Source organism: Pseudofrankia coriaricola, assembly GCF_001854805.1.
Classification (GTDB): Bacteria; Actinomycetota; Actinomycetes; order Frankiales; family Frankiaceae; genus Pseudofrankia.
Map to the genome: position 1 here is coordinate 1 of NZ_MBLO01000242.1, position 57,671 is coordinate 57,671.

Annotated in this window: 33 protein-coding genes and 1 tRNA gene (1 of these 34 running past the window's edge); 15 read left to right on the forward strand and 19 right to left on the reverse strand. The window is 73.9% G+C overall.

What is annotated here, in order from left to right; genetic code table 11:
- The 4 genes from BCD48_RS33000 to BCD48_RS33015 form a co-directional block, all read right to left on the reverse strand.
- Positions 1-846: Hsp70 family protein (locus BCD48_RS33000; RefSeq protein ID WP_131804145.1), on the reverse strand; the 846-nt coding region annotated here is incomplete at its 3' end.
- Between the two features lie 250 nt (positions 847-1,096).
- On the reverse strand, positions 1,097-3,952 hold the full coding sequence (locus tag BCD48_RS33005) for a WD40 repeat domain-containing serine/threonine protein kinase (protein ID WP_349308065.1): 2,856 nt from the start codon (positions 3,950-3,952) through the stop codon (positions 1,097-1,099).
- 281 nt (positions 3,953-4,233) lie between these two features.
- Entirely contained in the window at positions 4,234-5,316 is a 1,083-nt protein-coding gene (locus BCD48_RS33010; RefSeq protein ID WP_071052311.1) for a hemolysin family protein, read from the reverse strand.
- Positions 5,313-6,956: a CNNM domain-containing protein gene (locus BCD48_RS33015; protein WP_071052312.1), complete on the reverse strand. Its 1,644-nt coding sequence runs from the start codon at positions 6,954-6,956 to the stop codon at positions 5,313-5,315. Before BCD48_RS33015 ends, BCD48_RS33010 begins: the two co-directional genes overlap by 4 nt.
- 568 nt (positions 6,957-7,524) lie before the next feature.
- On the opposite strand from BCD48_RS33015, the gene BCD48_RS33020 reads away from it, so the two are divergent.
- A complete protein-coding gene (locus tag BCD48_RS33020; RefSeq protein WP_071052313.1) occupies positions 7,525-9,852 on the forward strand; it encodes a glycosyltransferase in 2,328 nt (775 codons plus the stop codon).
- Positions 9,853-10,537: 685 nt separating this feature from the next.
- Positions 10,538-12,073, forward strand: coding sequence for an NAD(P)/FAD-dependent oxidoreductase (locus BCD48_RS33030; RefSeq protein ID WP_071052315.1), 1,536 nt, complete (start codon positions 10,538-10,540; stop codon positions 12,071-12,073).
- 120 nt (positions 12,074-12,193) lie between these two features.
- Here the strand turns inward: BCD48_RS33030 and BCD48_RS33035 are convergent, their stop codons facing one another.
- The 3 genes from BCD48_RS33035 to BCD48_RS33045 form a co-directional block, all read right to left on the reverse strand.
- Positions 12,194-13,156 carry an acyl-CoA thioesterase gene (locus tag BCD48_RS33035; protein WP_071052316.1) on the reverse strand — a complete coding sequence of 321 codons (963 nt, stop codon included), beginning with the start codon at positions 13,154-13,156 and terminating at the stop codon, positions 12,194-12,196.
- A gap of 175 nt (positions 13,157-13,331) precedes the next feature.
- On the reverse strand, positions 13,332-14,534 hold the full coding sequence (locus BCD48_RS33040; protein ID WP_071052317.1) for a tetratricopeptide repeat-containing protein: 1,203 nt from the start codon (positions 14,532-14,534) through the stop codon (positions 13,332-13,334).
- Positions 14,531-15,526, reverse strand: a complete 996-nt coding sequence (locus BCD48_RS33045; RefSeq protein WP_071052318.1) for a hypothetical protein — start codon at positions 15,524-15,526, stop codon at positions 14,531-14,533. The genes BCD48_RS33040 and BCD48_RS33045 overlap by 4 nt, the downstream gene beginning before the upstream one ends.
- Positions 15,527-15,869: 343 nt before the next feature.
- Here BCD48_RS33045 and BCD48_RS33050 point away from each other — a divergent pair, with 343 nt between their 5' ends.
- On the forward strand, positions 15,870-16,880 hold the full coding sequence (locus BCD48_RS33050; protein ID WP_071052357.1) for a hypothetical protein: 1,011 nt from the start codon (positions 15,870-15,872) through the stop codon (positions 16,878-16,880).
- Between the two features lie 131 nt (positions 16,881-17,011).
- On the opposite strand, the gene BCD48_RS51660 is transcribed toward BCD48_RS33050, so the two are convergent.
- Positions 17,012-17,185, reverse strand: a complete 174-nt coding sequence (locus BCD48_RS51660) for a hypothetical protein (protein ID WP_157910596.1) — start codon at positions 17,183-17,185, stop codon at positions 17,012-17,014.
- 636 nt (positions 17,186-17,821) lie between these two features.
- Positions 17,822-19,321 (reverse strand): PP2C family protein-serine/threonine phosphatase, encoded by a 1,500-nt coding sequence (locus BCD48_RS33055; protein WP_071052319.1) that lies wholly within the window; start codon positions 19,319-19,321, stop codon positions 17,822-17,824.
- 171 nt (positions 19,322-19,492) lie between these two features.
- Between BCD48_RS33055 and BCD48_RS47630 the strand changes: the two genes are divergently transcribed.
- Positions 19,493-20,383, forward strand: a complete 891-nt coding sequence (locus BCD48_RS47630) for a DsbA family protein (RefSeq protein WP_083419569.1) — start codon at positions 19,493-19,495, stop codon at positions 20,381-20,383.
- 44 nt (positions 20,384-20,427) lie between these two features.
- Here BCD48_RS47630 and nhaA read toward each other — a convergent pair whose 3' ends face one another.
- Positions 20,428-21,819: a Na+/H+ antiporter NhaA gene (gene nhaA / locus BCD48_RS33065; protein WP_071052320.1), complete on the reverse strand. Its 1,392-nt coding sequence runs from the start codon at positions 21,817-21,819 to the stop codon at positions 20,428-20,430.
- A gap of 506 nt (positions 21,820-22,325) precedes the next feature.
- Positions 22,326-22,398 (reverse strand) — tRNA-Leu (locus BCD48_RS33070).
- 427 nt (positions 22,399-22,825) lie between these two features.
- On the opposite strand from BCD48_RS33070, the gene BCD48_RS33075 reads away from it, so the two are divergent.
- The 6 genes from BCD48_RS33075 (at position 22,826) to BCD48_RS33105 (ending at position 30,793) form a co-directional block, all read left to right on the forward strand.
- On the forward strand, positions 22,826-23,428 hold the full coding sequence (locus BCD48_RS33075) for an ANTAR domain-containing response regulator (protein ID WP_071052321.1): 603 nt from the start codon (positions 22,826-22,828) through the stop codon (positions 23,426-23,428).
- A complete protein-coding gene (locus BCD48_RS33080) occupies positions 23,425-25,233 on the forward strand; it encodes a branched-chain amino acid ABC transporter substrate-binding protein (protein ID WP_241842183.1) in 1,809 nt (602 codons plus the stop codon). Before BCD48_RS33075 ends, BCD48_RS33080 begins: the two co-directional genes overlap by 4 nt.
- Before the next feature lie 327 nt (positions 25,234-25,560).
- A complete protein-coding gene (locus BCD48_RS33085) occupies positions 25,561-26,739 on the forward strand; it encodes a branched-chain amino acid ABC transporter substrate-binding protein (protein WP_071052322.1) in 1,179 nt (392 codons plus the stop codon).
- A gap of 243 nt (positions 26,740-26,982) precedes the next feature.
- Complete coding sequence (locus tag BCD48_RS33095; protein WP_071052324.1) at positions 26,983-27,924, forward strand: branched-chain amino acid ABC transporter permease; 942 nt, start codon at positions 26,983-26,985, stop codon at positions 27,922-27,924.
- Positions 27,921-29,714 (forward strand): branched-chain amino acid ABC transporter permease, encoded by a 1,794-nt coding sequence (locus tag BCD48_RS33100; protein WP_241842184.1) that lies wholly within the window; start codon positions 27,921-27,923, stop codon positions 29,712-29,714. The genes BCD48_RS33095 and BCD48_RS33100 overlap by 4 nt, the downstream gene beginning before the upstream one ends.
- Positions 29,711-30,793: an ABC transporter ATP-binding protein gene (locus BCD48_RS33105; protein WP_071052326.1), complete on the forward strand. Its 1,083-nt coding sequence runs from the start codon at positions 29,711-29,713 to the stop codon at positions 30,791-30,793. The genes BCD48_RS33100 and BCD48_RS33105 overlap by 4 nt, the downstream gene beginning before the upstream one ends.
- A 464-nt stretch (positions 30,794-31,257) precedes the next feature.
- Here BCD48_RS33105 and polA read toward each other — a convergent pair whose 3' ends face one another.
- Positions 31,258-33,930 carry a DNA polymerase I gene (gene polA, locus BCD48_RS33110; RefSeq protein ID WP_071052359.1) on the reverse strand — a complete coding sequence of 891 codons (2,673 nt, stop codon included), beginning with the start codon at positions 33,928-33,930 and terminating at the stop codon, positions 31,258-31,260.
- Positions 33,931-34,271: 341 nt separating this feature from the next.
- On the opposite strand from polA, the gene BCD48_RS33115 reads away from it, so the two are divergent.
- Positions 34,272-34,790: a PaaI family thioesterase gene (locus BCD48_RS33115; RefSeq protein ID WP_071052327.1), complete on the forward strand. Its 519-nt coding sequence runs from the start codon at positions 34,272-34,274 to the stop codon at positions 34,788-34,790.
- Here the strand turns inward: BCD48_RS33115 and BCD48_RS47635 are convergent.
- The 6 genes from BCD48_RS47635 to BCD48_RS33145 all read right to left on the reverse strand — a co-directional run bounded on the left by BCD48_RS47635 (position 34,787) and on the right by BCD48_RS33145 (position 50,071).
- Entirely contained in the window at positions 34,787-38,203 is a 3,417-nt protein-coding gene (locus BCD48_RS47635; RefSeq protein WP_083419571.1) for an EAL domain-containing protein, read from the reverse strand. The two genes, BCD48_RS33115 and BCD48_RS47635, sit on opposite strands and share 4 nt — an antisense overlap.
- Positions 38,204-38,643: 440 nt before the next feature.
- Entirely contained in the window at positions 38,644-43,533 is a 4,890-nt protein-coding gene (locus BCD48_RS33125; RefSeq protein ID WP_083419572.1) for an alpha-(1->3)-arabinofuranosyltransferase domain-containing protein, read from the reverse strand.
- Entirely contained in the window at positions 43,530-44,960 is a 1,431-nt protein-coding gene (locus BCD48_RS33130; protein WP_241842185.1) for a glycosyltransferase family 4 protein, read from the reverse strand. Before BCD48_RS33130 ends, BCD48_RS33125 begins: the two co-directional genes overlap by 4 nt.
- The gene (locus tag BCD48_RS33135) at positions 44,957-46,582 is read right to left on the reverse strand and encodes a hypothetical protein (RefSeq protein ID WP_241842186.1); all 1,626 of its coding nucleotides are present in this window, start codon (positions 46,580-46,582) and stop codon (positions 44,957-44,959) included. The genes BCD48_RS33130 and BCD48_RS33135 overlap by 4 nt, the downstream gene beginning before the upstream one ends.
- Positions 46,583-46,728: 146 nt before the next feature.
- Positions 46,729-47,730 carry a GDP-mannose 4,6-dehydratase gene (locus tag BCD48_RS33140; RefSeq protein ID WP_071052361.1) on the reverse strand — a complete coding sequence of 334 codons (1,002 nt, stop codon included), beginning with the start codon at positions 47,728-47,730 and terminating at the stop codon, positions 46,729-46,731.
- Between the two features lie 67 nt (positions 47,731-47,797).
- Positions 47,798-50,071 (reverse strand): DUF459 domain-containing protein, encoded by a 2,274-nt coding sequence (locus BCD48_RS33145; RefSeq protein WP_312622779.1) that lies wholly within the window; start codon positions 50,069-50,071, stop codon positions 47,798-47,800.
- Positions 50,072-50,245: 174 nt separating this feature from the next.
- Between BCD48_RS33145 and BCD48_RS33150 the strand changes: the two genes are divergently transcribed.
- From BCD48_RS33150 to rpsA, 4 genes are all read left to right on the forward strand, one after another.
- On the forward strand, positions 50,246-50,860 hold the full coding sequence (locus BCD48_RS33150; RefSeq protein WP_131804146.1) for a hypothetical protein: 615 nt from the start codon (positions 50,246-50,248) through the stop codon (positions 50,858-50,860).
- Between the two features lie 246 nt (positions 50,861-51,106).
- Positions 51,107-52,561, forward strand: a complete 1,455-nt coding sequence (locus BCD48_RS33155) for a glycosyltransferase family 39 protein (protein ID WP_241842191.1) — start codon at positions 51,107-51,109, stop codon at positions 52,559-52,561.
- 136 nt (positions 52,562-52,697) lie between these two features.
- Entirely contained in the window at positions 52,698-54,305 is a 1,608-nt protein-coding gene (locus BCD48_RS33160; protein WP_071052329.1) for an acyltransferase family protein, read from the forward strand.
- Positions 54,306-54,654: 349 nt separating this feature from the next.
- A complete protein-coding gene (gene rpsA, locus BCD48_RS33165) occupies positions 54,655-56,133 on the forward strand; it encodes a 30S ribosomal protein S1 (RefSeq protein ID WP_071052330.1) in 1,479 nt (492 codons plus the stop codon).
- A 204-nt stretch (positions 56,134-56,337) separates the two neighbouring features.
- Here rpsA and BCD48_RS33170 read toward each other — a convergent pair whose 3' ends face one another.
- A protein-coding gene (locus tag BCD48_RS33170; protein ID WP_071052331.1) for a PucR family transcriptional regulator crosses the window boundary here: on the reverse strand, positions 56,338-57,671 show its 3' portion. It continues 70 nt past the right edge of the window; the window shows 1,334 of its 1,404 coding nt (coding positions 71-1,404); the start codon falls outside the window, past its right edge — the gene reads right to left on this strand; it ends in the stop codon at positions 56,338-56,340.

The window sequence follows — 57,671 nt, forward strand, 5'->3', positions numbered from 1 at the left end:
CTCCACCTCCTCGCGGCGCAGCGTCACCCAGGCGAACACGCCGGGCAGGGTCACCGGGACGGAGGCCTCGTCGTCGGCGGCCAGCGTCTCCTTGGCGGCGACGACCTCGTGGCGCAGCCGGCCGAGAGCGGTGACCGTCGCCGGGTCGGACCGGTCCAGCCCCGCCGCGGCCGGGCCGGCGGCGGACAGCACGTGCTCGAGCAGGAGCGTGTCCAGGTCGACGCCGCCGGTGTGGGCGAGCCCGGTCGGCGAGCCGACGACCTCGGCGCCGTAGTCGGTGACGGACAGCACCGCCGTCTCGCACGTGCCCGCGCCGAAGTCGTAGACGGCGACCAGGTCGGTGGACCGGCCAGGCGTCCTGCTCGCGGCGCGTCGCGCCAGCACGGCGCCGCGAGCCTCCGCCGCCGGCGCCGCGGACACCCGGATGTCGCGCACGTTGAGCCGTTCCAGCGCCTCGCTGAACAACTCCCGGCGCCGCGCGTTCCAGCTCGTCGGAAACGTGACGACAACCTGGTCGGGATCCGACCCGCGTGTCTCCGCCGCCACCGTGATGACCCGTTCCAGGAAACGGGTGACCAGCCCCTCCGGCGCATATGCGCCGCCACCGATCATGATGGGGGAGGAGTCGCCGACGCGGCGCGCGAATCCTTCTGTCGCGCGCGCCGGATCGGTCAGTGCGCGCCGTGAGGCGGCGCGGCCGAACGAGAGCGTTCCGGTCGGCGGGAAATAGAGCACCGTCGGTATGGACGGGCCGCCCGCGACCGTGAGGACCTGTGGCCAGTCTCCGTCCGAAATGGCGACGACGGTGTTGGCTGTGCCGATGTCGATGCCGAGCTGGTAGCCCATGGCTATCCCCTGTGCTTCCTGCCGCCTCACGCCGAGGCCGCGGTCATGGCGGCCCCGGCAGTGTTCCCCGGTTGGCTGTTCTGATGGTGAGTCAACACGATCGAGTGCTTTCGGCGGTGGCCGGCCGTTTCCGACGGCTGGCCGCCGTCTGCTGTCCTGGAGATTTCCCCCTACCGCGTGCCCGCCGCCCTTCGGCGTCAGGCCCGCCGTTCCGCCGTTTCCGCCCTGTCCGTCGTTCAGCCATCAGCCATCAGCCGGTGCAGGGATCCTGGTAGGCCAGGCCCTTGATGAGGCTGGCCCACTCGGTGGCGCTGATCCGGTTCGCCGGGTTTCCGCAGGCGACCGTCACGAGCCGGGCCGGGTCGGTCGAGCCGAGGGTCACCTCGCCGGCCGAGGCGGCCGGCGCGCTGAGCAGCCACTTCCCGCCGCCGTCGGCGGCCACGTCGCGGAGTACCGCATGGCTGTCGAGCGACACGGGTGTCGGGCTGGGCGACCCGGCGCCGAGATCCCAGCCGAGCAACGCGCCACCCGAGTCCGTGCTCGCGACCAGGGTCCTCCCAACCGGTACGACGTCGAGGACGCGGGACTGGTGCCCGCGCCATTCCTGGCCCACAGACTTCGGGTTCGCCAGGTCCGTGATGTCCCACAGCCGTACGGTCGCGTCATCGTTTCCGGTGACCAGGTGCTTGCCATCAGGCAGGAACGCGACCGCGTTGACCTGGCCCGCCACTCCCGACGTCTGGCCACGCTCGGCCGGGTTCTTCGGATCCCTGATGTCCAGGAGGCTGACCGTGCCGCCCGCCCCCGCGATCGCCAGGGTGCGCCCGTCGGGGCTGAGCGCGATGTCGGTCGTCAGCCCGGTGCTTCGCCACGACCGCAGGAAACGCGGGTTGGCCGGGTCGCTGACGTCCCACAGGCCGGTCACCTGGCTCAGGTCTGTCGTCGCGAGTAGCTTGCCGTCGCCCGAGAGCGCCAGCCGCGCCACCTGGCCCACCTCGTCAGGGGGGACCTGGGCGAGAGGCCTGGGCGCGCGCGGGTCGGTCAGCTCCCAGAGGTGGCCGGCCTCGCCACCTGTCACCAGGCCGCCGGCGGGCAGGAATCGCGGGCCGAGGGCGGTCGGCCCGGCGCCGACGCTGGACGTTGTGACGTCGGCGACCTGCGTCGGGCTGCCCGGGTTCGACAGGTCCCACAGCCGCAGGTGACCGGCGTCATCGGTCGCGGCGGCGAGCCTGCCGTCGGCGGAGAGCGTGTCGCCGGTGTAGGCCGCGGCGGATCCCGGCAAGGTGGCCCAGGAGTCCGCGGTGAACGAGGCGACCATCGCCGCCGAGGCGGCCTCGGTCGGCGCGATCCGGTAGGCGGCAAGGCTGAGCCGTTTCGCCCTGGCCGGGTCGCCTGCCCGGGCGGCGGCGGCCTGTTGGGCAAGACTGGTGGAAAGCTCGGCTCGGTTCGCCGCGGAGCCGCCGCCGTTCGCGATCGCCAGCGGGATGGTGACGGCCGCGACCGCTAGTACCGCGAGCCCCGCGATGACAAGAAGCGCCTTGCGCCGGCCCGGACGCCGGCTGGCGTAGTCGTGACCCTCGTCGGGCTGGCCGCCGGCCACTCCCGCGCCACCGGTCAGCGAGGTCGGCGGCGCCTGGCGGCTGACCGTCGGCGCGGGCCCGTCGCCCGAGCCGGGCCGGTCGCCCGAGCCGACTTCCGGGCCCCGGCTGGCGACGGGCGCCGGCGACCGGGGCGTACGCGGCGGGCCACCCGACGTGGGCGCGGCGGGCGGCTGGGATCGCGGAGCACCGGGGCCGCGCGACGGCGGGCTCACCGGACCGCCCGACCGGGCGGCCGGGCCGGCCGCTCCCGGGCGGGCCGCTCCTGGCGGCCCGGGCAGCGGCGAGGCGGGTGTCGCTGTCCGGCCAGGCGTAGCCGTCGGGCCAGGCGTAGCTGTCGGAGCAGGCGCCGACGATGCCCGGGACGTGGTCGCGGGCGGCCTGGACGTCGTCGCCGGCGGCGGAGGGGTGAGCAGGCCGGTCGCGGCGCCGGCCGATCCCGACTGCGGCGTCGCTCCCGGCGTGGCGGTCACGGGCGGCTCCTCGGCTCCCGGCCCCCGGCCCCCGCGGCTGAACAGGTGGCCGCGGCGCCGCCGCGAGCCTTCGCCCGCGTCGCCGCCCGCTTCCCGGCCCGAGGCCGGCGCCCCCGCCTGGCCGGCAGCCGAGGCGGCGGTGCCCGGCACAAGATCGCCGCCGCTCATCAGCGCGGCGCGCAGCGCCTCGGCCGTCGGGCGCCGTTCCGGCTCCTTCTGCAGGGCGGCGTCAACGAGCGGCGCGAGCTCGGCGGGAACACCGTCGATGTTCGCGGGCTCGTAGAGGATCCGGTAGAGCAACGCCTCGATCCGGCCCTCGCCGAACGGCGCCCGGCCGGTCGCGGCGAAGATTGTGATGGCGCCCCAGGCGAAGATGTCCGCCGCGGAGGTCACCGGGGAGTCCAGGATCTGCTCGGGCGCCATGTAGCCAGGAGTGCCGATCGCGTGCCGCGCGGTGCGGCTGAACTCGCCGGACCCCTCGAAGTCACGCGCCAGGCCGAAGTCGATCACCTTTGGCCCGACCGGGGAGAGCAGCACGTTCGCCGGCGTGAGATCGCGGTGCACGATGCCGGCGGCATGGATGGCCGAGAGCGCGGTCGCGACCGACAGCGCCAGCTGTTCCAGGTCGGCCGGGCGCATCGGGCCCCGCCGGGCGACCATCTTCGACAGCGTCGGGCCTTCGACGTACTCCGTCACCAGGTAGGGATTCGGCCCGTCGGGGTCGGCGTCCAGCACGGCGGCGGTGGTGAACCGTCGGACCCGGCGGGCGCTTTCCGCCTCGCGCCGAAACCGGCCGCGGAACTCCGGCGCCTCGGCCAGCTCTGGTTTGATGACCTTGATGGCGACGGGAGTACCCTCGGGGGACCGGCCGAGGAAGACGGTTCCCATGCCTCCCTGGCCCAGGCGGCCGATGATCTCGTACGGGCCCAGTCGCCGAGGGTCGGCGGCGCTTAGAGGGGTTGGGGCGTTCCCGGACACCGGGGGTGGAGTCGATCCCGCCACCGGATTGCCTCCCGCCTGGACGCAGCGTCGCACTAGTCGTGTCGTCGGTGACGACGCCGACGTGCGACGACGCTCCCCCCCCAGCCTGGAAAGGCAGCCCCTGGATTGGGGTGTCCGACCTCGGTGGTTGTGCCGCCGACCTTCCCGGCACTGGTCGACACGCTACGCTGTGTCGAACCTGGCGAGTACCGCGATCGCACTGGGAACCGGCCGGTTGACGGCCATCCGACACCTCCGTGGTGGCGGGTGGGCGGCCCCGCCCGGCCGAGGTGACGCGGCGGTTCTGGTCAGCGGCTACCGGTGGTCGAGGGCCGTCACGCCGTGCGCTGAGACGCCGGCGCCGCCATCGATCGGACCGGCCGTCCGGCGGCCTCGTCGCGGATCTCGCCGACGAGCTCCTCCAGGATGTCCTCCAGCGCGACCAGGCCGAGTGACTCGCCGTGCTCGTCGGTCACCTGGCCCAGGTGCGCGCCCGAGCGCTGCATGGTCGCCAGGGCGTGGCGCAGCGTCGCGTCCGCCGGCACGTGGACGAGCGGGCGCAGCCATTTGGCCGCGACCGGTGAGGCCCGCCGGTCCGGCCTGGTCTCGAGAATGTCCTTCAGATGCAGGTAGCCGATGAGGCGGCCGGTGAAGTCGAGCACCGGGAACCGGGTGTAGCCGGTGCTCGCCGCGAGGTCCTCGATCTCCCGTGGCGTGACGGTCATCGGCACCGTGACCAGGCCCTCCCGGGGGAGCAGCACGTCGCGGGCGGTCCGCTCGTCGAACGCCAGCGCGCCGCTGACCAGGTCGTGCTCGTCCTCCTGGAGCAGCCCCTCCCGGTGCGACTCGTCGACGAGCCCGGCCACCTCGTCGCGGGTGAACACGCTCGCGATCTCGTCCTTCGGCTCGATCCCGGCAAGCCGCAGGCTGGCGTTAGCGACCCAGTTCAGGGCGTAGATCACCGGGCGCAGCAGCCAGACGAAGCCGGCGAGCGGGGGGGTGAGCACGAGCGCCGCCCGGTCCGGCCCGGCGAGCGCGATGTTCTTCGGCACCATCTCGCCGATCACCACGTGCAGGAAGGTGACCAGCGCGAGCGCGAACACGAACGCGACCGGGTGGACGGCCGCGCCTGGGATCCCCACCGCGTCGAACGGGTGCGCGATCAGGTGCGCGATCGTCGGCTCGGCGAGCGCGCCGAGGCCGAGGGTGCAGACCGTGACACCGAGCTGGGAGCCGGCGAGCATGATCGAGACACGCTCCATCGCCCGCAGCGTGATCCTGGCGGACCACGACCCGGCGGCCGCGCGCGGCTCGATCGTGGTCCGCCGCGCCGAGATGAGGGCGAACTCCGACCCGACGAACAGCGCGTTGCCGAGCAGGAGAAGCACGGTCAGCGCCAGCTTGAGCAGGTCGTTCATCGACGCCCCTCCGCCGTCGCGGTGTGGCCGCGCCGGCTGTGGGCGCGCGGCGGGTGCGTGGGTGGCAGCGCCCGGCGCGGGTCCACCACCGTGTCACCCTCGGTGAGGCCGTCGCCGTCGCCGTCACCCGGCCTGGCCTGTTCCCTGGAGCCGGCCTGGCCCGCCGGATCGGCGGGATCGACAGGATCGGCGGAACCGGGACGGCCGTCGTCGCCGTCGTCCGGGCGCGGCTCGCCGGCCGGACGGGCGCCGCCTCGCCTGCGTTCCGCGCGGCCCGGGTCGGCCGTCTCGCCCTCGCGGTCCGCGCGGAAAGCGCGGTCCGCGTGGTCCCGGTGGGAGTGGCCGCCGGCCGGTGGCTCGAGGCGGACGCGGTCGACGCGGCGGCCGTCCATCCGCTCCACGGTGTAGCGGACGCCGGCGGTCTCGACCGTGTCCCCGGCAGCCGGGATGCGCCCGAGCGCGGCCGCCATCAGCCCGCCGAGCGTCTGGTAGGCGTCGTCCGTCGGCACCGGCACTCCGGTCAGCTCCTCGGCCTCCTCCGGGCGCAGCAGGCCGGACAGCGCCCAGCTGCCGTCGCGGTGACGGACCGCTCGTGGGCTCACCCGGTCGTGCTCGTCGACGACGTCGCCGACGATCTCCTCGATCAGGTCCTCGGCGGTGACCAGGCCGTCGGTGCCGCCGAACTCGTCGACGACGATCGCCATCTGCAGGCCGCCGGCGCGCAGCTGCTCCAGCAGCGGCTCCAGCGGCATGCCCGATGTGACGGTGACGGCGGGGGCCATCACGGACCGGACGGGCGTGATCGTCCGGGCGTCCTCCGGCACGGCCACCGCGTGCTTGATGTGGACCAGGCCGACGACGTCGTCGCTGTCCTCGCCCAGCACGGGGAAGCGGGAGTGCCCGGTGCGCCTGGTCAGCGCGATCACCGCGGAGACCGGCTCGTCGGCGCTGATCGAGCGCATCCGCACCCGTGGGGTCATCACGTCCTGCGCCGTGCGGTCGCCGAACAGCAGCGAGCGCTGCACGAGCGTCGCGGTCTCCCTCGGCAGCGCGCCGTGCTCGGCCGACCGGCCGACCAGCGAGAACAGCTCCTGGGCCGAGCGGGCCGAGGCGAGCTCTTCGCGAGGGGTGATCCCGAGCCGGCTCAGCAGCAGGTTCGCCGCCCCGTTGAGAAACCTGATCACCGGGTGGGTGGCCCTGGTGAAGCCGCGTTGGAAGCGCTGGGTCGCCTTCGCCGTGCCCAGCGGGCGCGCGAGCGCCACGTTTTTCGGCACCAGCTCGCCGAAGACCATCGTCAGCGCGGTGGCGATGACCAGCGCCAGCGTCACCGACAGCGTGCCCGCCAGCTTCTCGGACGCGCCGAGCGTGGCGAGCGGGCTGTCGAGGAGCTCCGCGATGGCCGGCTGGGCGAGGTAGCCGATGCCGAGGTTGGTCAGCGTGATGCCGAGCTGGGCGCCGGAGAGCTGGGTCGACAGGGTGCGCAGCGCGGTCAGGGTGCCGCGGGCGGTGCGGTCGCCGCGCTGCGCGGCGCGCTCGACGCTCGACCGGTCGACCGTGACGAGCGCGAACTCGGCGGCCACGAACAGCCCGCAGCCAGCGAGCAGCAGAACGCCGAGAGCGAGAAGGAGCGCCTGGATCAAGGCTCGACCTCCGCGGGCGCTCCCATACGCGAGGGTCGGTTCGGACTACAGCCGGTATCGCCGGAGCCGCTCATGATCCCTTCCGTCGTCGGGGGTCCGGAAACGTCTCCCGGACGGACCTCGTGGGCCTCCAGGACGGCACCCGTAGGTGGTTCCCCAGCCGGCCCGCCGAAGCGGGCGGCCGGCGCCGGCGCGGGAAGGCCCACGTGTGCCACGCCGGCCGGCGGCCAGGCACCCGGCCGCCCGTACGGATGTCTCCGTTACCGGGTGTTTCCGGGCCTGGCCGTCGGTACCTGCTCTAGGTACCCAGCTGACGTGGTGCGATGCGGCGCCCGGCCCGGGCGCGCCTCGCGGGTCCATACCCGATCGTAAGTGGTCCGGCGACTCTTGGGGATCCCTCGTGTCGTCCTGGCGGCCCGTGCCGTCTTCCGCTGTCCTTTGTCGCTGTCCTTTGTCGCTGTCCTTTGCCGCCAAGGCACGAGGTCCACCGCCCGGGTAGGGCACGTCGATCTCGCGGAATGTTACTGTCTGCAACTGAGGTGTAACTGATTGTTCGGAAGGGGTGGGCATGGCTGGCCAAGGTGCAGATCGCGATGCCGCTCGCCGCGCTGCCGCCCGCCGCGCGAGGGCCCAGGCCGCCATTCCCACACCGCGCGACGGGGAGCCGGACGCGGCCGGCGGAGCCGCCCCGTCGACCGCCAAGGCCACCAGGACCCTCAAATACCTCAAGCCAGCCAAGCTCACGGAACTCGCCGAGGATGTCGAGTCCGGCGGTCCCGCCGGGCCTGTCGAGCCCGTCAAGCCCAAGTCCGTCAAGCCCAGGAATGCCGCCGGGCCAGCCAAGGCGGCCGGGCCCTCGGCGGCCGCGCCGCCGACGGTTCCCGCCGGGATCGAGGTGGCGCGGCCGGCGGTGCCGGCCGCACCCGCGGCGCGGGCCGCCGTGCCTGGCAGGAGCGACAGGCGGTCGGGCCCCGGGACACGGACGACCGGCGAGCGACGCGGGCAAGGCGAGCCGCCGGACTCGACCCTGCCGGTCGACCGGTCGCCGGCGTCGGCCGTGCGGGCGGGCTGGCACCTGGCACCGGGCGGGCTGGACCTCGCGGCGGCGGTGCCCGCGGCCGCGGGCGGCGTGGTCGTCCTCGCCGGCGTGGCCTACCTGGGGTGGCGGGCCGGCCACCTCGGCGGCACCGGGCTCACGGGCGCGGTGTGCTTCGTCGCGGAGGTGGCTGTCTACCTGGCGCTGGCCGTGCTGGCCGTGCATGCCGCCCGGGTGAACCGGCGCTTCGTCCGCCGCGCGCCCGGACCGGCCGGATCGCTGGACGTGCTCGTCGTGGCGCGGGGGGAGCCGCTCGCCGAGGTCGACCACGCCCTGCGCTCGGCCCGCGACCTCGCCTACCCGCACCGGACCTACCTGGTCGCCGACTCCCGGGTCGACGGCGCCGCGCCGCTCGAGGCACTCGCCGAGCGGCTCGACGTCACCTGCCTGTGGCGCGCCGACGGGCCGACGGGCCGGCCAGGACTGCTCAACATGGCACTCGCCCGCACCGGCGGTGACGCGGTCCTGCTGCTCGACGCGGGCGACGTCCTCACCCCGAACGCCGCCCACCAGATGCTTGGCTACCTGCGCGACCCGCACGTCGGGCTGGTCGTCCCAGGGTGGCGGGCCGCCGCCCACCCCGGCCCTCTGCCGGACAGGTCCGAGCCGGCGCTGGCGCGCCTGCTCGCCGCCGCGAGGGACCGCGACGGCGCCGCCGCCGGCGCCGGCAGCGGCACTCTCTACCGCCGGGCCGCGCTCGAGACCGTCGACGGGTTCAGTGAGCGCGGCGGCACGGAGGAGCCCCGCACCTCCTACGAGCTGCACGCGGCCGGCTGGGCGAGCGTCCACGATCCGGCCGTCCTGGTCGCCCGCGCCACCCGGCCGCCGGCGACGGCCGCCCGGCTCCTGGTCGTCCGGGCCGTCGACCGGCTGCGCATCCTGCTGTTCGACAACCCGCTGCGCAAACCCGGCCTCGATCGCCGGCAGCGGGCGCACTACCTGTGGGACGCAGCGGCGCCGCTGCTGGCCGCCGCGCAGGCCGGGGTATGGCTCGGCCCGGCGCTGGTGGTCCTCGGCGGCGGCCGGCTCGCGGCCGGCGCCGGCGCGGTTGGCTGGCTCGGCTTCGGGCTGCCCTACCTGGCCGCCGCCGCGCTGTTCGGCCTCGCGGTGACCAGCACCGGCGGCACCGGCGCGAAGGGCACCGCGGTGGCGCTCGCGGGCTGGCTGGCCTCGATTCCTCTTTCGCTGCTGGCCGTGGCCCGAGTCGCCCTCCTCGGCGGCCGGACGGGCGCCGGCACCGCCCCGGACGTAGCGCCGTCCGTCCTGCGCCGCGCTCCCGCGTCGCCCGCGTCGCCCGCGTCGCCCGCGTCGCCCGCGTCAACGACAGCATCAGCGTCGTCGAAGGCGTCGGTGTCGGTGTCCTCGACCAGCGCGGCGACGGTGCCCGTGCCCGCGGCCGGGCGCGCGGCGATCGCCACCAGGGTCCCCTCGACCGGGCCGACGGGCGCGGGGAAGGGCCGGATCCCCGCGCCGCGCCCGTTCGGGTGGGTCTCCCGGTTGCGGTGGGCCGAGTGGCGTGAGGCGGTGGCGCGGCTGGCCTCGGAGGCATGGACGCCGCTGCTGCCCGTGCCATGCGCCGCCGCCGTGCTCGCCGTCGTGGTCGTCACCGCCGGGGTGCGGCCGGAACGCGCTGTGCTGGGCGTGGTCATGTGGGCGGCCGCGGTCCTGCTCGCCATCGCGAAGCCCGTGGCCGCGGGCTGCGGGATCCCCTGGGCCACCCCGAACGACCGCCGCCGCCTGCACGCCACCATCGCGGCGGTGGCGCTCCTCGCGGTGTTCGTCACCCTCGTCTTCGGCTGAGGCGCACCGCGGCGGGACAGGCCGGTGTGAGTCGTCGGCCGGGCCCCAGGGGGATGCTTTCGCCACGGTGGGCGGCGACCGGACGACAGTGGCCTTCGTCACCCACAGCGCCGGGGAGGCCAGGTATCTCGGTACTCGGGTGATGGCCTTCAACGCCAGGCCCGGGCGCGTCGTCTTCGACGAACACGGCGGTTTTGGCGCGCGGCGTGACCGGGAACACCTCCGCTCGGAACGGAATTCATCACATTCCGTGACCGTGTTCAGCGGGTGATCCAGGTCAGCCGCCGGCGGCTGACCTGCTGCGCGGGCGGCGCCGGCCGCGTGACCGGTCCCGTGTGCCGGCGGCATTCGTTCGTCGACAGTGCGTGGCGGGGCGGACCCGTGCGTTTCGCCGTTCTGTCGGCCGGTTACAGTGTGCGCGAAGCGGATAACCCCATCCGCTTCTCTCCCCCAGTCCCCGCGATCCCTGGAACTCGAAGCGGAGTCAACGATGCGTGAGCGGCTCGCCCTCTCCGGGGCGATACGCCCCCACCGCTGGCATGCTGCGCACGCCGCGAGGGACACTGCCGTCGGTTCCGATACGCTGAGTGACCATTGGTGGGTCTCTCCGGCGCGCGCGGGTGCACCGGCGGCGCGACCTGCGTCGTCGCCCTCGTCATACACCCCAAGGAACGGCTGAGTCTTGATGTCGGAAAACGTAGACGTCGTCGTCATCGGCGCCGGACCGGCGGGCCTCACCGCCTCCTACGAGCTGCACCGGTACGGGATCCCCTCGACCATCCTCGAGGCCGACACCCAAGTGGGTGGCATCTCCCGCACCGTTGAGCGTGACGGCTGGCGGTTCGACATCGGTGGCCACCGGTTCTTCTCGAAGGTCCAACGAGTCGAGGACTTCTGGCACGAGATCCTGCCGCAGGAGGATTTCCTGCTGCGGCCGCGCAAGAGCCGGATCTTCTACCAGGGCAAGTACTACGACTACCCGATCAAGGCCGTGAACGCGCTGCAGAACCTCGGCCCCAAGGAGGCCGCGATCTGCATCGCGTCCTACCTGCGTGCCCGGGTCAGCCCGCCGAAGGACCAGACGGACTACGAGAGCTGGCTGGTCGCCCGCTTCGGCTGGCGGCTCTACCGGACGTTCTTCAAGACCTACACCGAGAAGGTCTGGGGCGTCCCGGTCAGCGAGATGCCGGCCGACTGGGCCGCGCAGCGCATCAAGAGCCTCAACCTCGGCAACGCGATCCTCAACGCGGTCAAGCCGAAGACGAACCAGAAAGAGATCACCTCCCTCATCGAGGAGTTCGAGTACCCGAAGTACGGCCCCGGGATGATGTGGGAGGTCTGCCGCGAGAAGGTCGTCGCCCAGGGCTCCAAGGTCGTCCTGGAGACCAAGGTGACCAAGATCCGGCATGAGAACGGCAAGGCCTACGAGGTCGTCGCCGAGCACGTCGACGGTGGCGCGGAGGTCCTCCCGGCGACCGAGCTCATCTCCTCGATGCCGATCTCCCAGCTGATCGAGATCATGGATCCGCCGGTGCCGCCGCGAGTGCTCAAGGCCGCGCAGGACCTGCGCTTCCGCGACTTCCTCACGGTCGCCCTCGTCGTGCCGTCCAGCGCCGTCTCCTGGACGGACAACTGGATCTACATCCACGACTCGAGCGTCCGCACCATGCGGATCCAGAACTTCGCGTCCTGGTCGCCGTACCTGGTGAAGGACGGCCGCAACGTCCTCGGCCTCGAGTACACGGTGTTCGAGAACGACGCCGACTGGACGGCCAGCGACGAGAAGCTGATCGAGCAGGGCAAGCAGGAGCTCGACCGGCTCGGCCTGGTCAAGTACCGCGACGTCGAGGCGGGCTACGTCGTGCGCCAGCCGAAGGCGTACCCGATCTACGACGAGCACTACCAGGCGAACGTCGACGTGATCCGCGGCTGGCTGACCGACTACGCCAGCAACGTGCACCCGGTCGGCCGCAACGGCATGTTCCGCTACAACAACGCCGACCACTCGATGTACACCGCCATGCTGACGGTGGAGAACATCGCGAAGGGCACGGACCACGACGTCTGGTCGGTCAACGTCGAGGAGGAGTACCACGAGCAGAAGGCCTCCTCGTCCGATGCTCCGAAGCCGGCGGGCTCGCACGGCACCGGGCGCGACGCCCCGGTCCTGTCCCGCAAGGTCCTCGACGCCGCCCGTTCCCGTGTCAGCGGCTCGCGTTAGCAGGTAGCCAGCAGGCAGTACGCCTCGGCCCCGGCACGCACCGCGTGCCGGGGCCGTCGCCGTTCTGGCCCAGGGCAGTCAGCCGGGGTCGGGGTGGCCGTCAGCCGGAGCCAGCTGTCGTCAGCCGGAGTGGCGGCGGGCGGGGCGGACCAGGGCCTCCTGGACGACGGTGGCGACGAGGGTGCCGGCCGCGTCGAAGAACTCACCGACGGCCAGCCCCCTGGCGCTCGCCGCGGTCGGGCTCTCCTGGTCGAACAGCAGCCACTCGTCGGCCCGGAACGGGCGGTGGAACCAGACCGCGTGGTCGAGCGAGGTCAGCTGCATGCCATGGCCCACCCCGCCGTGCGGGCTCAGGATGGAGTGCGACAGCGTCAGGTCCGACATGTAGACCAGTGCGCAGGCGTGCGTGTGCTGGTCGTCCGGCAGCTTCTCGGTCACCCGCAGCCAGGCGCGCATCCGGGCCGGCGCCGGCTGTGAGCCGCCGATGGGCGTAACGGCCCGCTCGCCTGCCTCGCCAGTCGCCGCGGGCTGGTCCGCCGGTGAGACGACCCGCACCTCGAAGCCGCGCCGAGCCCAGGCGTTGCGCCGCTCGTCGGCCCACTCCTTGGTGTCGTCCGGCGGGGCGTAGGCATCTGCCTGCTCGGAGCTGCTCGGCGCCCGGCCGTCGAACAGCGGGTGGCCGTCCGGGGGCGGCGGGACGCGCGGCGCCGGGCGCTGATGGTCGACCGGGCTGTCCTCGTGGCGGTGGAACGACGCGGAAAGGACGAAGATCGCCTCGTCGTGCTGGACGGCGGTGATCCGCCGGGTGGTGAACGACTTCCCGTCGCGGATCCGCTCGACGTGGTAGTCGATCGGGCGGGTGGTGTCGCCGCCGCGGATGAAGTAGCTGTGCAGCGAGTGCACCGGCCGGTCCGGGTCGACGGTCGACGTCGCCGCCACCAGAGCATGCGCCGCGACCTGGCCGCCGAACGCCCGCAGCGGCGCGCCCTCGTGGCTGAGCCCGCGGAACAGGTCCGGCTCGGGCTGCTCGAGCGTCAGCAGGTCCAGGAAGGAGCCGGCCCCGTCGGTAACCGCCGTGCCCACATCGACCTCCGCGCTGTCTGTCCCACGGCCTCCGGCCGTGCGGCGCCGCTCAGCGCCGCGGCCGTGATCCGGTGACCGCTCCCCGACGGTACCCGCCCGCCCGGCGCGCCGGCCTATGGTCATGGTCATAGCCGCCCGCGTCCGGCCTCGTGCTCGCCGGGCCGGACGGCCGCTCTCACCCGTCGGGTGGCTGCTCGGCCGCGAGCCGTCTGGCCTCGCGCTCGAAGTGCTCGGCCTCGGCGACGCGCTGGGCGCCCGCCGGATAGCGGGCCCGCCGCGCCTCGACGGCGGCCCTGGCCTGACGCAGGGCGTCGTCGAGGCTGTCGCCCTCCTCGCTGAGGACGGCCGCCAGCAGCGCCCTCGCCAGCAGCAGCTCGGGCCAGCCGGGGTCGAGGTTCGCGCCGACGCGGCGGTTGGTCGCCAGCACATAGCGGATCTCCGCGGCCGCCCGGGACGGCTCGCCGGCGAGCAGCAGCGCGTGCGCGTGCACCAGCTGGGTGCGCAGCGTCGCGTCCGACGTCGCGCCGAACCGCTCCTGGCGCGCCGTCAGCACCGCCGCGGCCACCACGCGCCCCTCCTCGATGAGCTCGTCGCGCGGGCGCGCCAGGTCGTCCTCGGACACCGGGGGATAGCGGTCGTGCTCGGACCTCCAGGCGTCCGGGTCGACCGGCTCGGAGCCGGGTCCGGGGATCGCGGCGGAGCCGTCAGCGGGGCCAAGGGCTGGAGGGCCCGCGTCGTGCCCGGGTGGGTCCGCCCGCTCGGCGACCTTGAGGAGCGTCTGGGCGAGGATCAGCTGCGCGATCCAGGTGAACGAGTGATCCGCTCCCCAGACGGCGTGGCGGACCGTCACCTCCTCGCGCGCGATCTGGCAGGCGCGGCGCAGGTCGTCGCGCCCGCCACGGTCACGCAGCGCAATGGCGAGGTTGGCGTGCGCCGTGCTGGTGCGGTCCGCCTTCGCGCCGAGGATCGCCAGGCGACGCCGCCACTCGACCTCGTAGGTCTGCGCGGCCGTGTCCAGGTCGGCCGGGCCGCCGGACAGCCGGGCGTACCGGGCGTGCAGCGCCTTGATGCCCATCAGCGTGGTGTCGTGCCGGTCGAGCGCGAGTTCGGCGCGGGCGTGCAGCTGCGCCCAGACCCGCGCGGACTCGGCCACCGACCGGGTGCGGCTGTACAGCTCCTCGGCGTGGTACTCGACCAGCAGCGCGAGCGTGCTCGTGGCACCGAGCACGCGGCGGACCTCCTCGTACAGCCCGACGAGCGGCCGCGGGTCGGCGGTCGCGTCGGTGTATGTCAGCACCGTCTGGGTTCGGCCGCGCAGCCGGCGCTCCAGCTCGTCGTCGCGCTCCGGCTCACCGGCCGGCGGCGGGGACGGCGTCATCGCCCCTCCCCGTCGGCCCGCTCGCCCGGACCATCCTGTTCGTCATCGCCCGGTGGTCCTGGCGGTAGGCCCTCGGGCCCTGGCGGGTCGGGCGGGCCTGGCCGTGCCAGCTGGTCGAGGACCGCGCGCAGCCGGGGGGCGAGCTCGTCGGACATCCGGTGCCGCTCCTCGGCGGGCAGCCCCGGCAGCAGGTGCTCCAGCTGGGTCAGCAGGTCGACGGCGTCGGTGGTGATCTTCTCGGAGTGGGCCGGGGCCCGGGTGACCAGCGCCGCGAGGCGGCGGTGCACCGCGCCGAGCACGAAGCCGGGTCCTATTCCGCTCGCGCCGAGCGCGGTGCGCGCCACGGTCGTCAGCAGGCAGGTGACCTCGGCGAGCCGTGCGTCGCCGCCCGAACCGTCACCGTCCGGCCCGGTGGGGCGCTCACCCCCGGGGCCGGCGAGCGTGAGCAGATCCTCGACCGCGGCCAGCGGTGGGGCGAACCCGGACACGATCGCCAGCGGGCGCGAGTACACCGCCCAGTCCGCCACGACCCGCACGAGGCTCGCCGCGGCGAGCCAGCGGTCGACGACCGCCAGGTCGTCGAGCGCCTCCAGCCAGCCTTCGCGGTGGGGCCAGTAGCTCCACACCTTCGTCTCCGTCACCAGCAGGTCGAGCACGCGCTCCCCGTGGCGCCGTTCGTACAGGCGCGCCGCCGCCGTCGCTCGCAGCGTGCCCGCGAGCGACCCCGGGCTTCTCGGGCTCACCAGGTAGTACAGGGTCGAAGGCCGGCGCTGCCCCGCCGCGGCGGCCAGCGCGTCGCGCGCCAGGCCGTCGATCGACCCGTCGCTGGCGTCGAGAAACTCCACCAGCGTCTCGTAGTACCTGATCCTCGTCTGCCAGTTCAGCCGCTGCAGCGTCCCGCCGGTCTCCCGCCGCGCGGGATCGGGCCGGAAACGCGCGGCCCTATACCACCGGGCCACCGCGGTGCCCTCAAGTTCCGCCGTCAGTCGCACGATGGTTCCCCCGTCAGTCCCACCATGGCCCCATGTCACCGGTCAGCGTGCGGACAATGACGCCCGCGGTCGTCGGCGCAACCGGGCACGCAATGTTTGTCATGCCCCAGATAATGCGCATATATGCCAAAACCTGGACGGACGGACGTGCGATGACGGACAGCCGCGCAGGCCGCCCGCCGTACGTGCGCGGTGACGGGCGGAAAGTCAGCATAATGAAACCCGGCCAATGGCGGGCGCGACGTCGGCGGACGCACGCCGTGGCCGTCGGCGGCCGCCTTCCCGCAGGCCCCCGGGCCTGGCCCACACGGCGGGTCCGGCCGTGCGTCCGTCAGAGATGACCATGAACGGTACTGATCTCGCGGCCATGCACGCTGAGCTGCGCTCGCTCGCTCGCGGGCGTGGCCTGCGGTCCGCGAACCTCGACGCCAGGACCGGGCCATTGCTGCGCCGCTATGCCGCCCTCGGTGACCTGTCCGGCGGCCCGTTGCGGTCCCGGATGGTGAGCTGGCTCGGTGAGTGGCTGGGGGCACTTCCGGAGGATCTGCGCCTGGTCGCCGGCGTGTCCCTCGGGGTGGACCCGCGAGCCGGCCACCGGCTGCTGACGGAGCGGCTCAGCTGGCTCGCCGTCGAGTTCGAGCGGGATCCGCGTACCTTGCGCCGCCGCGGCCAGGAGGCCTTCCGGCTGCTGGCGGAGATGATTATCGCCGGCGGCGGCCAGAACGGTGGCGGCCAGGTGCGCGGCGGGCAGGAGGCGCGCCGCCGGGAGGCGGCCGCGGCGCCGGACCCGGCCGGCGGGACGGCCGGCTGGTACGTGGAGCGGGTGTGGGCGCTGATGCGGCTCGACGCGCCCACGCCCGAGCTGCTGGAGTCGAGGCGGATCGTCGCCGTCGAGGACGGGCTGAGAGAGGTGGCCCTGTCGATGAGCCTGCCTCGCCCGCCCGACGCGCCTCCGAGCCCTCGCGACCTCGGCGTGGACGTGATGTTCGGCGGCCGGATCGTCCGGGTCGACCGGCGGGGCGACACGCTCTTCTCCCCGGTGCTGCGGCTGCCTCACCCACTGGGCGCCGAGGAGCGGCACGAGTTCGGGTGCGTGTGGCGGGTGCCGCCGGGGCAGCCGATGGTGCCGCACTACGCGATGAACCCGACGATCCGCTGCGACGCGCTGGACCTGCGGGTACGGTTCCCCGAAGGCGCCGAGCCCAAGGTGCATCGCCTGGACGGCCTGCCGCTGCGCGCGGTCGAGGATCTCGCCATCGATCTTCCGGTCGTGCCGCTGGACGGGGCGGGGGAGGTGTCGGCGCGCTTCGGCCACCTCGGCCTCGGCCTGAGCTACGGCCTGCGCTGGACCTGAACGCCGTCCACCCAGGTGCCCCCCGCCCCCCGCCGCCGCCCGGCGAGCCCGGGTGGGCTCGCCAGACGGCCCGCGCGGTGACCGGCAGCGCCGACGTGTCGTTCCGCGCGGGCCGTGTCCGCGGGCCGGCGTCAGGAGGCCCGCGCCCGTCCCACGCCGGTCTGGTTCGCGTTCTTCGGCTCCTCGTTCTCGCCGCCGCTGCCGCTGCCGTCACAGCCGGCCCCGCCGCCGGCGGTGCTGACGCTGGCCGTGCCGATGCTGGCGGTCTCGGCGGTTCTCCCTGCTCCGCGCATGCTGCTGCCCATCTCATCTCCCCCGTTCGCGTGCCCGGCCGGCTGTCGCGCCGGCCGGCCCGCCGCGAGCGACGGACCACGGCCGACGCCTCCCCGTACCAGGCGTCGACCGCCCCGCGCCGCGGCGTTCTCCGAAGATCCGTCGGTATGGATCTCGCCCCACCGGCGGATCTGCCGGAAGGGATCCGGAGACCCCGGCGGCGACGGCGAAGCCGTGCGGCCGGGGCACCCGGCTGACTGGTCGTGGTGACCAGAATGCGCCCTTGGCATCGAGATGCGTGAGACAGAAATTGGACAACTCGCCACGGAAGTTGACAACTTGCCTCGGCGGGTCGCCCGGATGACGGCGACTCATCTCGACTGGACAAAAGCCGGCCACATTTCGGACAAGGTGTGTCCTGGGTGGACCGGATTAGACAAGCCGCCATGCCCGCCCGTCGCGGCGGGCCGGCCGGCTCGCTCTACCGGTTGCTCGGTTCCATCGCATCCCCCGATCGGTTGGCGCCATCTCCGCCGTCTCCGGCGACGCCAGTAGACCAGTCCCGCATGCCGCGGAAATGGTCGAAATACGGGGAGCGGTCAGATTCGTCCCGGGCCGTCGGCCCCGGCCGGCGGCCGGTCAGCGCGCCTGAGCCAGTACGCGTCCGGTCAGCAGATCCGGGCGGCCAGGAGGCAGGCGTCGCCGTCTTGCCGGGAGCCCGCCGCGGGCTCCCGGCCCTGGGGCGGACGGCCGCCGGACAGCTCGGCGAGCAGCGCGTCGCAGGCGGCTGTGAGCGGCGGGCCGCTGGCACCCCCCAGGTGCCCGGCACCGTTCGCGCCGGCATCCGCCAGGCGGGTGGCGAACGCCCTGGAAACGGCGGCCGCGAGAGCGTCGAGGCGCTCGGCCAGCGGCGTACCCGACCCGTCGACCAGGCCGGCCGAGTAGAAGAGGACGGTCGCGCCGACCGGCATCGTGACAGTGCTCTGCGCGTATTCGGTGCCGGCCCGCGTATCCAGGCCCCCGCCGACGCTGACACCGGGGCCGGCGCCCGGCACGGCGCCGAGCAGCGGGCCGTGCATGTCGCCGAGGAACGACACCGCGCCGTCGGGGCCGACGAGCACCGGCGGCGGATGGCCGGCGTTGCACCAGGTCAGGTGCCCGGTCGGGACGTCGAGCCGGGCCGTCACGGCCGAGGTGATCGCGCGGTGGCCGCCCGCGAACAGCACGTCCGCCAGCCGGGTGGTGATCTCGGACGGCGGCAGGTCGAGCAGGGCATAGGCGCGGGTCGCGTGGCACAGCTCGGCCATGAGCGCGGCGGCGCCGGGGCCATGCCCGCCGACGTCGCCGACGTCGAGGACGGCGGTGTCCGCCGAGAACGCCGTGACGTCGTACCAGTCCCCGCCGACGCGTTCGGGATCGCTCGCCGCCGCCCGCCGGGCGGCCAAGTCCAGGCCAGGCAGGACCGGGAGCCGCCTGGGCGGCAGGGACTCCCACACCGACCGCGCCGCGGCCAGCGCCACCGTGTGCTCACCCGCGGCGGACGGCGCCGGGAAGACTGCCGACAAGTCGGCATCGCCAGGCGTGGCCGCGGCCGTCCTGGGCGGAGACGGCGCGGCCGAGCCAGGCGCGCCGTCCGGGTGGTGGGCGCGGGCGTCGGCGGCGGCGGCGGCGAGCGCGCCGGGCAGCTCGTGTGCCACCGCCGCCGAGACGGTCTGGGCGAGGGCCTGCTCCAGCGCGGAGGCCAGCCCGCCCGCCATCATCTCGGTGAACGACTCGTTGATCGACTCGGTGAGCGTGTCCGTGAGCGACTCCGCCACCGCCTCACCCAGCGCCGCCGCGATGATCGCGTCCACCACGGCGCCGGAGGCTCCGACCGCCGCGCCGGTTCCGCCCGCCATGCCGCTGCCGCTCGCCGTGGCGGGATCGGTCGGCGCGGCGGCGGTCGCCCGGCCTGGCCCGCCCCCGCCCGCGGCCGAGGTGGCGCCCGCCGCCGCGGCGGCCGCCCGCTTGCCGGCCTTCTTGCCGATCTTGCCGGCGTGCTTGCCGCCGTGCCTGGCGCCGCGCGGCTTCTTCGCCGGGCCGGGCGGCGTCGCCGCCGGCCAGTCCAGGTCCGCGTTCGGGCCTCCATGGCCGGCCTTATGGGCGTTCTTGGTCGCTGCTCGTCCCACTGCCCACTCCGGTTAAGTCGGTTTCCCGCCGACTGCCGGGATACCCGGCCCGTCCGGAGAAAACCGCGCCGCCCAGACCGGGGCGCCCCGCGCCGGGGCGTGATCGTGAGCTCCGCCCCGATCTCTCGCGGCGACGGGATTAGTTCGGGGCGCGGGCGCGATACTTCAGGCATGGAACGCGTGTCGGCGGACCGGCCGGACAGCTCGTCGGCCTCTCGTTCGAACGGGGCGGCGGACTTCGCGACGGCGCTGCGCCCGGCCGTCACGCCCGAGACCTGCGCCGTGCCCACTGGCAAGGGCACCGTGCCCGGGACGGCCGCGCCGGCGGGTCCGCGGGCGCCGGATGGCGGGCTGGTGCCGTCGGCCGCGCCGGTCCGGGCGGACGAACGGCCGTCGCGGGGCGACCCGGACGCGCCGGTGGTGCTGGTCGAGTACGGGGACTTCCAGTGCCCGTACTGCGCGCAGGCGGCGCCGGTGCTGCATGAGCTGGTGGAGTCGGACGGGACGCTGGTACGGCACGAGTTCCGGCACTTCCCGGTGTTCGAGATCCATCCGTACGCGCTGACGGCGGCGCTCGCCGCCGAGGCGGCGCACGCGTATGGCCAGTTCTGGCAGATGCACGACCTGCTGTTCGCCCACCAGGACCGGCTCAAGGACATCGACCTGCGGATCCGCGCCGAGCGCCTCGGGCTCGACCCCGACCTCGTCGTCGGCGACGCGGCCCAGCCCTACGGCGACGCCGTCGAGGCGGACTACGAGCGGGGCGTAGCCGAGGGCGTGCGCGGCACCCCGACACTGTTCGTCAACGGCCAGCTGTTCCGCGGCCGCCCGGAGCTGCCGGCGCTGCGCCGCGCCGTCCGGGTGGCCGCGACGTCCGCCCTGGTGACGGCACCGCGGCCCGTGCTCTCGCCGGTGCCCGCGCTCGCGGGCCCCGCCGGGGCGCTGTTCGCGGCCGACGCCGACCCGGCGGATTCCGGGGATTCCGGGGATCCCGCGGGCCCGGCCGCGCCGCCTGCTCCTCACCGGGTCCGCTGGCGGGCGCCCTGGGCCGCCCGCCGCTGACCGCGCCGCGGCGGCTGGGGCCCTTGGCCAGCCTTTCCGGGGCGTCAGCTCCAGCGCGCGGGGACCGCGGGCGGGCGCCAGGGGCGGGGCGGGAGCGGCGGCGGGAGGCCTTCGCTGTTCGGGGAGCAGAGCGGCATGCGCTCGCCGAGGAAGCGCAACAGGACGCTGCCGAGGGTCGCGGCGACCAGCGAGCCGACCAGGATGCCGATCTTGGCCTGGTCGCGCAGCGCCTCGTCGTCGAACGCGAGCTGGGTGATGAACAGCGAGATCGTGAAGCCGATCCCGGCGAGCACCGACGCGCCCAGCACATGCCCATAGCGGACCTGGCCTGGCAGAACGCCCAGGCCGGTGCGCACAGCGCAGGTCGCGGCGAGCGTGATGCCGACCGCGTTGCCGAGCAGCAGCGCCACCACGACGCCGTGCGTCACCGGTGAGCTCGCCGCCGTCCGCAGCGTCTCACCGTTCAGGTGCACCCCCGCGTTCGCCAGCCCGAACAGCGGGACGACGACGAACGCGCTGACCGGGTGCAGCAGGTGCTGCAGCCGCTCGTTCGGCGCGACCGCCGCCCGCGCCGCCGACACCGCCAGCGCCGAACGCGACGCCGTCGAGTCCTCCTGCAGCGCCCGCACGAACACCGGCACGTTCTCGATCTGCTCCCGCCGGGGCGGGAACGCCGGCACCAGCAGCCCGATGAGCACCCCGGCCAGGGTCGCGTGCACCCCCGAGGCGTGCACGGCGAGCCACAGCAGCGCCGCGGCGATCAGGTAGGGCGAGAGCTGCCAGACCCCCATCCAGCGCAGCGCGAGAATCGCCGCGACCGCGGCGGCGGCCAGCATCAACGCCATGACATTGACATGCTTGGAGTAGAAGACGGCGACGACGGTGATCGCGCCGATGTCGTCGACGACGGCCAGGGTCAGCATGAACAGCCGCAGCCGGTCCGGGCAGCGCGGCCCGAACAGCGCGAGGATCCCGAGGACGAACGCCGTGTCGGTCGACATCGCGATGCCCCATCCGGGGCCGCCGGCGCCGGACCGGTTGAACAGCCAATACACCAGCGCCGGGGCGGCGAGCCCGCCGACCGCGCCCAGCGCCGGCACCGCCACCGACCGTCGGTCGCGCAGCTCTCCGGTCGTCGCCTCCCGGCTGATCTCCAGGCCGACGACCATGAAGAAGATCGCCATCGCGCCGTCGTTCACCCAGTCGTGCACGGTGAGCCGCAACGAGGCGCCGCCGACGGTCAGCGCCGTCGACGTCTCCCAGAAGTGCTCGTAGCTCGACGACCAGGGAGAGTTCGCCCAGAGCAGCGCGAGGACTGTGGTGCCGAGCAGCAGCACCGCGCTGCCCGCCTCGGTCGCGAGGAACTCCCGCACCGCCGGCGCCGGCCCAGGAATGCTCACCCGCAGCGCCGGCCCCGGCCGCGGCGGCGACGTCACCGCCCACCGTCCGTAAGCCGCACCCACCGCTGCCCGAGGATCACTGCCCTCCCACCGGCAAAGCACCTCACACCGCGAACCGCCCGCTCGCTGTCGTCCACTCCCGCCCTGAGCGTATCGACTCCGCCCCAACCGGGTAGACACGTCCACCGCAGGTCATCAGCGCGAGCCCAGCCGCCGAGCACCTCGGCGAGGATCGCCGATCAGGTGTGCGGATCGGGCTTCTCTGCCTGGCTGGCGAGGATCCACGCGAGATGGAATAGGAGGCGGGGCTTAGGCGGCGGCCAGGAGGGCGGAGAAGACCGTCGACCCCCAGGCAACATCGTCACAGCGGCGAGGCTGCTCCATGGGGTGGTGGCCGGCTGTAGGTGTCCGCTGTGTTGGACCATGCGTCCGCCCCGAAAGGAGGTCGCGCGTAGCGCGACACCGGGGGTCCGGGGGTCGCCCCCCGGGGCAATATCGCGACATCGGCGAAGCCGCCCAAAGGCGGCGAGCAGGATCGGCGGTAGCCCGGGTGGGATTCGAACCCACACTGTCGGTGGTTTGAGCACCGTCTCTCTGCCGTTGGAGTACCGGGCCTGGCTGGGGGAGGTACGTGGGAGGTCGCCGGGGTGAACGCGGCGTGCCGGTCGTGCGTTGATGTGCCTCGGGAGGTGCTCCCCTTGATGACTCTAGCCGGGTAGGGTGCGTTTCGACCTCTCGCCCCGCCCGTCGGGGCTCGGGCGGTATCCCGGGATCGGGCCGCGGTGTCGGTGTCAGGCACTGGCCGCGGTGGATGTGCTCCCGGCTCCGCCGTCGCCACGTCGGGTGGAGCGTGACGTCGCCGCGTGCCAGGCGGTGGCTGGCGCCCGGTGGGACCTACCCGGTTCCCGGGGCGTCGCCGCCAAACCATGACGGTGAGCTGCCGCCAACCGGACGCTGGGTGCATCCACGTGCGCCCGGTGCCGGCAGAATGGTGACGACGCCGACCGATCCCCATCGACGCCGACCTCAGGAGAACGTCTCGATGAGCAGCCAGCCATCCTCGACGCCGCGCCGGGTGCTGATCGCCGAAGACGAGGCGCTGATTCGTCTCGACCTGCGCGAGATGCTGCAGGAGGAGGGCTACGAGGTCGTCGGCGAGGCCGGTGACGGCGAGATGGCCGTCGCCCTGGCCGGCAAGCTGCGCCCGGACCTGTGCATCCTCGATGTGAAGATGCCGAAGATGGACGGCATCGAGGCCGGCGCGAAGATCGCCAAGGAGCGGATCGCCCCGGTTGTCATCCTCACCGCGTTCAGCCAGCGGGAGCTGGTCGAACGGGCGCGGGAGGCTGGCGCGATGGCGTACGTCGTGAAGCCGTTCCAGAAGAAGGACCTGCTGCCGACGATCGAGATGGCGATGAGCCGGTTCACGGAGATCGTGAGCCTGGAGGCCGAGGTCGAGGACCTGCAGGGCCGGCTGGAGGCCCGGAAGATCATCGAGCGGGCCAAGGGTGTGCTGCAGACCGAGCACAAGATGACCGAGCCGGACGCGTTCCGCTGGATTCAGCGGACCTCGATGAACCAGCGCCGCACGATGCGCGCGGTCGCCGAGGCGGTCCTTTCCGGGGAGGCCCTTCCCGGCCAGTGACCCGCGAAGACAGGCCTGGCGACGCGGACGACGGCGACCGCGACGGCGATGGCCGGGACGCCGCGCGCGCGGGCGGGGCCGGGTCGCCGCTGCGACGGCTGGTGCGGTGGCTAGCCGGGAGCGCGCGGGGGAGCGAGATAGTCGCCACCGACCCGGTGGTCGGCGGCGGGGTCGATCCGGACGGGCCGCTGGTACCGGGCTGGCAGGTCGCCAAGGTGTGGCTCGTGGTGGCGGCCCGGTGGATACGGCACTCGGCCCGGACGACGGCGGCCTGGGCGGGGCGGCGGCGCCGGACGCGGCGCGGGCGGGCGCTGCTGGCGGGGCTGCTCGCCCTGCTGGTCGCGCTCCCGACGGGCCTGACGCTCGGCCTGCTCACGCTGCGCGACGGGCGGGCCGGCGGCGGGCCGGGTGGCTCGCGAGGGCCGCAGGTGATGCGGATCGGGGTGATGGCTCCGCTGTCCGGCGACCTCGGCAACATCGGCGGGTCGGTGCGCGACGCGGTGGCGCTCGCCGTCGACGAGTCCAACAAGTCCGAGGCGATTCCCGGCTGGAAGGCCGAGCTGGTCGCCAAGGACGACCTTTCCCGGCCCGACGGGGGAGCCGCCGCCGCCGAGGCGTTCGCCGAGGACTCGGCGCTGGTGGGGGTCGTCGGGCCGCTCAGCTCCAACGTCGCCCGGATCGCGGTGCCGGTGCTGGACGCCGGCGGCATCCCGGTCGTCTCGCCGTCCAACGGCGAGCCAGAGCTCACCGCGCAGGATGAGCCGCCCTACATCCGCAAGCGCCCCTACGACCGCTACTTCCGGCTCAGCGGCAGCGACGCGGTGCAGGCCAAGGCGGGCGCCGACTATGCCGTGCACGTCCGGCACCGGACGAAGATCATCGTCGTCGACGGCGGGCCCTTCTACGGAGACACGCTCGCCGGGCGCTTCGCCAGCTACGCCATCGCGGCCGGCGCCGAGGTGCTGACCACCTACCAGGTGAAGGGCGACGGCGCCGACGGGAAAGAGGTCCAGGAGGTCGCCGAGGGCATCCAGGAGTTCAACCCGGACCTCGTGTACACCTCCACCGGCTACCTGTTCGCCAGCGCGCTGCGCCAGCGGATGGCCGACGAGGCGATCTCGGTCCAGATTCTCGGAACCGACGCCATGCTCAGCGCCCGCTACCTCGACTCCGCCGGCGAGGCGGCCGAGGGTGACCTGGCCACCGACCTCGCCGTGCCGCTGTCCCGCCTGCCCGCCGCCGGCGCCTTTGCCGACGAGTACCTGAAGCGCTGGGGACCGGTCGTCGGCGGCCCGGAGCAGCCCGCCGTTCCCGACAAGAAGACCGGCTCGCCGACGCCGACGCCGTCGGCCGGCGCGGCTGGTTCGGCGGCCCCGCCGGGCGCCGGTTCCGCTCGCCCGGGCGGGAGCGACGGCCAGGACCGGGACGGGCAGGGCATGAACACGCCCGGCGGGTCCGGATCGAGTGCGCCGGGCGCGAGGGTCTCGGGTGAGGATGGCTCGGGCCGCGGCGACGAGCCGCTGGCGGTGACTGGGCAGGAGGCGGACATGATCCCCGCGCTGGCCGCCTACGCCTATGACTCCGCTCGGGCCCTGCTGCGCGCCGCCGCCGTCGTGCTCCCCGGCCGGGTGGCGGTCGACGACGCGACCAGGGCGGCGATCGCCGCCCAGATCGCCCGGGGCTCGTTCGCCGGCGTCACCGGCCAGGTCGCGTTCGACGCCTTCGGTGACCGTCGAGACCCAGCCGCCGTGATCTACGCCATCGTCAACGGCCGCTTTGTCCCCACGGTCATTCCGGCCAGGTAGTCCGCCGCTCCTGGATCCTCGCCGGCCGCGCCGGCCGCGCCGGCCGCGCCGGCCGCAGCGGCCGCCGCGACCTCGGCTGCGCGCGCCCGATTGGTGATCTTCTGTCTGGCCGGACACGGTGCTGGCCCGGCGAGACTACAAAAAGTGACGACACGCTTACATTTAGCTTTTGGTTTGGCCTGATCGGCCGTTAGTTTGCCGGCCGTCCGGCGATCGTCGGGCCCGCGTGGGCGCCTCCCGGGTGCCGGGCCCCCACCGGTCCGCGCGAGCGGGTCGGTGGGGATGCAACGCCCACACGGTCGGCATGGCTGGGCGAAGGGACAGACCATGGATGGTCTGGGTCGGCGGCTTCGGCTGCTGGGAGCTGTCGCGGCGGTGGCCGCGGTAGCGGTGGCGGCGGCCGGATGCGGCGGGGGCGACGACAAGGCCGAGGCGAAGAAGGAGTTCGCGATCGGCTTCCAGGGTCCGCTGTCCGGCGAGAACCAGCAGCTGGGCATCAACGCGTACAACGGCATGCTGACGGCCGTCGACTCGGCCAACCGGAGCGGTACGCTGCCGTTCACGCTGCGTATCGTCGCCTCCGACGACCAGGGCTCCCCCGAGCAGGGCCCGACCGCCGCGCAGAAGCTCGTCGACAACTCGCGGGTCATCGCCGTCGTCGGCCCGATCTTCTCCGGCGCGACAAAGTCCAGCGAGCCGCTGTACAGCCAGGCCGACCTGCTGTCGGTGAGCCCGTCCGCGACCAACCCCCAGCTCACCAGCCTCGGGTTCGGCAGCTTCTTCCGGGTGATCGCGCCGGACACCATCCAGGGTGCCGCCGCCGCGGACTACATCGCCAAGGCGCTGAAGGCCAAGCGGGTGTTCTCGCTCGATGACCGCAGCGACTACGGCGCCGGCCTCTCCACCGCGCTCGAGAAGGCGCTGAAGGCCCACAACGTCACCGTCACCCATGACAGCGTCAACCCGACCAAGGACTACACCTCCGAGGCGACGAAGATCACCGCGGCCGGTCCCGACGCGGTCTACTACTCGGGGTACTACGCCGAGTTCGCGCTGCTGGTGAAGGCGCTGCGCGGCAAGGGCTACGAGGGCAGGATCCTCGCGGGCGACGGCTCCAACGACGACCAGCTCATCGAGCAGGCCGGCGCCGACACGGCCGAGGGCGCGCTGCTCACCTGCGCCTGCGGCGACGCGAACTCCGACCCGAAGGCGGCGTCCTTCGTCGCCGAGTTCAAGCGGGTGAACAGCGGCACCAAGCCCGGTACCTACTCCGGCGAGGCCTACGACGCCACCCAGGCGATCATCTCGGTGCTCACCAAGGAGGGCACGGGCGCCACCCGCGCCTCGGTCCTCAGCGGCTTCCGCGCCGTCGACATGCCTGGCGTCACCAAGCAGATCAAGTTCGACGGCCACGGCGAGGTCCAGGGCTCGACGGTGTACGTGTACGAGGTCCGGGGCGGCAAGCGGGTCGTCCTCGGCCCGACGACCGCGCTGCTCAAGCCGTGACCCCTGCCGACGACGCCGCGCCGGTCAGGCCGGCTGGCGACGCCGCTGGCGCCCCCGCATCGCTGGCGGCGCCAGCCGCGTCCGCGGTCGAGGCTGAGTCCGCGTCAGAGCCCGCCGCGCCGCCACCCGCCGGGTCGCCTGCCGGGTCGACGGCCGCCGCGGGGGACGGCACCCGCCTGACCGATCTTGCGGGCACCTGGGACCGCCGGGTGCGCACGGCGAAATGGGGAGCGCGATCCGCGCGTGGCTAGCGGGGGGCAGATCGCGCGGCTGGCCATCGACGGGCTCGCGGCCGGTGCGGTCTACGCGCTGATCGCGCTCGGCTACACCCTCGTCTACGGCGTGCTGCGGCTGGTCAGCCTCGCGCATGGCGAGGTGTTCATGCTCGGCGCGTTCGGCGGCCTCTACGCGGCTCGCGCCGCGCTGCCCGCCGGGGCTGCCGGCGCCGGCCCCGGCGTCCTGGCCTGCATCGGGCTGGTGGCGGCCGGGACCGTCGCCGGCGGCCTCGCCGGCGCGGTGGCCGCGCTCGGCCTCGAGCGGGCCGCCTACCGGCCGCTGCGACGCCGGGGCGCGCCGCGGCTCGCGTACCTGGTCAGCGCCGTCGGCGCGTCGATGTTCGCCGTGAGCCTCGCAGGCAAGGAGTTCGGCCGGCGCGACGTTCCCGTGCCGGGCCTGTTCACCGACCAGACCGTGCTACGCGTCGCCGGCGCCCCCGTCTCCGCGGAGACGCTGGCGGTCGTCACCGCCGCGCTCGGCCTGCTGCTCGCCGCCGACCGCCTGGTCGCCTGGTCCAGGCTCGGCCGGTCGATCCGGGCGGTGGCGCAGGACGCCGAATGCGCGGTCCTGCTGGGAGTCAGCCTGGAACGGGTGATCGTCGCGACGTTCGTGCTAGGCGGGGTGCTCGCCGGCGCCGGCGGCTTCCTCTACGCGATGACCTTCCACGCGTCCTACACCATGGGCTACGTCCCCGGGATCAAGGCGTTCACGGCCGCCGTCCTCGGTGGCCTCGGCAATGTGCGTGGGGCGCTGGCCGGCGGCCTGCTGCTGGGCCTGGTCGAGAGCTTCGGCGGCTACTACCTGCTCGACGCGGGCTATCAGGACGTCATCGCCTTCGCCGTGCTGATCGCTGTCCTCCTCCTGCGCCCGTCGGGCCTGCTCGGCGCCCGCCTCGGACGCCCGGCATGAGCGGCGGTCCGGACGAGCCGGCGAGCCCGCCGGCGGGAATGCCGTCTGTCGCCGAGCGGATGGCCCAGCTGCGCGCCGCGGGCCGGCCGCCGGACGGCTGGGCGGGCGCCGCGGCGACGACGGGCACGGCGGCTGCCGTGGCTGCCGCGGATACCGGGAACGCCGGACATGGCGGGGATGCCGAGGGTGTCGGGGACGAGGCCGGGCCGGGCCGGTGGTGGCGCCGGCTCGGCGGGTGCCTGGTGCTCGCGGCGCTCGCCGCGCTCGTGACCGGGCCGTCCGGGAACGCGGACCGGCCGCTCGCCGGGGCCAGCGGGTCGCTCGCGGGGGAGCGCGGCGTCCTCTTCCTCGCCGCCGGGCTGCTGGCCTGGGCGGGGCTGACCGGCTGGCCGCGGCTGCGCGGCCTGCTCGGGCGCCCGGCCGCGTACCTGACGGGCGTCGCCGCCGAATGGGCGGAGGACGTCCGGGACCGGTCGGGATCACGCGGCCGGCGGCGCCCGTCGCTGGATGACGCGGCCTCGCGGCGCAGCCGGATGATCGCCGAGGCTCAGCCCCAGCCGGCGGCCCGCGTCGGGCCGAGGCCGCCGGGCCAGCGCGGGGAAAGCGCCCACCTCGTGCCACCCACGGACCGGACCTGGGCGGTCCGGTCGAACTGGGTGATCTGGCCGGCACCGCCGGTGCCCACCGAGCCGTCGGTACCCACCGAGCCGCCGGCGCCCACCTCCGGCCGGCTCGCGGCCGGGCTTGCCATGGGCGCGGCGGCGGGAGAGACGGGGACGCCGGGCCGGCGGCGCTGGTACCGGCGCCCCTGGGCGCGGGGCGCGGGATACGCGCTGGCGCTGGGGGCCGCGGCGGGCGCGCCGCTGGTCGTCTCGACCACGGTGCGGCAGGTGATGGTCAACGACATCGGGCTGTACGCGCTGCTCTCGCTGGGGCTGAGCATCGTCGTCGGGCGTGCCGGCATGCTCGATCTCGGCTGCGTCGCCTTCTGCGCGATCGGTGCCTACACAGCGGCATATCTGTGCGCCCCGGGGGCGATGCCCTGGCACGCGCCGGTCACCGTCTCGCCGCTGGTCGCGATGCCAGCGGCGATGGCCGCGGCGGCACTCGTCGGCCTCGCGCTGGGGGCGCCGCTCCTGCGACGGCACGCCGACCTTCTGGCGATCGTAACCCTTGCCTTCGGAGGGGTCGTCCAACTGGTCGCGAACAACGCCGACGGGATCACCGGCGGCGCCGGCGGCGTGTTCGGGGTGCCGCCGCCGTCGGTGCGGATCGGTGGCTTCCACTACGCCTTCGGGCTGGACCCGCTGCCGTACTACTACCTGCTGCTCGGCCTGGTCGTGCTGGTCATGGCCGCGCTCGCCGGCTGGGACCGGTCACGCGCCGCGCGGGCCTGCGCCGCGCTGCGCCAGGACGAGGTGGCCGCCGGGGTCCTCGGTGTCCGCGCCGCGAGGATGAGGCTGCTGGCCTTCACGGCCGGCGCGGCGGTCGCCGGCCTCGCCGGCGCGGTGCTCGCGACCAAGCAGTTCTTCAACCCGCAGACGTTCAGCCCACAGGCCTCGATGCTCGTGCTCACAGTCGTCGTCGCCGGTGGGGCGGGCTCACGCCTCGGCGCCGTCCTCGGCGCCGTCGTCCTGCAGGGCCTGGCCTTCCTCCTGCGCGACCACGTGCCGGCCGCGGACCGGTTCCTCTACTTCGGCGCCCTGGTCATGATCATGACGGCACTTCGCCCGCGGCGCCTGCTGCCCGCGCGCCTCCGGCTCGGCGGCCCCAGCGAGGGAGGGCCATGATCCTACCCGAGCCGCGCCGCCGGCCCCCGGCGGTGGTGCCGGCGCGCCCGGGCCCGCGCGTCGGCTGGAAGCCGGACGCGCCGACGGTGCCCGCGCCGAGCGCGGCGCCGCCGCCGCGGCCGATTCTGGACCTCGCGGGGCTGACGCTGCGCCTAGGCGGCCTGACGAGCCTCGCGGACGTCTCGCTGCGGCAGCAGCGGGGCACGGTGCTGGCCGTGGTCGGCCCGAACGGCGCGGGCAAGACGTCGCTGCTCGACTGCCTGACCGGAATCCGGCGGCCGAGCCGCGGCAGCGCCCACTTCTGGCCGACCCGCGGAGACGACGGGCTGGACCGGACGCCGTGGTCCGCCCCTCCGGCGCCCGGGCAGCAGCCCGCCGAGCCGCCGGCCCACGAGCCGCCGGCCCACGAGCCGCCGGCCCACGAGCCGCCGGCCAGGGCGCGGGCGTCCGCGGGAGCGGGCGGGGCGGAGGGCCCCGGCGTCGAGGCGGCGCGCAGGCCGGTCGAGCTGTTCGGGCGCTCGGCGCCGGCGGTGGCCCGGCTGGGTATAGCCCGTACGTTCCAGGAGACCAGGCTGTTCGACCAGCTCACCGCGCTGGACAACATCCGGGTCGGCGTCGAGGCGAAGGCCCGCGGCGACACCTGGCGGGTGCTGCTCCCGAGGTCGCGCGGGCGCCGGGAGATCCGCGCGGCCAGGTCCGCGGCGTGGGACCTGCTGGAGTTCGTCGGGCTCGCCGACCGGGCGGGCGAACGGGCGGCCAGCCTGCCGCACGGCGCACGGCGGCGGCTGGAGGTCGCCAGGGCGCTGGGCACCCGCCCGTCCCTGCTGCTGCTGGACGAGCCGGCCGCCGGCGTCACCGCCGCCGACCGGGCCTGGTTCGCCGAGCTGGTCGGCCGGCTCCAGGCCCGCGGCGTGAGCGTCCTGCTCGCCGAGCACGACCCGCGCCTGGCCCTGGCGGTCGCCGACGCGGTCGTCGTCCTCGAGGCCGGCGCGGTGGTCGCGACCGGCACGCCCGCCGAGGTCGGCGCCAGCCTCGCCGCCATGGGCGCCTACCGCCCGCCAGGCACGGTGGAGACCTGAACCCACTGATTGGCGCCGAGATGTCAGCTGGCCAATCGGTGGAGGAGGCGGTGAGCGTGGCAAACAGGGAGATGAGTTGGCGGATACGGCGTGCCCGCGTCCGGGAACGCACAACAGCCGGCCGCCGCGCGGGCCACGTTGACGCGGTTACCGAACGCTCCTAGCGTCTCACCCGCAGTGTGGGGACCGGGGGCGGGCGAGTAGAAAACGTCCTGGCTTGGGGAAGGCCCGGACGGCGCCAAAGCTCGCCCCCGGATCGCCGCTCGTCGCGTCCGCGCGCGCCGGGGAACCGCGCGGCTAGGCCAAAGTCGCTCCCCCGGAAGATCGGCTGGCGCCGATCTTCCGGGGACCCCTGCGGCGATGATGGCGGAGCCTCGCGTGGCCGGAGGCCGTCAGATACGGCCAGGCCAAAGGCCACGCGATGATGGCGGAGCCTCGCGTGGCCGGAGGCCGTCAGATACGGCCTAGTGTCCCGCGTCGTCCCAGGTGCGGCCCGCGCCGACGGAGACGTCGAGCGGGACGGACATGGTGTACGCGCCGCTCATCTCGGAGCGGACGAGTGCCTCGACGTCCTCGCGCTCGCCGGGGGCGATCTCGAGGACGAGTTCGTCGTGGACCTGCAGGAGCAGGCGGGAGCGCAGGCCGCGCTCGCGCAGGCCGCGCTCCACCCCCAGCATGGCGATCTTGATGATGTCGGCGGCGGAGCCCTGGATCGGGGCGTTGAGGGCCATCCGCTCCGCCATCTGCCGGCGCTGGGAGTTGTCGCTGGTCAGGTCGGGCAGGTAGCGGCGGCGGCCGAGGATGGTCTCGGTGTAGCCGTCCGTGCGGGCGCGGTCGACGACGCCGCGCAGGAAGTCCCGCACCCCGCCGAAACGGGCGAAGTAGGCCTCCATCTGCTCGCGGGCCTCGTCCGGGGCGATGCCGAGCTGGGAAGCCAGCCCGTAGGCCGACAGGCCGTAGGCAAGGCCGTAGGACATCGCCTTGATCCGCCGCCGCAGCTCCGGGTCGACGTCGGCGACCGGGAGGTTGAACGCCTGCGCGGCGACGAACGAGTGCAGGTCCTCGCCGGAGGAGAACGCCTCGATCAGTCCCGCGTCGCCGGACAGATGCGCCATGATCCGCATCTCGATCTGCGAGTAGTCCGCGGTCAGCAGCGTCTCGTAGCCCGGGCCGACGACGAAGGCGCGGCGGATCTGGCGGCCCTCGGCGGTGCGGATCGGGATGTTCTGCAGGTTCGGGTCGGTCGACGACAGCCGGCCGGTCGCGGCGATCATCTGGTTGAACGTGGTGTGGATGCGGCCGGCGTCGTCGATCATCGGCAGCAGCGACTCGACGACGGTCTTGAGCCGGGCCACGTCGCGGTGGCGCAGCAGCGTCGGGATCAGCGGGTGGTCGGTCTGGACGGCCAGCCACGTGAGCGCGTCCGCGTCCGTGGTGTAGCCCGTCTTGATCTTCTTGGTCTTCGGCAGGTTCAGCTCGTCGAACAGGATCTGCTGCAGCTGCTTGGGCGAGCCGAGGTTGAACGGCCGGCCGACGATCTGGTGGGCGGCCTCGACGACCTTGGTGACCTCGGCGCCGTACTGGGACTGCAGGTCGGTCAGGTAGTCGGCGTCGGCGGCGATGCCGGCTCGTTCCATCCCGGCGAGCACGGTCAGCAGCGGCAGCTCGATCTCGTGCAGCAGGCGCGCGGCCGAGCGGCGCTCCAGATCGCCGTCGAGGGCGTCGGCGAGCTCGGCGACCGCGCGGGCGCGCACGGCGTCCACCTCGGCCTCGTCCGCCTCGGCGATGCCCTCGACCTCGACCTCGAGGGTCAACTGGCCGTCCGACGGGCCCTCCTCGGCCTTCAGCTCTCGGTGCAGGTAGCGCAGCACCAGGTCGGCGAGGTCGAACGAGCGCTGGCCCGGCAGGGCGAGATAGGCGGCGAGCGCGGTGTCGCTGGTGACGCCGTCCAGGGTGAGACCCAGCTCGGCGAGCGCGAGCATCGGGCCCTTGGCGTCGTGTACGGCCTTCGGTCGAGTCTCGTCGGCGAGCCAGGCGGCCAGCGCGTTCTCGTCGGCGGGGACGAGCTGGGACGGGTCGATCCAGGCGGCGGTGTCGTCGGTGGCGGCCAGCGCGATCCCGGCGACCGTCCCGGTGCCGCGGCCCCAGGTGCCGCGCAGGTGCAGGCCCGTGCGGGCGCCGCCGACCGTGTGCTCGCCGAGCCACTCGGTGACGTCACCCGGGCCGAGGATCGTGTACTCGACCGCGAAGCCGCCGTCGCCCGCCGCCGGCTCCACGATCGCGAGCGCCTGGTAGAGCCGCTCCCGCAGCACCCGGAACTGCAGGGTGTCGAACAGGGTGTGCACCGCCTCCCGGTCCCACGGGACCAGGCGAAGGTCGGCGGGGCCGCGCTCCAGCGGCACGTCGCGGGCGAGCTCGGTGAGCGCCCGGTTGCGGATCACGTTGGCCAGGTTCTCCCGCAGCGCCGCGCCGGCCTTCCCGGTGACCTCGTCGGCCCGGTCGACCAGGTCCGCCAGGCCGCCGAACTGCTGGATCCACTTGGTCGCGGTCTTCTCGCCGACGCCGGGGATCGAGGGCAGGTTGTCCGACGGGTCGCCGCGCAGCGCGGCGAAGTCCGGGTACTGCGTCGGGGTGAGGCCGTACTTGGCCTCCACCTCCGCCGGCGTGTAGCGGATCATGTCGCTGATGCCCTTGCGGGTCATCAGCACGGTGATCCGGTCGGTGACGAGCTGCAGCGCGTCGCGGTCGCCGGTGACGATGAGGACGTCCATACCGACGGCCTCGCCCTGGGTGGCCAGCGTCGCGATGATGTCGTCCGCCTCGTAGCTGGCGGCGGACATGCTCGGCACGGCGAGCGCGTCGCAGACCTGGTGGATCAGGCTGATCTGGCCGACGAAGTCCGACGGGGTCTCGGACCTGCCGGCCTTGTACTCGGCGTACTGGGCGTGCCGGAAGGTCGGCGCCGGCAGGTCCCAGGCGACGGCGACGTGCGTCGGCTTCTCGTCGCGCAGTGCGTTGATCAGCATGGACGTGAAGCCGTAGACGGCGTTCGTCGGCTGCCCGGTGGTGGTGGAGAAGTTCTCCACCGGCAGCGCGAAGAACGCCCGGTAGGCCAGCGAGTTCCCGTCCAGCAGCAGCAGCCGCCCCGTTCCGGGAGCGGGCGCGCCGCGCGCCGCGGCCGGCGCCGCGGACCTCCCGGCCGCCTTGGCCGGTGCCTTGGCCGATGACCCGCCGCCGGCGGATCTTGAGGCACGTCTGGCCGGCGCCTTCGCGGGAGCGTCGCCGGGGGCGTCCTGGGCGGCCGGTGGGGCGGCGTCCGCCGGGACGTCGGACGGGCTACTCAGGTCGGGCTGCGTCGTCGAACCGGGCACCCGGCGAAGTCTAGGCCGCCGGTATGACAGTCCACCGACCGCGCCGGCCGTCCGGCCGGTGCCACCGTGGTCCCGTAGGTGCCCGGCGGGCGCCATATTGTCGGCTGGTGACTGCCGAGACGGGCGTGGACGGTGCCATCCGGGGCGGGCAGCCGGCTGACGAGGCCGAGCTGGTCGCCGCCCTCAACCTGAACCGCGGTGAGCTGAACGAGCGCATGGGCGTCGAGCTGCTAGAGGCCACGCCGGAGCGGGTGGTCGGCCGGATGCCGGTGGAGGGCAACCGGCAGCCGTACGGGCTGCTGCACGGCGGTGCGTCGGTGGTGCTGGCGGAGACGGTCGGCTCGATGGCGGCGATGCTCACCGCGGGCCCCGAGAACGCGGCCGTCGGCCTGGAGATCAGCGCCTCCCACCACCGGGCGGTCACCTCCGGCTCGGTCACGGCGGTCGCGACCCGCCTGCACGCCGGCCGTTCGGTGGCGACGTTCGAGATCAGGATTGCGGATGACGAGGGCCGGCCGGTCTGCACCTGCCGGCTGACCTGCATGCTCCGGTCCAAGCCGCCCGCTGGCGGGGTCATCCCCGGCCGCGGGCAGCCCGTGGCCACGCCGGATGACCCCGGTCGCTAGTAGCGGCTGGTCGCCGGGCGGGACCGGCGCCGGCCCAAGGAGTCGGCCTGGGCCGCCGCTTGGCCCTCCGGGCCGCCGCCTGGCGCGCCGCCGCCCGCCGGGGGGCTGTTCGGGACCCCGCCGGCGCGGCCGCCCGCGCCGGGGGCGCCCCAGCCGGACATGGCCCTGCCGGGCACATCGCCGGCGGCGCACCCGGCCTCGTCGTGAGAACCGAGGCCGGGGACGGCCACTTGGCCCTGCGCGGCGCGCAGCTTGGCGAGGGTGAAGCGGGCCTGGCCGCAGAACAGCGTTACCGCGCACCGCACCGCCGGGTCGAGCCGGGCCAGGTGCTGGGTCCAGCGGACGGTGATCATTCCCTGGACTCCTCCCTCGCCATGCAGCGGCATCATCAGCGCGGACGCGATCCCCAGCCGGCGCACCATCTCGTTCGGGATCAGCGGGTGCGCCGCCGCGTCCGGGATGAACACCGGCCCGGTCGCGGCCGCAAGCTCGCTGATCGCCTTCTGGTCGTCGCTGGTCGTGCGCACTCCGAGCTCCGTCAGCGGTGGCACCCCCTCGACGACGGACACGCCGGCGGCCCGGAAGACGGTCGAGCCGGGCAGCTCGGGCAGCATCACGGCGACGGCGTCGGCATGGGTCAGCCCGCGCACGACGTCCGCGCACAGTGTGGCCGCGGCTGGCAGGTCATGGCGGTGCCAGAATGTCTCGAGCCGTTCCAGGCCGGCGGTGGCCTCCGCGAGCAGCAGCCGGTGCAGCCGGGCGTCGAGCAGGCGTACGGCGTGGCTGGCAAGGGTGTCGAGCGCGGTCCGTTGGCCGGTGGTGAGCCGCCGCGGCACCCGGTCGGAGACACACAGCGCGCCGAGCACGTGGCCTTCGGCCGTGCGCAGCGGGGCGCCGGCGAAGAAGATCACATGTTTCGGCTCCGCCCTGGTCAGGTGCGCGTAGCGCAGGTCGCGGGAGCAGTCCTGGATCTCCAGATAGTGGCCGTCGGCGACGATGAACGACCCGGGGCCGACCCAGGCCCGAAGCTCCGACGCCTGGACGCCATGGCAGGCCTTAGGCCACTCCCGGTTACTATTGATGAACACCAGGTGGCTGAAGTCGCAATCGGTGATCTGGGCGGCGAGAGTGGCAAGGGCGTCGAACTCCGGCTCGGGCGGGGTGTCGAGGATCCGGTACTGGCGCAGCGCGGCGAGCCGGCTCGACTCGTCGGGCGGCTCGGGCGCGACCACCCCGGTCCGCTCCGAGGTCCTGATCGTCTCCTCCGGGACCGTCGGCCGCGGCCCGTGTGTGCCCGCTTCCCGTGCCCGGCCCGCGCGCCCGAGGTCCTCGCCGGCCCCACCGCGCCTGGAAGGCGTGGTGGGCCCCGTGGGGCCCGTGGGCCCGGCGGGGTCGGAAGACCGGGCGGCCCCCGCGGGCGAAGCCTGCTCGCCGGCCCGGTGCCCGTTGCTGGACGGGGTCACGCCGGCCTTCGCGAGCCCCGCCAGGCGTGCCGTGTCCGCCCGCCCCGTGTCCGCCCTGGCCGTGTCCGGGCGGGTCGGGCTGGGCTCGCCCGAGGCGGCGGACTGCGGGCCCGAGCCGCTCGTCCGCCAGGCGCCGACGCAGGCCTGGCGGACGGCCAGCAACGCCTCCAGCTCCTCGGGCGGCAACGGGGGCGAGAGCACGTTGCCCTGCAGGAGGTCGCACCCGAGCTCGGTGAGCATCCTGGCCGACTGCTCGTCCTCGACGCCCTCCCCGACGACCCGCAGGCCCAGCCGGTGGCCGAGGTCGACCACCGACCGCACGATCGCGACGTCCGGCAGGCTGCCGCGGGCGTCCGCGACGAAGCTTTTGTCGATCTTCATCTCGTCGAACGGGAGTGCCTTGAGGTTCTCCATCGAGCTGTAGCCGGTGCCGAAGTCGTCGAGCGAGAGCTTCACGCCGGCGGCCCGCAGCTCGCCGAGCATGGCGGCGGCGCGCGCCGGCTGGGACACCAACGCGCTCTCGGTGATCTCCAGAGTGAGCATCTCCGGCGGCAGGCCGTGGTGTTCCAGCCGGCGGGCGACCTTGCCGGGCAGGTCGTCGATGACGAGCATCCGCGCGGACAGATTGGCCGAGACCGGCAGGTGCAGACCGGCCCTGGTCCACCGGGCACTCTGGGCGAGAACCTCCTCCAGCTCCCACCAGGTCAGGCCGATGATCAGCGAGGAGCGCTCGGCCATCGGCAGGAACGAGCTGGGCGGAAGCAGCCCGCGCTCGGGGTGACACCAGCGCATCAACGCCTCGGCGCCGGCGATCCGGCCCGTCGCAGCCTCCTGCACCGGCTGGTAGTACAGCACGAGCTCGCCCTTCGCGATCGCGGTGCGTAGCTGGGCATGCAGGGCCAGCTCCCAGGAGCGCACCCCGACCGTCCCCGCCATCCCGGCGTTCCAGACCCCGACGCGCGCGCCGTCGCGCTTGGCGTTCGCCAGCGCCGCGTCCGCGCACGGCAGCACCCTTGACAGCCGGTCGCCGTCGCGCGGCGCCGAGGCGATGCCCGCCGTCGACTCCAGCTCGATGTTGATGCCGCGGATGCGCACCGGCCCGTCGAGCTGCTCGAGGACCTTCTCGCCGAGCCGCGCGAGCCATTCGCCGTGCGGGTCGGCCCGGTCGCTGACCTGGTCCTCACCGGGCAGCACGAGGACGAACTCGTCGCCGCCGAGCCGGCCGGCGAACGCCGGCCTCGGGTGCACCTCGCGCAGCAGGTCGGCATACTCGCGCAGCGCCTCGTCGCCGGCCTGGTGCCCGAGCGCCGAGTTGATCTCCCGGAACCGGCTGATGTCCAGCACCATCACCGCCTGGGCGCGGCCGGCGACCAGCGCCTCGGTGATGGCCGGCTCGCCGGCGTGCATGAGCCCCGCCCGGTTGGTCAACCCGGTCAGCGGGTCGGCGAACGCCCGGCCGCGGCCCCAGCTGAAGAACCCGTAGGTGAGCATCGCCGACGCGACGATGCTGAGCAGGGCGGCCACGTAGGTCAGCGGAAAGACGTCCAGGTCGCCGCGCGCGATCAGCGCGCCCGTGAAGGTGAGGCAGACCGCGCCGGTCAGGGCGGCCACCCGGCCGACGTGGCGCGACACCAGACCGGCATAGCCGCCAGCCCATGGGTACCAGGCCAGGAAGGCGAGCGGCGTGCGGGACGGACTGCCGAGCACCGCCGTCGTCATCGCGGCGGTCATCGCGACCGTGACGACCAGTGCCCTGCGCCCGGGGTGGCCGCGGCCGGCGCGCAGGATGTAGCAGAGTGTGGCCAGGGAGATCAGGAAGGCCGCGAAGGTCTCCGGGCGCAGGTACGACTGCGACATGGGCAGAACGAGCATGAGCAGCAGGAACAGCGTGCCGACCAGCGGGAGCACGGCGAGGAACCCGCGCTCCCGGACCGGGCCACTCCCAAGCATCCGACTAGCCCTCCTCGTCCCGGGACGCCTCGGACAGCGCGGAGGATGGGTGTCTGCGCGCCGCCTTCGGCGTGGTGCCGGCCTAAGGACGTGCCCGTGCGACGGCAGGAGCGAACGGCCCGACCGGGTCGGCTGGGCGGGACCGCCCCCCGGCAGCACGGCCCGTTCTCAGTCAGTCACACCATGTCCAGCGCGCGGCACAGGGTAACCCGGCCTGCTCCCTTTCCCGGCCGCGAGCAGCATGATCTGCCCACGCATCGTGTGCGGGTGATGACGCTCCGTGCTGACTCAAGGGCAAACCCGGCGTCATCGGTCGCCATCGGTTAGCACGGGAGTGTGATGGCATGGCCCGCATCGCCCGCCATGACCCGGGCGGGCTCGTCAGGGCCGAGCCGCCTCGGTGCGCCGGACCGGCGGTCCGGCGCACCGAGGCGGCTGGCCTACCTGGCAGAGGGCTCAGTCTCGGCGCCGGCCGCCGCGTCCGGTGGCGGCACGGTCCCGCCGGCCTCGTCCTCGTCCTCGTCCTGGGCCCCGTCCCTGCCCTCGGCCTCGGCCGCTCGCCGGCTGGCGTGGCCATGCAGGAGCGCGAGCGCGGCGTCGGCGCCGAGGAAGAGCACTGCGAGCCACGACACGGTCGCGACCTTGTCGAACTCCGACACCCACGAGCCGTTGACTGACAGGTTGTAGCGGACCTGCACCTCGATGACATAGGCCGCGGCCGCGGCGAGCGCGGCCACCGAGCCGGCCCGCAGCAGCACCCGCCCGCGAGGCGCCAACGCCGCCACCAGCGTCACCGCGGCCGTGGCCGCGCCGGCGGCCGGACTGACGATGAACGCCCCGATGGCCGCCGTCCCCAGGACCAGCGGCGCCACTTGGCGCAGCGGCAGCCGCGGCGTGGCGGCGAACGGCCGGTCCAGTCTCGGCAGGTCGCGGACGGGCGCGGCCGGCCAGCCGGCCTTGCGCCGCCGCCGGCCCGTCACACCGAGCAGGGCCAGGCACAGCACCACCGTCACGACGGAGACGGTCAACGCGGCGAAGACCACCCGCTGCGGCGTCCAGGTGAGCTGGACCTTGAAGGTCTCCGACTCCGGGTCGATCCGCCAGCCGTCGGCATAGCCGTCGACGAGCTGGGGCGAGCCGATGTCGGTGTTCTCGTCGATCTTGCCGTGCCAGCCGGGGGAGAGGCTCTGCCCCAGCACCAGCCAGAACGGCGTGCCCGGCTTGGCCCCGGTGACCGTGAGGACGAACGTCGTCGGCCCCGCGACGTCCACCTTGACGGTCGGCGTGGCTGGCGTGGTGGCGGCGGTGCCGGCCACGTTCCCGGACTGGGCCGCGAGGTCGGCCGTCCGCTGCTCGCGGGAGGTGTCCAGGGCGTTGATCGACGTCGCGTCCGGCCAGGTCGTGCCGCCCGCGTCCGAGGCGAAGACCAGCCGGTCCAGGTCGATCCCGGTCTTCGCCCCGTTCGCGGTGCGTACTAGGTGGTCACCGGCCGAGAGCCGCACCGGAGTGCCGCAGGTGCGTACATCCAGGCCGAGCCGGCCGGACGCGTCCTTGGTCGTGCCGTTGATCCGCACGCCGACCGGCAGGCCGTCGACGGTCAGGAGGTCGGTCCGGCAGCCCACGGAGAGGTCGGCCGGCGGCTGCGCCGTCGACGCCGTCTGGCCGGTGCCCTTCACGCCCGGCAGCTCGATCTCCGCGATGCCGACCGGCGTCGTCATGATCGCGCCGGAGATCGTGTCCTTCGTCGTCACCGGGCGGACCGCGTCGACGACGAAGCGGATCTGGTGTCCGCTGCCCACCGGCAGCGGCACCGTCACCGTGGTGGTGGCTCCCCGCTTGCCCGCCGCGTCGGCGAGCGGCGGCACGTCGACCGTGCCGGCCCGCTGGCCGTCGACCTCGACGCCGAGCTTCGTCGGCACCGAGTGCCGCCCGTCGGTCACCAGGGTGAGCTTCGCCGTCGACAGAGTGACGTCGTCCAGCGACGTCAGCTGCAGCCAGTTGCCGCTCTGGTCGCCGAAGCCGGGCGACCATGCCGTGGCGGTGTCGCCGTCGAAGGCGGCCGAGCCGCGGGCGTCGATGTCACCGGGCAGCCGGCCCGAGGACACCACCAGCGGCGGGCCGTCCGGCCGGCCGAGCAGCTTGTCGATCACGTCGTCCGACGCGTAGGAGGAGAGCCTCGCGGTGCCGGTCAGGCTGAACGCGCGGTCGGTCGGCAGCGAGAACACACGGGCGATCGTCGACTCGGTGTCCTCCTTGAACGGCTCGGCCGGGTTCGCCCGGTCCCGCGTCATCGTCAGCACCAGCGGATGGTCAAGCGAGCCCTGGCCGGCGGTGGCGAGCAGGTCGGTCGGCATCCGCAGCAGGTCCTGCGCGACGGCCGGCTTGGCATCCGCCTTCGGGATCTCCACCTCGGCCAGCCCCACCGCGGAAAGGCCGTCGTAGCTCTTCTGCTTGCCGTAGTTGGTCGTGTCGACGCGGATCGTCAGGGTCTTGAAGGTCCGCTCCGGGAAGGTGATGACCTGGCCCTGGCCGGTCCTGGAACCGTCGATGAGGTCGGCCGTCACCGGCGAGCCGCCGTCGAACGTCAGCGTGACCTTCGTGATCCACCGGTTGCGCGGGCCGGTGAGGGGCTGCACCAGCCGGATGTGGTCGGTGGTGGTGGGCGCGGCGAGCGTCGTCTGCCAGCGCTCGCCCGCCGGGTCGGTGAACGCGCCGACCCGCCACGCCGTCGTCGGGTCGGCGTCGATGGCGTGCACCGGCCGGTCGGCCGGGCCGTAGGCGAACGTGTTGCCATAGCTCGACGCGGTCACCGCCGCGACCTGGGCCTGCTCACCCGGGGCGGTGAGCACGGCGACCGTCTGGTCCGACGTGTCCTGCGCCGGGAACAGCGGCAGCCGGTTGTCGTCCGGGTCCTTCGCCAGCGGCGTGACGCCGGGCTGCTCGACGTAGCCGAAGTTCTCCCGGATGCCGGTCCAGCGCTCCGCCCGCAGCCGGTTCGAGTCGCTCAGGAGCAGCTCGGCGCCGTCGGCGAGGGCCTGGAGCATCCCGTCCCGGTCGCCCGCGAGCGCCCCCGTGTAGAGCACGGTCCGGTTGTTGTCCACGACGTCGGTCAGCAGGCCGGAGGCCGCCGCGTCGACCAGCGCCTCGCCGTTGCCGCTGACGAGCAGCGGGCGGCCGGTGGTGGCGGTGCGGACGATCGGCGTCGGGTCCTTGACCGCGAAGTCGGCGAGCGTCGGCGGGTCGGGCACGGCCGGGTCGGTGCCGAGAGTGATCTCGTCGAGGTAGGGGATCGTCGTCGTCTCGCTCACCAGCGGGCCGTACACCGTCGGCTTCTCCAGGCCGTTCGGCGGCCGCGAGGTGAACAGGTCCCAGTCGGCCCGCGGCCGCGGGCCGCGGAAGCGCTCATACTGGTTGTTGCCGCGCAGCACGACGTCGCCGACGCCCATCAGCCGGGCGACGTCGTAGAGCGAGGACGTCTCGAAGACGCCCTCCTGCAGCCGGCGGTCTAGGGAACGGACGAGGTCGGTGCTGCCGGCCTCGCCGTAGGGGATGAGCTCGCGCTGGACGGTCGGGCGGTCCATCAGACCGTAGGTCACGGTGTCGAGCGTCGAGCCCCACCGATAGTGGGCGAAGTCGGCGCCGGGCAGCTCCAGCACCCGGGTGGCGTTGCCCTTGGCGTTCAGCGCGTCCGCGAGCGCCAGCTCGTAGTCCGGGACGTCCTCGGGCCGCTGCAGGCCCGGCTCCAGGAACTGGCCGCGGAACAGCGGTGCCATGTCCAGCGCGAGCAGCGCCAGCACGACCACCGTCACGGCGGTCGGCAGCACGGAGCCGGGGCGCGCCCGGAAGACCATCCGCCGCCGGCGCCGACGGCCTCGCGCGGCGCGGCCCGCCCCGCCGGCCGACGATCGGCGGGCGGCGGCCTGTGCCATCGACCGCTCGGTGAACGCGGCGATCGCGCCCGCCAGCAGCACCGACAGGCCCAGCACGACCAGTGGCGCCGCGCGCGGCAGCGAGCGCAGCGCGAGCCCCGCCGTCGACCCCTCGGCGAAGTCGCGGAAGAACCGGCCGAGCGGCGACGGGTTGTCGTACGGGTACACGCCGACGGCGACCGTCGTGCCCAGCACGACCAGGCCGACGAAGTAGGCGCGGTGGCCCCAGCGGATCAGCGAAGCGGCCGCGAGCCCCAGCAGCGGCACGGCGAAGCTCACCATCAGCAGCCACAGCGCCTGGGTGTAGCCGACCGCGGGGGTGACCCAGGGGCCGAGCGCGTCCTCGCCGTAGAAGAACCAGTTGCCCAGGCCCCGCAGCACCTCGGAGGCCTGCGAGCTGCTGGCCACCGTCTTGACCGTCTCGGTGAACGCGAGCACGTTCAGGCCGTAGCCGGCCTGCGTGTAGAGCCCGGCCACCCACCAGGCGTTCGCCAGGATCGTCATGATGACGGCGCGGCTGATCAGGCCGCCGGTGGCGCGGAGCGTCGCCTCCCGGGTGCCCCACACCGCGAACGGCAGCCAGAGCAGCGGCGCGAGCATGATCAGGATCAGGCTGGAGGCGTTGATGCTGCCGACCGAGGTGACCACCAGCGCGAACGCGGCCGGCCAGCGCCACGCGTCCGCGCCGCGCCAGCTGCCCTTGCCCTCGCGGGCCTCGCGCAGGCCGCGCACCGTGATCCCGATGAACCAGCCAAGACCGGCGTAGGGCAGCAGGATCGCCGAGATCCGCGCCTCGTACTCCAGCGAGTACGGCGTGAGCATGTAGCCGAACGCGGCGACGACCGAGTACCGGTCGGGCCAGCCGAACGAGCGCAGCAGGAACAGCACGCCGGCGCCGGCGACGAACAGGATGGTGCCGGTCCACAGCCGCTGGGCGACCCAGTCCGGCAGGCCGACGAGGTCCAGCACGTAGTACCAGAGGCCCTGCGGGAACAGGTACCCGATGTTCTGGTGGGTGACGGTGCCCATGCCGACGTCCGGGTCCCACATCGACACCGCGCGGCGCAGCAGCCGGCCCGGGTCGAGGTAGAGGTACGCCTTCGTGTCGGCGCCGATCCGGCCGGGCGACGTGCGCAGCAGCGGCAGGTAGGCGACGGCGGCGAGCAGCAGCGTCGCCCAGGACGGCCGTGGTGGCCGCCAGGCGCGCCACCCGCGGCGGTCGTCCGTACCGGGCGCGTCGGCGCCGGCCGGCTCCGCCGCCGGCTCGGCGGCGTCATCGGCCGTGACGGTCGCGGTGCCAGCGGTCGCCGTGGTACCGGCGCTATCGCCGGCACCGGCCGCGTCACCGCCGGGGCCGCTGGGCCCGGGGAGGCCGCCCGGGTCCTGCGCTGTCAAGGTCACCGCAGCGGCCCGTGCAGCCGGTCGAGACCGCCGGGTCGGGGCGCGCGGCGGCTGTGCTTGGCGGCCTCCTGGACGAGCGCCGCGTACGTCTGGCGGGCGGTGTTGGCCCAGGTGAACGTCGCGGCGTGCGCCAGCGCGCCCGCGACGAGCCGGTCGCGCAGCCCCTGGTCGCCCAGCACCCGGCCGAGCGCGCCGGCGAGGTCACGCGGCTCGACCAGCAGGCCGGACAGCCCGTCGGCGACGGCGTCGGTGTGGCCGGCGATGTTGGTCGCGACGGACGGGGTCCCGCAGGCCGCCGCCTCGGTGATCGTCATGCCCCAGCCCTCGCGGGCCGAGGCGCTGGTTAGCACCCAGGCCCGCCGGTAGAGCGCGAGCAGGCCGTCGTCGTCGACCCGGCCCGGCAGCTTCAGCCAGTCGGCGGCGCGCGCGGCGCGGATCTGGGCCTCCAGCGCCGGGCGCTCGTAGCCCTCGCCGACGATGATCGCCTCCATCGTCGGGTGCTGCTGGCGCAGCCGGACCAGCGCGTCGACGAGGATGTCGAACCGCTTCACCGGCACCAGCCGGCCGACCGCCAGGACCAGCGGGTGCGGCGAGCGTTCTCCGAGCGGGGCGTAGCGCTCGTCGATGCCCGGCGGGATGACGGAGATGTTCGCCGGTGGCAGCCCGAGCATTTCGATGATCTCGTGGCGGGACGACTCGGACAGCGTCAGCATCCGGGTGCGCCGGTACAGCGGCGGCGCGATGGTGCTCTCCAGCGTCTCGCCGATCTTCGCCAGCGGCGGCTTCAGCACCATCCGCCACATCTCGCCATGGACATGGTGCAGGAACACGACCCGGGGGCAGGGCGCCCACACCGGGGAGAAGAACGGCATGCCGTTCCAGATCTCCACCAGGCCGTCCCAGGGGCCGCCGTGGCCGAGCGCGCCGGAGATCGCCGAGCGCGGGAACACCATGTACCGGCCGGCCTTGCGCACGACGGAGTAGCCGTTGCGGGTCGCCGTCTCCAGGTGGCCAGGGGCGTGCGCGGTGCGCATGCTCACGTCGACGCCGGCCGCGGCCCAGGCCGCGGCGACCTGGTCGGCGTGCAGCTCGGAGCCGCCGGCCTCCGGGTCGTCCAGGTCGCGCCAGGCGAGCATGTGCACGCGGCGCACGCCCGAGCGCTCGACCAGCTCCGCGAGGGTGGGCTCGCGCGCCTCGATCCACGGCGCCTGGCGCGGCTCGGCGAGCCGCACGGCCGAGCCCGGCCGCCCGCCGCGCGCCGGCTGCTGACCGGGGATGGCCCTGCCGAGGCCCGCGGGGCTGCCCAGCCTCTCAGCGCCGCTCAGCCTCTCAGCGCCGCTCAGCCTCTCAGCGCCGCTCAGCCTCTCAGCGCCACCCGGCCGCGCGGCGGCGCTCGGACGGCCAGCGCCCTCGTCGAGCGTGCTCATGCGTGCGCCACCTTCGTGGCGGCGCGGCCCGCGCCAGGGGCGGACATCGTCCGGCGGGCCGCGCGGGCGACGAGCAGCCCGGTGACCGCCGCCAGCACGGCCTGGACCGCGAGGTCCATCCGGGCGGTGGTGACCGGCGAGCCGCCGGCCAGGGCGATCAGCCCGGCGGCGGCCGCGGCCGTGAGCCCGAGCGCGACCAGCACGGCGCGCGAGCCCAGGGCCAGCAGGTAGTGGGTGAACAGCACAGTTGCTCCGAGACAGGTCATCGCTGCGGCCAGGGGGAGGAGAGCGCCGGAGGCGTCGGTGAAACGTGGCCCGAAGGCCAGGGACAGAAGGGCCGCGGGCGCGGCGGACGCGGCCACGAGGAGTACGGCGGCTGGCAGCGCGAGGATCGCCAGCGTCGCGCCGAGCTGGTGGAGGGCATGCTCGCCCAGGTGGCGGCGGTCGGCCGCCTCCGGCAGCAGGAAGCCGGCGAGCACCACGGCCCCGAACATCAGCACCTTGCAGGTGACGGACACGGCCGCGTACTGGCCCGACTCGCCGGGGGACAGCCGGCCCTGGATCAGGACGTCGACGTTCTGCAACAGGGCGAGGAATGCCAGCGCCGTAAGCGCGGTGCCCAGCTCCGCCGCCAGCCGGCGCTCCCGCCCGCCGGCCGCGGCCGCGGCCCCCCAGGCCGGCGCGGGGAGTGTCTCGGCGGCCTCGGCTCCTTCGGCGGCCTGGGCCGAGCCGGCGCGGGCCGTCGGTCCGAGAGAGCGGCGGGCGTGTGCGAGCGCGGCCAGCACGCCCAGGAGCACCGCCGTGGCGGCGCCCGTCTGCGCCAGCCCCGCGAGCACCAGGCCGGCCGTCGCCGCGCCCTTCACCGCCGCGTCGACCAGCAGGTTCGCGGCGAGCTCGCGGTAGCGGTGGGCCGCCTGGAGCAGCCCGCGGTCGACGCACAGCAGGCACCAGGCCGCGCCGGCGGTGAGTGTCTCGGCGACCCCGCCCGGCCCCGGCAGCGACAGCTCGTGGGCGAGTGGCCCGCGGGCCACCAGCGCGAGCACCGCGACCGCGACCACGCCCCGCAGCCCCGCACGCCGCACCCGCGCCGCCCAGCCGGCGACCAGGTCGGCCCGGCCGGTGCGGGTCCAGGTGGTCACCCGGCGGACGACGCCGACCAGCAGCGCGCTGCCCGGCATGGAAACGATCATGAAGAGGGCGAACAGCTGGGCGGTCGCTCCGTAGGAGCGGGTGCTCATCGCGCGAGCGATGACGAGGGTGACGCCCAGGTTCGCGACGTTGGCGAGCAGACCGGCGAGCGCCAGCGGCGTCGCCCCGCGCACCGCGCCGCGCAGCCGGCCGCCACCGGCCGCGGGCCTGGCGGCCGCGGGCGTCGCGGTCGCGGGCACGACGACTGGGGGAGCGGTGCCCAGAGGGGCGGTGGCCGGGGCTGGGGCGCACCTGGGTTCGGCGCCCGGCACGGCCGGGCCCTCGGCCGGTCCGGCCGGGCCGGGCGCATCCGTTGCCGGCTTGGCCCAGTCCACTGGGCCCCCCGCGGCCCGGACGGCCGCGAACAGGCCGCCGGGGTTGCCGCCCCGGTTCGCCGGTGTCGCGCGCGGGGGGACGTAGGGGCGCCGTGACATACTGTTACTGTCACGCGGTGTAGCCGGCCGCGCTCCCGGTGTCGCCGGTGGCGTGGCCGGCGCTGCCGCCGATGCTGCCGTCGGTGCACGGCGTCCCACCCAGGCACTGCCGCGGGCCGGGGTGGTCGCGCCGAACCGAGGACCGGTCACCGAATCGTCAGCGCCTGTCCCGCGGCCTCCCGCTCCAGCGCGAGGTCCGCGTCCACCATCATGTCGATGAGGGCGGTGAAGGTGACCGTCGGCTTCCAGCCCAGCTTGTCCATGGCCTTCGACGGGTCACCGACCAGCAGGTCGACCTCGGCCGGGCGGAAGAACCGCGGGTCCTGCTTGACGTAGGGCTCCCAGTCGTCGATGCCGACCCGGGCGAACGAGGCCTGCAGCAGCTCGCGGATGGAGTGCGTCTCCCCGGTGGCGATGACGTAGTCGTCCGGCTCGTCCTGCTGGAGCATCCGCCACATCGCGTCGACGTAGTCGCCGGCGAAACCCCAGTCCCGGCGGGACTCCAGGTTACCCAGGGTGATCGAGTCCTGCAGCCCGAGCGCGATCCGGGCGACGGCGCGGGTGACCTTCCGGGTGACGAACTCGATTCCGCGGCGCGGCGACTCGTGGTTGAACAGCATCCCGGAGCAGGCGAACATGTCGTACGACTCGCGGTAGTTAACCGTGAGGTAATGCCCGAAGGTCTTCGCGACACCATAGGGCGAACGCGGGTGGAACGGCGTCGTCTCCCGCTGCGGCGTCTCTCGGACCTTGCCGAACATCTCGGACGAGCTCGCCTGGTAGAAGCGCATCCGGGAGACATCGCTGCCGGCGGTGATCCGCAGCGCCTCAAGGATACGCAACACACCCATCCCGGTCGTCTCGCCCGTCAGCTCGGCCTGTTTCCAGGACAGTCCGACGAAGGAGATGGCGCCGAGGTTGTACACCTCGTCCGGCTGTGAGATCTCCACAGCGCCGATCAGTGAGGACAGGTCGGTAAGGTCGCCCTCCAGTAGCTGGACGCCTGGGATGATCCGCTCGACGGTGGCCACCTTGGGGTTGGACTGGCCCCTGACCAGTCCAAACACCTCGTAGCCCTTGGCCGTGAGCAGCTCTCCCAGGTACAGACCATCCTGGCCGGTGATCCCTGTAATGAGCGCGCGAGGCACGATCACCCTCCTGTCTGAGTGCGGCACGCTGCCGTCGAAAAGGTTAGCGTTCGGTAAAGCACGCAGGTCAGCCGGGGGACGTGGTCGTCCCCACGGAGGGACGATCCGCATCTGTCGGACGAACCAGCCCAACAATCGCGGGAAGCAACGCCTGGCCAACTATGCGCCCACCAGGGGCAGTAATATGCACGCCGTCGTCCCGGGTGAGGATGCCGTTCACGTGGTCCATGTACCGGTTGCCCGGCGTGAGTACCCCGTTGAGATCCGCGATGGTCGCCACGTCCCGGTGCCGGCCGGCCGCCGCTCGCAGCAGCTGGTTGAACCGCGCCACCCGCTCTGACTTCGTCTCCGGGTACTGCGTCCCGTCCGGCCCCTCGCGGGCGGCGACCGCGGGTGTGGTGAACAACACTACCTTCGCCCCGCGCGCGGACAGCGTCGTGATCGCCAGGTCCAGCTGGGACGCGAGGTAGGTGTCGAACTTCGGCTCGCCGACATGGGTCCATTCGCCGTCCATCAGCTGGTCGGTGACCTCCCAGCGGCCGACCAGCAGCGCCGCGATGTCCGGATTGACCTCGTTCACACGTTTGGTGAACCGCGCCGGCCACTGGTCGCAGCCGATCGTCGTCAGCCCGGGCTTGCCGTCCAGTTTCCTGGCCGGCAGCCGCGCCACCCCGCAGCCGAGCATGGAGGCGTCCGCGAGCTGCACGTTCATCGACGCGGCCACGTCGCCGAACTGGCTGCCGATCAGCGTCGTCGCCAGCGAGTCCCCGGCGATGAGCATCCGCAGCGGCCGGTTGCCCTGCGCGTCCGGCGCCGCCGTGGGCAGGGCCCCACCCGCCTGGACCCTCGCCGCGAGCTTCTCCAGGTCCGCGGGGCTGCGGGCGCTGGACGCCTGGGTGCTCGTCGCCAACACGGCCACCGCGACGACGCCGGCCATCACCGCCGGCGTGGTGACCACCGGCATCGGGATGCGGATCGACCGGCGCCGGATCGGGTTCTCGATCAGGTAGAACGACAGGAGCGTGCAGGCCATGGTCGCGGCGATCCTGGCGCCCAGCAGGGCGGGGCCGTGCAGGCCCGTCCGCCCCGCGGTGAGCGTCAGCAGGACCGGCCAGTGCCACAGGTACAGGCCGTAGGAGATCTTTCCGATGTAGGTCAGCGGCGGGATCGACAGCACCTTCGCGACGGCCGAGCCCGGCACCTCGACGATCGACGCGACCAGCACCGCGACGATGATCGCGACGCCGAGGAACCCGCCGGCGTACAGCCCGCGCGACTGGCCATCGACCGTCGCCCACAGCGCCACCAGTGCCACCAGCGCCACTCCGCCGGCGTACCCGAGCACCTTCTTGCCACGTGCCGTGAAGCCGGCCCGGCGCTGCGCCCGCCACACCGCCAGCGCCGCGCCGATCAGCAGCGCCTGGACACGAACCTCGGTGCCGTAGTAGATCCGCGACGCGTCGACGCCGACGAGCAGCAGCACGATGCCGATCAGTGCGCTCATCTCGGCGCCCAGCACCGCGACCGCCAGCGCCGCCGACTGCGCCTTGCGCCGCTGGCCCTTCCACTTGTCGACCGTGCGCGCGCTGTGCCGCATCAGCAGGAACACGATCAGCGGCCAGAGCACGTAGAACTGCTCCTCGACCGCCAGCGACCAGGTGTGCAGCAGCGGCGACGGCGCCGAGAAGTGGTCGAAGTAGCTCTGGTTCGACAGCGCGAACCGCCAGTTGGCGACGTAGAACAGCGACGCCAGCATGTCCAGGCGGATCTTCGTGATGTCACCCGGCGCGGCGAAGAACCGCGCATAGGCGGAGATCGCCAGCAGCAGGAGCAGGAAGGCGGGTAGCAGCCGGCGGGCCCGCCGCGTCCAGAAGTCCTTGAGGTCGATGCGCCGGGTGGCCCGGTACTCGGCGATCAGCAGGCCAGTGATCAGGAACCCGGAAAGCACGAAGAACGTGTCCACGCCCAGCAGTCCGCCGGGAACCCAGGACAGTCCCGCGTGATAGCAGATCACCGCGAGTACCGCGAGCGCGCGCAGCCCGTCCAGCCCGGGGGAGTGGACGATCGGCGCGAGGAAGGTCCCGGTGGTGTCGGAGTCCCCCGGGCCGATCGCGGTGCTCGCCGGCGCGGCCGTCGGGTCCAGGAGCATCAGCCCTGTGGTCTTGGGCTCCTCCGGGTCGAACTCGTCGTCGCCATCGTCAGCGCGCCGCCCCGGCGGGCGCCGGGTGTAGGTCGGGTCCGGCGCGCGCGTGGGAGCTGGGCCGCGCCCGCGGGCGCCGCGCTCGATGGCGCCGCGTGCGAGCGCGATGGTGTGCTGGCCGGCGTCCTCATCATCGCGCACGCGCCGGCCGTCCGGACGCGCCCCCTGACGGCGCGTGTCCCCGCGCGCGGCGTCATCGCGCCGCGCGTCGCCGGGGCGTCCGCCGCCGACGCGCGTGGGCCGGTCGCCGCCGCGGGGGCTCCTGTCGGGTCGGCGAAGCCCGGGATCCCTGTCGGATCCGGGGTCCCTGCCCGATTGGCGAAGCCGATCTGCTGGGAGGTCTGTCGGGGGCTCTGTCGGGGGGTCCGGGTCGCCCGCGGCGCCGCGTCCTCGCGCGGCGCGCTCGCCGGTGACCCCGCGGTATGGGCCTGCGGGCGCGCGCGTCGCGTCGCGCCCGCCGTGGTCGCGCCCGGAGCCGTCCAGGCCGGCGGCATCGCGGCCGCGGCCATCGCGTCGGCCGCCCTCGCGCCCGTCGCCGTACGAGCCGACCCGGTGCCAGTGGTCCCCTCGGCCCGCTCCCGCGCGGGAGCCGTCGCCGCGGCCGGCGCCCGCGTCGCCGCGTTCGTCGTCGTAGCCGTCGTCCCGGTGCTCGTCGCCACCATGGGCGTCACCGCCGCGGCTGTCGTCCTCGCGTCCGCGACCGTCGTGCTGGTCGTCGTCGGGGCGGCCGGCTCGGGCGGGCGAATGATCGCGGAAGCGGGCGGTGTCGGAGATCCGGACGGTGTCAGCGTCTTTGCCGCTCAGCCGGGGCCTCCTCCCGCTCGTCCGCCAGTCGTGATCGGCGGCCCGCCTCCAGCTGACCGCTCTGCGAAGTATGCGGTAGCCCCGGCGTGGTCCCGCGCGCGCGTCCTCGGCTATATCGCACGGTGAACCGCCGGCCGCGCGAGGCTTCGCCATCGTCGCGCGGCCTTTGGCTGGTATCGCATGGTGAACCGCCGGCCGCGCGAGGCTTCGCCATCGTCGCGCGGCCTTTGGCTGGTACCGCACGGTGAACCTCCGGCCGCGCGAGGCCTCGCCCCGAGGCCAATCGTCACACCTATCGCGCTCAGATGACTGGAGGCGCCTTGGTACTTTCCGGCCGTGACCAAGACCGCTATCGCGCCGGTTCCGGCGGAGATGCCCGAGACCGGCGGCCCAGGGCCGCGGAACCGGCGCTGGTGGCTGCTGTTGGTCCTGATCATGGCTGTCGGTCTCGGTGTCCGGCTGTGGTATCTGTTCGGCTGGATGCACCCGGCGGTTGTGCAGGGCGACCCGCTCTACTACCACGATGCGGCCAACCTGTTCGCCGACGGGCGAGGCTGGCCCGACCCGTACGAGCTCAGACTGAACCACCGGTATGTGCCGGACGCGCAGCACCCGCCGCTGACCAGCGCGCTGCTCGCGCTGCCGTCCCTCGTCGGCCTCACCACGTTCCTCGAGCACCAGGTGTTCGACTGCCTGCTCGGAACGCTGACCATCCTGGTCGTCGCGCTGACCGGGAGGCGCGCCGCCGGGCCCACGGCCGGGCTGGTCGCGGCCGGGCTCGCCGCCGTCTACCCCGGCATGTGGATCAATGACCCGCTGCTGATGTCGGAGACGACCGGGATCCTGGCCTGCTCGGCGGTGCTCTGGCTCGCCTACCGGTTCTGGGACCGGCGCGGCTACCTGGACGCCGCCCTGCTGGGGCTCGCCACCGCCGCGGCGGCGCTGGCGCGGGCCGAACTGCTCCTGCTCTCGGTCTTCCTGGTGACGCCGCTGGTTCTGCTGGCCCGCGCGCCTGGAGGGCCAAAGGAGGTGCGAAAATGGGCCTCCTTCGCACCTCCGGCGGCCCCTCATCCTCGGAACACCGAAGCGCTCCCGGCGGCCAGGGCGTCATGGGCGCGCAGGGCGGGGATGCTCGCGGCCGCCGGGGCGGCCTGCGTCCTGGCGATCGCGCCGTGGGCCGGCTACAACCTGAGCCGGTTCAACGAGCCCGAGTACCTGTCCACGGGGCTCGGCACGACGCTCGCGGTCACGCACTGCGACACGACCTACCACGGCACATTCCTCGGCTGGTGGGACTTCAAGTGCATCCTGAAGATCCAGAACGAGCCGACCGAACGCTCCGAGCGCGATGTCTTCTATCGCGACGCCGCCTACCGGTACATCGGCGACCACAAGGCCGAACTGCCGAAGGTCGCGCTGGCCAGGGCCGGGCGGACCTGGGGGGTGTTCCGGCCGTTCCAGCAGGTCCGGTTCGACACGATCGAGTCACGGCCGGCGGGGCTCAGCAAGGCGGCGCTGTTCTCGCTGTGGGTGCTGCTGGCCGCGGGCGCCGTCGGCGCGGTGCTGCTGCGCCGACGCCGCGCGTTGCTGCTGCCGCTGCTCGCGCTGCCGGGGGCGCTGACCGTCGCCTCGACGATGGTCTACGGGACCAGCCGTTTCCGCGCCGTCGCGGAGCCGGCGGTGGTGCTGCTCGCCGCCGTCGCGTTCGCCTCCATCCGCGCCCGCTTCGTCCCCCGCGGCCGCCACAGCGACTCGCGGGTGACGGCGCGCGCCGGGCAGGCGGGCCAGGCTCCGACCCGGCCACGGGCCGAGACCCCGGCCGTGTGAGCCCGGCCGATCCGCTGATCACCGTCGGTCCACCCGTGGTCCTGAGTGGTTATCCACGCCGCCGCCCGCGAGGCAAGGACGGAGCCGGCTGGTACCTTGCGACCGTGCCGGACCGCAGCCACCCCCGGCCCGCGCCATGACCGGGGCCGGGCTTCGCCAGCTCGGGCGCCCGGACGACCCGACGACGGTCGCGGTCGACGCCGGCACCACCATCGTGTCCGAGGCGCCGCTGGCTCCCGCGGACGCGGCCCCGGCCACCGCGGCGGCCGCCCCGCGCCGGGACGCGACGATCTTTCCCGGGTTCGACGGGCTGCGGGCCATCGCGGCGCTGCTCGTGATCGTCGTCCACGCCGGTTTCGTGACCAACCTGACGCTGCGGACCTCGCTCGGGCCGTACGCCGCGCGGGCCGAGATCGGCGTCGCGGTCTTCTTCCTGATCTCCGGCTTCCTGCTCTACCGGCCGTTCGTGGCGCGCCACCTCGCGCTGGCCGACCAGGGCGGCGGCCGGGACGTCCCCGACGCCGGGGGCTTCCTGCTGCGCCGGTTCATGCGGATCGTCCCGCTGTACTGGCTGGTGTTCGTGATCAGCCTGGTCGTCATCACCGACAAGATGATCGTCGCGAACATCTGGGGCCTGATCGAGTGCCTGCTGTTCGTGCAGGGCTACCGGCAGTCATGGGCGCTGCAGGGCCTCACCCAGGCCTGGACGCTCGACATCGAGGTCGCGTTCTACCTGTTCGTCCCGCTCTACGCGTGGCTGCTCGGCCGGCGGGTGCGCACGCCGCGTACCCAGCTGTGGCTCGAGCTGACCGGCGTCGCCGCGCTCTATCTGGTGGGCACCCTGGTGCACTGGCGGATGATCGGCACCGACATCGGGCCGGCCGACGGCTGGTCGGTGTGGCTGCCGGTGTGGTGGGACCTGTTCTCCATGGGCATGTTCCTCGCGGTCGTCTCGGCCTGGTACGGCCGGCAGGGGCGTCATCCGCGCTGGTCGACGCTGCCGTTCTCCGGCACGGTCTGCTGGCTGCTCGCGGCCGTCTGCTACTGGGTGGCCAGCAGGAAGATCGGGCTGCCGCTGTGGCCGATCTACGACGTCACCGCCCGGACGGACATGGGCAAGCACCTGTTCTACGGGCTGTTCGGCTTCTTCCTGCTGCTGCCGGCGGTGTTCGGCCCGCAGCGGCGCGGGTTCGTGCGCCGGTTCCTGTCCAGCCGGGTGATGACCTTCCTCGGCTCGATCTCCTACGGCATCTACCTGTGGCACCAGACCGTCATCGACGTGGTGATGGTGCGCGGCGGCTGGAAGATGTGGCAGGTCTCGTTCGCCCCGTTCTTCGCGGTGGTCCTGGTGATCACCGTGGCGCTGGCGACGCTGACCTACTACCTGGTCGAACGGCCATGCCAGAACCTCGCTCGCGACTGGGCCCGGCGCTGGAAGAACCGCCCCCGCCGCGGCCGCGCGTTGAGCGCGGCCGGCTCCTCGGCCAGGCACGGCCCCACGGCGGCCGGCCGCCCGGCCGCGGCCGGCGCGCTGGGGACGGCCGCGCCGGCTCTCCCGGTGCCCGCCTTCCCGGCGTCGGCGGCGCCGGCACCCGCGGTGGCCCCGGTGGTGGGGCCGGCGGGTGATGTCGCGGTCGCGAGCGTGCCGGACGAGACAACCATCCCTCCCCTCCCCGAGCCGCACCAACCGGATAGAGTCGGGTGGCGGGAGGACACGGGCGGCCATTTCGCCTCGAGCGACTGACCGTCGCCGCCGCCCTGTGGCCGCGTTTCCCAGGGCCGTGATGCCGCCTCGGAGGGTCGTCCTCCGGGCCCCCGATGTCGGGCTTCGCCCGGCCTGCGAAGTCGCGGGGTTCGTCCGACGTGGGCCTGCGACAGCCTCCCGTTGACCTCGCCGGAGAGGCTTCCCTAGACTGGGAGTCAGCGCGAGGGTCTGTGGGTCTCGGACCGAGCAGATCCACTCGAGCAGTCGTTATCGGTTCTGACAGTGTCGTTGTCAGCGCAATGTCGTTGTAGCGCGTTCTCTGTCCCTCCGTCCCGGCGGTTCGACCCGGCTCTCGCGCTGACGTCAACCCCTAGTCGGAGCCGACCCCTTGACGAGCACCACCGACGTTCGACCCGTGGAGACCGTGACCAGCCCSCAAAGCCCGACCACCCCACAGGTCGCGGTCAACGACATCGGCTCGGCCGAGGACTTCCTCGCCGCCGTCGACAAGACGATCAAGTTTTTCAACGACGGTGACATCGTCGACGGCACCATCGTCAAGGTGGATCGCGACGAGGTGCTGCTGGACATCGGTTACAAGACCGAGGGTGTCATCCCGTCCCGTGAGCTATCGATCAAGCACGACGTGGACCCGCACGAGGTCGTGTCGGTCGGTGACCACGTCGAGGCTCTCGTCCTCCAGAAGGAGGACAAGGAGGGCCGGCTGATCCTGTCCAAGAAGCGCGCTCAGTACGAGCGCGCCTGGGGCACGATCGAGAAGCTCAAGGAGGAGGACGGCGTCGTCACCGGCACCGTCATCGAGGTCGTCAAGGGTGGTCTGATCCTCGACATCGGGCTGCGGGGCTTCCTCCCCGCCTCGCTGGTGGAGATGCGCAGGGTCCGCGACCTCCAGCCCTACGTGGGCCGCGAGCTCGAAGCCAAGATCATCGAGCTGGACAAGAACCGCAACAACGTGGTCCTGTCCCGCCGGGCCTGGCTGGAGCAGACGCAGAGCGAGGTCCGCTCGGAGTTCCTGTCGCAGCTGGCCAAGGGCCAGATCCGCAAGGGTGTCGTCAGCTCCATCGTCAACTTCGGCGCCTTCGTCGACCTCGGTGGGGTCGACGGTCTGGTGCACGTCTCCGAGCTGTCCTGGAAGCACATCGACCACCCGTCCGAGGTGGTCGAGGTCGGCCAGGAGGTCACCGTCGAGGTGCTCGACGTCGACCTGGACCGCGAGCGGGTCTCGCTGTCGCTGAAGGCGACGCAGGAGGACCCGTGGCGCCAGTTCGCCCGGACGCACGCCATCGGCCAGGTCGTCCCCGGCAAGGTCACCAAGCTCGTGCCGTTCGGCGCGTTCGTCCGTGTCGACGAGGGCATCGAGGGCCTGGTCCACATCTCCGAGCTGGCCGAGCGCCACGTGGAGATCCCGGAGCAGGTCGTCAACGTCGGCGACGAGATCCTGGTCAAGGTCATCGACATCGACCTCGACCGGCGCCGGATCAGCCTCTCGCTCAAGCAGGCGAACGAGGCCGCCGCGCTCGCGGGCGACGGCGAGACGTTCGACCCGAGCCAGTACGGCATGGAAGCCAAGTACGACGAGCAGGGCAACTACGTCTACCCCGAGGGCTTCGACCCCGAGACGGGCGAGTGGCTGCCGGGCTTCGAGGAGCAGCAGGCCGAGTGGGAGCGGCAGTACGCCGAGGCCCAGTCCCGCTTCGAGGCGCACCAGGCGCAGATCCGCGCCGCCCGCGAGGCCGAGGCCGCCGCGGTCGCGCCGAGCTCCTACACCTCCGAGTCGCAGCAGCCGGCCTCGGCGATCGACGAGGAAGCCCTGCGCCGCCTGCGCGAGCAGTTCGGAAGAGGCTGATCGAGGGCGGCGCGATCGGGGGTGGCCTGGTCGCACGCTGATGCGTGCTCCCAGGCTCCCGCGTGATGCTGCCCCGGGCCCGAGCCCCGGACCCCACGGTCGGGGGGCTTCGCCCCCCGACGCCCCGAGGGGTAACTCTGGGGTCTAACTAGGCGTAAAACGCCCTCGCCGGTTTTGCCGGCGGGGGCGTTTTCGTCTTCGTCCTCAGGGCGCTGGCTGGTCCCAGGCCAGGAGGCGGGCGCCGATTAGGGCTGTCTGGAGGACGTAGCGGTCCGCGGGTGATGCTGGGTCGTGCCTGGTGAGCTGGTGGATGCGGGCCAGGCGGTAGGTGAGGGCGCGGACCGAGAGGTGCAGGCGGCGGGCGGTGGCGAGCGCCACCGCGCCGGTGGCGAAGTAGGCGTCCAGGGTGTCCAGCAGCGGGCCGGCGCCGCCGCGGGCGCCCCGCAGGGGGCCGAGCACGGTCTCCACCAGTTCGGTGAGCGGCTCCCGGTCGCGCAGCAGCACCTTGTAGATGAGCAGGTCGTCGGTGTGGAGGGCGCGGTCGTGCAGGCCCAGCCGGCCGGCGAGCTCGACCGCCGCCGACGCCTCGCCGAACCCGATCCGAACACCCGTCACGCCGGTGCGGGCCCTGCTCACACCCACCCGCCACCCCGTCACGCCGGCCAGCGCCGCCGTGACGGCCGCCACCGCGCGCGGCGCGCCCGGGGCGGCGGTGGCCGCGACGGCGGGCAACGGGGTGAAGCCCGAGGCGCGCCGATCGGCCGCCGAGACGCCTCCGTCGCCCGCCGGGCCGCCCCGGCCGTCCGGCTGGGGCATCGCGGCTTGGCCCGGCCCGGCTTGGCCCGGCCCGGCTTGGCCCGGTTCCCCCAGGGCGCCGGCGGCGCCGTCGGGTTCGGCCTCCTGCGGGACGACGCACACCAACTGCCCGCTCTTGGCCACCACGAGCGGCGGGGTCGGGCAGATCACCCCCAGCGCGGCGTCGACCGCGCGGCTGGTCCCGCGCCCGTCCACGAACCGGCGCTCCCCGGCGGCGACCAGGACGAGGTGCGGAGCCTCCAGCCGCAGCCCGAACGCCGCGGCCCGCTCGAGCACGAGGCCCGGGTCGGTGGCGGTGCCGGTGAGCAGGTCGTCGACGAGCTCCCGGCGCAGCGCCTCCTCGGCCCTGGCCCGGGCGGCGCGGGCCGCCTCGTAGCCCTCGCACACCGCCGCGACCGCGTCGTCGCTCGCCCGCAGCACCGCCGCGGCGGCGGCGCGCGTCCGCTCGGCCGCGCCCGGCGCCTCGGGCCCACCCGGGCGCGGCGTCGTGTCCCCGACGGCGGGCAGCGACGGCCAGGCCCGCCAGGTCGCGGACAGGTAGAGGTCGACGAGCGCCCGCAGCGACGCGCCTGACTCGGCCGCGGCCTGGCCGAGCTCGCGGGACCGGTCCAGTTCCGCCTGGGTGAGCCGGCGGCCGGTCTCGGCGGCCGAGGCGAGCGCCGGGAGGTAGTCGCCCAGCAGGCCGGCGGGCAGCCGGGCGTCCTGGGCGGCGAGCACCGCGG

Excerpts from the sequence above, each read along its gene's own strand:
- BCD48_RS33130 (WP_241842185.1), bottom strand. The coding sequence starts at position 44,960 with ATGAGCACGCTCGACGAGGGCGCTGGCCGTCCGAGCGCCGCCGCGCGG.
- BCD48_RS33085 (WP_071052322.1), top strand. The coding sequence starts at position 25,561 with ATGGATGGTCTGGGTCGGCGGCTTCGGCTGCTGGGAGCTGTCGCGGCG.
- BCD48_RS33040 (WP_071052317.1), bottom strand. The coding sequence starts at position 14,534 with ATGACGCCGTCCCCGCCGCCGGCCGGTGAGCCGGAGCGCGACGACGAG.
- BCD48_RS47635 (WP_083419571.1), bottom strand. The coding sequence starts at position 38,203 with ATGCTTGGGAGTGGCCCGGTCCGGGAGCGCGGGTTCCTCGCCGTGCTC.
- BCD48_RS33050 (WP_071052357.1), top strand. The coding sequence starts at position 15,870 with ATGAACGGTACTGATCTCGCGGCCATGCACGCTGAGCTGCGCTCGCTC.
- BCD48_RS51660 (WP_157910596.1), bottom strand. The coding sequence starts at position 17,185 with ATGGGCAGCAGCATGCGCGGAGCAGGGAGAACCGCCGAGACCGCCAGC.
- BCD48_RS33160 (WP_071052329.1), top strand. The coding sequence starts at position 52,698 with ATGACCGGGGCCGGGCTTCGCCAGCTCGGGCGCCCGGACGACCCGACG.
- BCD48_RS33100 (WP_241842184.1), top strand. The coding sequence starts at position 27,921 with ATGAGCGGCGGTCCGGACGAGCCGGCGAGCCCGCCGGCGGGAATGCCG.
- BCD48_RS33020 (WP_071052313.1), top strand. The coding sequence starts at position 7,525 with ATGGCTGGCCAAGGTGCAGATCGCGATGCCGCTCGCCGCGCTGCCGCC.
- BCD48_RS33030 (WP_071052315.1), top strand. The coding sequence starts at position 10,538 with ATGTCGGAAAACGTAGACGTCGTCGTCATCGGCGCCGGACCGGCGGGC.
- BCD48_RS33155 (WP_241842191.1), top strand. The coding sequence starts at position 51,107 with ATGCCCGAGACCGGCGGCCCAGGGCCGCGGAACCGGCGCTGGTGGCTG.
- BCD48_RS47630 (WP_083419569.1), top strand. The coding sequence starts at position 19,493 with ATGGAACGCGTGTCGGCGGACCGGCCGGACAGCTCGTCGGCCTCTCGT.
- BCD48_RS33105 (WP_071052326.1), top strand. The coding sequence starts at position 29,711 with ATGATCCTACCCGAGCCGCGCCGCCGGCCCCCGGCGGTGGTGCCGGCG.
- BCD48_RS33135 (WP_241842186.1), bottom strand. The coding sequence starts at position 46,582 with ATGTCACGGCGCCCCTACGTCCCCCCGCGCGCGACACCGGCGAACCGG.
- BCD48_RS33010 (WP_071052311.1), bottom strand. The coding sequence starts at position 5,316 with ATGAACGACCTGCTCAAGCTGGCGCTGACCGTGCTTCTCCTGCTCGGC.
- BCD48_RS33075 (WP_071052321.1), top strand. The coding sequence starts at position 22,826 with ATGAGCAGCCAGCCATCCTCGACGCCGCGCCGGGTGCTGATCGCCGAA.